The sequence below is a fragment of the Streptomyces sp. NPDC048106 genome, from assembly GCF_040706415.1.
Classification (GTDB): Bacteria; Actinomycetota; Actinomycetes; order Streptomycetales; family Streptomycetaceae; genus Streptomyces.
The window spans coordinates 1-56,519 of sequence record NZ_JBEZND010000036.1 but is presented as its reverse complement, the minus strand read 5'-3'; the positions used below and the strand labels follow the sequence as shown (position 1 = coordinate 56,519).

The following is a 56,519-nucleotide window of genomic DNA, read 5'->3' as shown; positions in this document are numbered from 1 at the left end:
GACACCGTCACCCGCGACCGCCGCCTGTTGCTGCCGTCCTTGCTGCTCAACTGGATCGTCGGCCCGGCGCTGATGTTCGCCCTGGCGTGGCTGTTCCTGCCGGACCTGCCCGCCTACCGCACCGGGCTGATCATCGTCGGCCTGGCCCGCTGCATCGCCATGGTGATCATCTGGAACGACCTGGCCTGCGGCCACCGCGAGGCCGCCGCCGTCCTGGTCGCCCTGAACTCCGTCTTCCAGGTCGTCGCCTTCTCGGCGCTCGGCTGGTTCTACCTGTCCGTCCTGCCGGGCTGGCTGGGTCTGGAGCAGACCGGCCTCGACGTACCGGTGTGGGAGATCGCCCGCAGCGTGCTGATCTTCCTCGGCATCCCGCTCGCGGCCGGCTACCTCACCCGCCGTATCGGCGAGAAGTCCAAGGGCCGCACCTGGTACGAAGCCAAGCTCATCCCCCGTATCGGCCCCTTCGCCCTGTACGGACTGCTGTTCACGATCGTCATCCTCTTCGCCCTGCAAGGGGAAGCCATCACCTCCCAGCCCCTCGACGTGGCCCGCATCGCCCTGCCGCTGCTGGCCTACTTCGCTGTCATGTGGGCCGGATCCATGGCCCTGGGACGCGCCGTCGGTCTCGACTACCCGCGCGCCACAACGCTGGCCTTCACTGCTGCGGGCAACAACTTCGAGCTGGCCATCGCCGTCGCGATCGCCACCTTCGGTGCCTCCTCCGGCCAGGCCCTCGCCGGCGTCGTCGGCCCGCTCATCGAAGTGCCCGTCCTGATCGGCCTCGTCTACGTCGCCCTGTACGCACGCCGCTACTTCACCGCCACCTCCGTCCCCGCGTCCCAGGAAGACCCCGCCTGTGCCTGACACCGCCGCCCCCTCCGTGCTGTTCGTCTGCGTTCACAACGCAGGCCGCTCACAGATGGCTGCCGCCTTCCTTACCCACCTCGCGGGCGACGGGGTCCAGGTCCGCTCCGCCGGCTCGGCCCCGGCCGCCACCGTCAACCCGGCCGTCGTGGAAGCGATGGCGGAGGTGGGCATCGACATCGCGGCCGAGCGCCCGAAGGTGCTCACCGTGGAAGCCGTCCAGGCGTCGGACGTCGTCATCACCATGGGCTGCGGCGACACCTGCCCCGTGTTCCCCGGCAAGCGCTACCTCGACTGGCAACTCCCCGACCCCGCCGGCCAGGGCGTCGATGCCGTCCGGTTCATCCGCGACGGCATCGAAAAGCGCGTCCGGAATCTGATGATCGAACTCAGTGTTCAGATCCGCTCATGACCGCAGCGCAGCGCTGACAACAGCTCCTTTGTCGAGTCCGCTGGAGCAACGTGCGTGGAAGCCACTGCCTGCGGTGAGGGGCAGGGCGCACTACACGTACGGACCCTCGACGGTGCGGGTGGGTTCCTTCTCCGGTGACCCGGATCCGTACGGTTCCGCTGGGGACACTGCCACCTGGGTGATCAACCCACTGGACGGTGTACTGCTGCGGCCCCATATGGACCCGTCTCGGCTTTACGGGTGTTGCAGACTGGACGGGCTCAACGGACCGAACTTGTCGTGCGCCCGCTGCAGCAGCGAGGTCGGCATCGAGATCTCCGGTTGCTGGACCGAGTACGACGTCCGACTGCTGAGCACAGCGGTGTCTCTGGGCAGATCGTCCTGCCGGACGGCGTCGAGCCAGTTCGGTAGCTGCATTTTGCCTACCGGGCAGCATGGCCGCGAAGGACCGGAGGTGGCGGGTGAGGGCGTCAAGTTCGGGGCAGTGCGTCCGGACTGAGCTGGACTGCTCGGATTCGGTGAGGGCGCCCGGGCGCCGGAGCGTCCATCCGGCGACGGCTCGGGGAGGGGCGGGTACCGTGAACCCGAGTCGACCAGGCTCCGCATCCCGGGCAGGTGGCCCCGGCTGTGGCGCAGTATGCGTCAACGCGCACGATCTCGGTGTTCACGTCGACCGTCAGCATCGCGATGTCCGGGAGGTGGCGAGCCGCTGGCGAGCGAGTGCGGCCATGTCTGCGCCTGGCTCGATGGCCGGTATTGAACATCCGAGTGCTGCCAGCGAGCGCGTCGCGTGGCGGGTACCGCAGCCCACCTCCAGCACCGACGGCCGTTCGGCACCTGGTTGGACATTCGGCCGAGGTCGTGTCGATTCGGGGGCTTCTTCGGAGCGTCGGTCGCGAACGCACAAGCTGTGGGGCCGTCCACGGAGACGCCGCTGGTTTGCCGACGGTCGCTGACGCGCTGCCGCCGGTAGTTCGGGGAAGGAACCGCTGCTGCCCACTCTGGCCTGTGAGACCGCGTGAGGCGGACGCCCGGAGAAGTACCCACGCCGCGAGATCGTCGACGAGATCCGGTACGTCGTCGACACCGGAGGCGCGTGGCGGGCCCTGCCTGCCGTTTTCCCGCCGCGGCGAACTGTCTGGGGCTTCACCGGCACTCACACGATGGCCTGTTGCCCTCATGAGCAGCGGGCCCTGTCCCCGCGGCGCCCTTTCACGATGACACAGGCTCCGCATCCGTTGCCAGACGTGCATGGAGTTCCACGTCGAAGCGCACACCGCCGTATTCGAGTTTCTGTCGCTGCCGGCCTTCCACCGCGAAGCCGGCAGCGCGAGCCACACCGCATGAGGCGAGATTGTTCACCCGGTGCCCAAGCTCCAGCCGGAAGAGTTCGGCATCGTCGAAGGCCCAGCGGGCGACAGCGCGGCAGGCACGGGAAGCCGTGCCCTGGCCGCGAGCCGTTGCCATCGTCCAGTAGGACACCCAGCCAACGGCATGACGCCGATCTACCGAGCCGACACAGACCTGGCCGAGAACGAGGTCACTAGCGTCGACGACGGCGAAGGAATAGGCGGAATCCGTAGCCCATTGGTCACCACGAGCCGTTATCCATCGCTCAGCAGCCTGGATTGAGTCAACCGGCTCGACGGACTGACCACGCATGAGCGGATCCGCGAACGCGGTCATCACCGCCCAGGCGTCGTCGGCCGTCCATCTCCGCAACACCAGGTCAGAGAAAGCATCTACACGATCACGCACGCCGCGAGTCTTCCCCAGCAGGCATCGCCTGTCACGTGCGTTGCGCCGCGACGCGACCTGGTCAGGGAGCCGGGCGACTGCCAGCAGCATCAGCCGGCCTTCACCACGGCCGTTGTCGTTTTTCCGCCCAGGACGGCGTCGTTTCGGTTGATCTGTCTGGTTTGATCGCGTGATGCCGGGGCTGGCCGGGGGAGGGTGGCGTTGTGCGCATGGTGGCCGGTGCGGCACAGGCTGGCCAGGGCCCGGCGGGGTGCCGGCCTGGCCGCTGTCTCTGATCTGTTCACCCGCGTGCCGCGGAACCGCCGCCGACCTGTTTGCGTACCCGACGCACCAGCTCATCCGCGGCCTGCGGCCACTGTGCGTACTGAAAGTCGAAGCCCGCCTGGGTCAGTCGGCCCGGGACGACGCGGCGGCTCTTCAGCAGCAGTTCGGTGTCGGAACGCAGAGCGAACGCGCCGACCTCGGCCATCCACTTGGCCGCGGGGAGACCCACCGGCGCACCCCACGCGGAGCGCAGGGTGCGCATGAAGGCGCGCTGCGGCAGAGGATGGGGAGCCGTCAGGTTCACCGGTCCTGCGATGTCCACCCGCTCGATCAAGAACTCCACCGCGCGCACGAAGTCGTACTCGTGGATCCACGACACGTACTGCGCTCCTCCGGCGACAGGGCCGCCGAGACCCAGGCGGGCCAGTCCCAGCAGGACGGCGAAGACCCCGCCGGGGTCCGGGCTCATCACCATCGCCGAGCGCAGAGCGACCTTGCGGGTGGCCGGCGTTTCGGCCTGTTGCTGAGCCTGCTCCCATGCCTTGGCGATCTCGACGCTGTACGCCCAGTAGTCCGGCACACCCGGTTCGGTACCGCCGATCACCCCGGTGGCCTCGTCGTTGGGGGCGTCGAAACGATGCGCGTACACCGTGGCGGTGCTCATCTGCAGCCAGAGCCGGGGCGGCCGGGCAGCGCCCGCGATCGCGGCGCCCACGACCCGGGTGGAGTCGACCCGGGAGTCCATCATGTCCTTCAGGTTGGCCGCCGTGTATCGGCAACTCACAGTGCGCCCGGCCAGATTGATCACGACATCGCTGCCATCCAGCGCAGCCGTCCATGGTCCCAGGGTCTGACCGTCCCATTGGACCTCGCCCTCGTGCCCGGGGCGTCTGGTGAGAATCACGACCTCGTGGCCGGCAGCGCTGAGTGCCCGCTTCAGCACCGCGCCGATCTGTCCGGTACCCCCAGGAATCACCATCTTCACTGCTACCCCTCCTTTGTCTCGGTGAGCCTAGACGGTAGTTGAACGCGTTCAAAACTTGGGGTGCAGTCCACGATTTCAGCCAGCCTCGCCGTGCGGCACAGGGTGCTGGACGTCAGTTGGGAACGTGTCCGGTTCGATCACGTTATGCCGAGGGTGGTCGGGGGGAGGGCGTTGAGTACGTGGTGGCGGAGGCCGGCGGCGATACTCCGGTGCCCTGCAGGCGGAGGGCACCGATGGCGAGGTTGCGCAGGTCGGCATTGGCCCGAGGGGCGGTGCCCGAGCTCGAGTCGCTGGCAGAGTTGAAGTAGCTGGCTTCTATTGACTGAACTATGGCCAGGGACTTCGCAGTTCAGGGGACAGATACTGACTCCGTGCTCTACGTTTCCTGCTCATGATCGGAGACGGGAAGAGCACCGGGATCGGGCGGCGCTTGTCGTTCCCGGCGTCGGATCGCTGCTGGCGACCGGGAGCCGGTGGGAGCCGTATCGTCTGATCGACCCGGCCGGTGTCTGCGTCCAGGCAGTGACCGACTACTTCCGTGATCTGCAGGCAGCAGGACGAGCCGAGTGGAGACGATGGACGTGCTGTTCGGCAAGGGCCTGGCGTGATCACCGCCGGGCGGCTGGCCGCCCCACCCGTGGTCTCCAGGTCGCACTTGTCGGCCGAGCAGCAGGCTGAGAAGTTCCCGCCGCGGCCTTCGGCGGCGCACTGGCCAGCCGCCGAGATGGACCGCGACGAGGTGCCGCGGATGTGGGTCGAGGCGACGCCGCGGCAGGAGGATCCCCGCAACCACGACTTCCGCCGACGCGGTCTGACGCTGATGCTGGACTGGCTGGCTGAGCAGCCGGGCCGGACCTGGCACGAGCGCTGGCACGCGAGCGGGGCGGATGCAGACGGAGAGCAATGGGCCGCCGGGCCGGCACGTTGGCTGGAGCAGCACGGGAAAAGCTCGCGCACCCGGCTCGAAACCATGACCAGTTCCCTGGTCGTCATGATCGGGGCCGACGTGGTCCGGCCGTCTCTGCACTGGCTGCTGACCGGCGGCAAGAAGCGCAAGCTCGCCAGGAACATGATCCGAGCTCGCGACACCGAGGGGTTCGCCCGGCTCGACGACTTCTGCCGGGCCGACGACGGAATCAGCGATATGGACCGCCGCGCCGCGCTGTTCCGCACCGCGGTCATCATCGCCGCCAAGGGCGGGACGGTGGCCGACATCGTCGTCGGCGACCTGCTGGAGGTGCTGGAGGTCGAGGCCGGGCTGCGGGGGCAGCGCCGCTCGGGCTCGGCGACGTTCCGGGCGCTGCGCGAGACCGGCGTCTTCGGCGTCGGCGTCCCGACCCTGCGCGAGATCCGCAGCATCGGCCAGCGCCCCGTCGAGGAGTCGTCGACAGCTACCCGGTCAGCTGCCGTCCGATCCGCGATCTGCTGGTGGAGTACCTCAAAGAACGCCAGCCCACCCTCGACTACGGAACGCTGCGCGGCCAGACCTACCAGCTGGTCAAATGCTTCTAGCTGCACTACACGCCGCACGATTTCCGCCGGATCTTCATCACCGACGCGATCCTCAACGGCTTGCCCCCGCACATCGCCCCGGTCATCGCCGGGCACCAGGACATAGCCGTGACCATCGGCTACAAGGCGGTCTATCCGGAGGAGACCATCAAGTCCCACCTGGCCTTTCTCGCCCGACGCAGATCCCTGCGACCCAGCGAGGAATACCGCGCGCCCACCGACGCCGAGTGGCAGGAGTTCCTCGGTCACTTTGAGCGACGCAAAGTCGCCACGGGGCTATGCGGCCGGGCCTTCTCACCCCTTGTATTCATGAGCACGCCTGCCTGCGATGTTCGATGCACTGGCCGGACCCCAACCAGCGCTTTCGCATCCGGGAGATCCGCGACAACCTCATCGCACGCATCGCCGAAGCCGAACGCGAAGGCTGGTTCGGCGAAGTAGAAGGCCTCCAGACGAGCCTGGACGGCGCGAATGACAAACTTGCACAGATCGATCGCCGCCCCGGCAGCGGCTCTGTTGACCTCCCGGCCCCGGTACTGCGGAACGCCCGGTCAACGTCGACAGATACGGGACGATCAGAGTCGAGGGTGGATTGATGACCGGAGGTGGGGAACGGGAACGTCGGCCGGCAGCTGCCCGGCAACCGCAACGACTGCAAGGCGTGGGAGTTGTCCGGTGCCAAGGACGCGGTCGGCAAGACCACCGTCATCGCCGACGGCGGCTACGTCCGCAGCAGGGATGCCGTGGTCGCCCTGCAACGAACAGAGTTCACCGAACCGTTGGGACGTGTTTGCGTCAACTGATAGATCGACTGCCTAACGTGCGTTGGCTACTCCCGCCGTGGAAGGACACCCCGCATGAGACGCGTCACCAAGATCTCCTCCGCAGCTGTCGGCCTGGCCGTCCTCGCGGTCACCGGCACCGCCGTCGCCGCCGCGAACCAGAGCGACAGCGACTGGCCCTACGCCCACCACAGCGCGGCCTCGTACACCCTGGCGGCGGTCGGCGACATCGCCTGCGAGCCCGACGACGCCGAGAACGCCGCCACCCCGGCGTCGCTCAAGTGCGGCAGCCCCACCCTGGGCGGCATGAGCGCCGAGTTCGCCACCGCCAAGCAGGCCACGGACATGCACCCCGATGCCGTGGCACTGCTGGGCGACGAGCAATATCAGGTCGGCAAGCTGACCGACTTCGAGCAGTCCTTCGAGCAGGCATGGGGTGGCCTGAGGATGCTCGAACGTCCGGCGCCGGGCAACCACGAGTACTACCCGTATACCAAGAAGGGCGACAACGAGGCCGGGCAGAACGGTGCCGGTTACTTCGGCTACTTCAACGGCCACGACCAGGCCGGCACGCCGGGCACCCAGGGCCAGGCCGGCGACGACACCGCCGACAAGCAGGGGTGGTACTCATACAACCTGGGCAACTGGCACATCATCTCGCTCAACGCCGAGTGCGACTCCGACGCGTTCAAACACGACTGCTCCACGACGGACAACGGCCTCCTCGGCCAGGAGACCCAGTGGCTCTCGGACGACCTGGCCGCCAACAAGCGTCAGTGCACCATCGCGTACTGGCACCAGGCGACCTTCAGCGCCACCACGGCCTCGACCGCCACGGTGCCCGCGTCCGCGCCGGGCGCCGGCGGCGCCGAGGGCGCAGCGACCGACGCTTGGTGGAAGCTCCTCTACCAGCACCACGCCACGCTCATCCTCAACGGTCACGAGCACGCGTACGCCCGGCTGCGCCCGATGAACCCCGCCGGCCAGTACGACCCGGCCCACGGCATCCCGGAGTTCATCGTCGGCTCCGGCGGCGAGGCCCTCGACGCCCTCGCCGGCACGCCCGGCAACTACGACAACCCCAACGTGGTCACCGCCCAGGCCGGCGCCTTCGGCGTCATGAAGCTCACCCTCAAGTCCAACAGCTACAGCTGGGACTACAAGCCCGTCCTGCCCGGCCCCGGCTTCGACTCCACGGCGCTGCAGTACAGCGACTCCGGCAGCGGCACCTGTAACTGAGAAGCCATCCGCTTACCGATCACCCGAACAAGTATTGATCGGGTGATCGCGGTGCGGTCGGCGCATGAAGGCAGGGCCTCGCGGTAGCTCGAGGGTTGTCGAAGCCAACGAGCACCAGGAGGCCCTGTTGCTGCAGTCTTTCGCGCTCGCGCCCGTGGAGTCCAACGCACCGTCTCCGTCGTGCCGGAGGTCTATTGCCACCGTGTGATGCTGGACGCAGTGCGCTACGTGGTCGACAACGGCGTCAAGTGAGTCAACTTGCCTGCGGATTTCCCGCCGTACCGGCGTGTGCACGCCTTCGCCCGCCGCTGGCAGGTGACGGGCCTGCTCACCGAGTTCCACGACCGGCTGCGCGACCGTGTGCGGGAGAAGGAGGGCCGTGCGGTGGACCCGACGGCCGCGATCGTGGACTCGCAGTCGGTGCGGGCAGCAGCAAACATCGCGCGCTCAACATCCGGCTGGGACGGCGGGAAGAAGATGGGAGGCCGAAAGCGGCACTTGGTGGTGGGCTGCCTCGGCCTGGTCCTGGCTGTCGCGGTGACCGTGGCGAACGTGCAGGACCGCGACGCCGCCGTCCCCCCTGCTGGAGAGGCTGCGCAACATGTACTTCTCCGTCCGCCTCGTCTGGGCGGACGGCGGGTATGCGGCCCGGCTCGTCGACTGGGCGACCGAGAAACTCCAACTCACCCTTGAGATCGTCAAGCGCGCCGACGACACCAGCGGGTTCGTGGTGCTGCCGCGCAGGTGGGTGGTGGAGCGCACTCTGAGCTGGCTGATGCGCTCGCGCCGCCTGGTGCGCGATTTCGAGACGCTGCCCGCGATGCACGAGGCCATGGTGCTGTGGTCCATGACCATGCTCATGAGCAGCCGCCTGGCGGGGCGCCGGCCAGGCGCCTTGAGGCGACTGGCGACCCGAGCGGGGTGAACACCCCCGGCCGCACTTGGAGCGCCCACCCCCGCTCCACCAGGCGTTTCGCCTTCGATTACTCGCCGGGCTGGGCGCTCGCTCCGGTCAGCCGCACCAAGTCGGCCGCGAACCCAGGGTAGCCGGTCGCCACTGAATCCTGGCCGTAGATCACCGTCGTGCGCTCCACGCACGCCGCGGCGACCGCCGCCGTCATGGCGATCCGGTGGTCACCGTGCGAGATCGCGGCCGGGCGGCTGGTCGACGTCGTCGGCATCTACCGGTCGGGCGTACCGGCCGGGCCAGGCACCGTCCTGTCCGGCTGGACGCTGCAACTGGTCCAGCTGGTGCCTGCCGGCGAGGCGCCGTGGCCCGAACGGGCGTCAGCCTTCCAGCACCTCCCGCACCGACTTCCGCAGGACCGCGATGTACCGGCCGGTCCAGGACTCGACCGTCTCCCGGTCCCACAGATCCGAGGAGTACTCCACGGCCCCCTCCAGCACATCCCCTGCGGGGGTGAGGACGACGATGAACTCCGAACGTGCCGCGGCCGGTGCCAGGTCCTCGACGGACGTTTTGACCCCGGGGAGGGAGAATCCGGTGTCCAGCGAGCTCTGGTAGGCGAACCCCAGGGGCAGCATCGCCGGCATCTCCGCCCCCGTGCGCTCGCGCATCGCGGGCGCGATGCGACGGACCGGCAAGGCGTGGTCCATGCCCCTCAGCGCTGTGAGGGACACCCGGTCCACCAGGTCGGCGAAGGGACCGGCGGCCGCGTCCCTCACCCGCAGGGTGAACCCGGTGACCGTGCAGGCCACCAGTGCCTCCTCGTCACTGCTCTCCCGGTTGGCGTAGGAGATGTTCAGCAGGACGTCGGCCGCGCCGGTCTCCCCGGCGATCGTGCGGCCCAGGGCGGCCGCCGTCACCGCGAACGGGGTGGTGCCGCACCGCGCGGCCAGCCGCTGCACGTCTGCCCGCACCTCGGCCGGCACCGTGAACGTCACCACGCCGCCCCGCCCGCTCAGGGTCTCGGGGCGTCGCCGGTCCGGTGGCACGGTCGCAGAGAAGTCCGCCCCGTCCAGCTCCCGCAGCCAGTACTCGAGCCGGCGCCCGAAGGTGGCGGCGTCCCGTTCGGCCTGGCGGTGGGCGTGTTCGATCTGCTGGGGCGCCGACGGCAGCCCGTGGTCCGTGCCGTCCAGCAAGGCCCGGTAGAGCACGGCGAGTTCGCGCAGCAGCAGACTCACCGTCCACCCGTCGCAGGCGCAGTGGTGCAGCACCAGCAGCAGGGTCCGTTCCTGTTCCCCGGCGCGCAACAGCCTGCCGGACAGCACCTCTCCGGTAGCGGGGTCCAGCGGTGTCTCGGCGGCCCGCTCGGCCGCCCGGCGCAGTGCGGCCTCGCGGTCCGGACCGGACAGGCCGGTCAGGTCCTCCACTGGGAAGTCCACCGGGCGCGGGGCGAGCACCTCCTGCCGCCAGGCGCCCTCCCCGTCGCACACCAGCCGCGTGCGCAGCGCCTCGTGACGCTCCACCAGCCCGTCCAGGGCGCGGCGCAGAGCGTCCTCGTCGAGCGGTCCCCGGAGGGTGATGCGCAGGCCGACGTTGAACACCTGGGGCCGGTCGTGGGCGGCGTGCAGTTCGGCGAACCGGGCCTGCGTCTCGGTGGCCGGGCCCTCGCGCAGGGCGGGGGCGGCACCACTCCCGGCGAGGCGGGCCGCCATCGCGCCGAGGGTGGGCTCCTGGTAGAAGAGGACCATCGGGTAGTCGTCGCCCCACTCCTCGCGGACCCGGTTGACCAGCCGCATGGCGCTGAGCGAGTGGCCGCCGAGGTCGAAGAAATGCGCGTCGGCACCGAGCTGTTCGGGTGCGAGGCCGAACTCCTGGGCCCACAACTCCCACAGCCGCCGCTCGATGCGGCCGCGTCTCCCCGTGCCGGGCGTCCGTCCGCTCTCCATGGTGCCGCGCTCGCCGTGGTCCCCGGTCGTTCCGTGCTCGATGGCGTCCACCGGCTCGGTGGCCCTCTCGAGCTCCGCGGGGCTCACGGATCCGGCGGGGCTCGCGGGCCGGGCGACAGGGGTGACCAGGTCGGGCGCGGGAAGGGCGTCGCGGTCCAGCTTGCCGGTCCCGGTCAGCGGGAGCACCGGGACGATCCGCCAGGCGCGCGGAACCAGATGGTCCGGCAGGCGTGCGGCCAGCTCCGCTGCCAGACGCCCGGCGAACGCCTCCCGCTCCGGGCGGCCGTCGTCGAGCGCGCGGTCGGGTTCCACGTACGCGGCGAGATACGCCTCACCGTTCTCCCGCCGCAGCCCGAGCACCACGGCGCGGGACACACCGGTCAGCTCGTTCAGCGCGCGGGCGGCCTCCTCCGGCTCGACCCGGAAACCGCGGATCTTGACCTGGTCGTCGCGGCGCCCCACGAACTCCAGCCGCCCCAGGGGCGTCCACCGCACCAGGTCACCCGTGCGGTAGAAGCGGTCGGCTGCCGTGTCCCCGCCGGCGGGGTCGGCCATGAAGCGCTCGGCCGTGAGATCGGGAAGCCCACGATAGCCGAGTGCCAGCCCCGGTCCGCCCACCAACAGCTCACCGACCGCGCCGACCGGGACCGGCTTGTCCGTGTCGTCCACCACCCGCAGGCGCACGTTGTCGGCCGGCCGGCCGATCGAAACGGGGCCCTCGCCGTCCGGGGCGACCGTGTCGGTGGTGCACAGCACGGTCGTCTCGGTGGGCCCGTAGATGTTCACCGTCTCGTAGGGTGCTTCCTGGCGCGGCCTGGTGCGCAGCGCCTCGCCCCCCAGCATGAGGACCCGCAACGGCGGCTGGTCCCCGGCGGGCAGGCGCAGCACCTGCTCACCGAGCGCGGTGGGGAGGAAGGTGACGGTGACACGGTGGGCGGCGTACCAGCGCGCCAGGTCGCGCGGGTCGCGACGGACCTCGTCGTCGGCCACGGCGACGGACGCCCCGGCCGTCAGCGCGGGCCACAGTTCGAGCAGCGAGCCGTCGAAACTCTGGCTGGAGACCAGCGCCGAGCGGTCGGTCTCCCGGAGGTCGAACCGCCGGTGGTGCCACTGGCAGAGGTCGACGAGGCCCTGGTGGGTCAGCACCACCCCCTTGGGCACGCCGGTACTGCCAGAGGTGTACAGGACGCAGCAGGGGGAGGCGCCGTCCGGGGTCTGCGGGACGCCGGACACGGTGGCGCCGGCCGGTCCCGTGGGGCCCGCGTCGGGCGGTACGACGGCGACCGTGGCGGGCAGACCGAGTTCGGCCGCGGCCTCCGGCCGGCACACTACCGTCCGGGCACCGCACTCGGCGATCACCTGGGCCGCCCGCGCCGCGCCCAGGGACGGGTCGAGCGGCACGTAGGCGCGGCCCGTCTTCAGCACGGCCAGGGCGGCGACGACCAGGTCCGCGGAACGGGGCAGCCGGACGGCGACCACCGCCGCCGGGTCGTCCGCGAGAGGGCCCTGCTCCCGGAGCGCGGCCGCGAGACGGCCCGCGCGCTCGTCCAACTCGCCATACGTCAGCACCGAGCCGCGGTCGAGGATTGCCGGCGCGTCGGGCCGTTCGCCGGCCCGGCGTGCCACCCAGGCGTGGAGGGTGGTGGCGTCCACCGGACGCTCCGCCCCGCGCTCCCAGCTCTCCGGTACCGGGTCGCCGTCCGCCGCCGTCCGGACCGCCGCGGAGAGCGGGGTGTCCGGGGCGTCGGCCGCCGCGGTGAGCAGATCGTCGAGGACCCCGAAGAAGCCGTCGACGGTCTCCGGGTCGAACAGATCGCTGTTGTACTCGAGGTGGCAGCGGATGCCCTGCGGCTGGTCGGTGAAGTAGACGGTGAGGTCGGTCAGCGCCTTGTCGGGGCCGGCGTCCAGCGGGGTGGCCGTGATCCCGGGGAGATCGAAGCGGAAGGGCTCGGCCGGCTGGAATTCGGCGAGCACCTGGAACACCGGGGTCCGGTCGGTCCGGCGTTCGGGAGACAGTTCCCGCACCACCGTCTCGAAGGGGACCCCCGCGTGGTCGTAGGCGTCGAGGGCCACGGACCGCACCCGCCGCAGCAGAGTGCGGAAGGACGGGTCGCCGGAGAGGTCGAAACGCAGGGCGAGGGTGTTGACGAAGAACCCGATCAGCCCCTCCGCACGCTCCGGCCGGTCCGAGACGGGTGTGCCCACGACGATGTCCTCCTGGCCGGTGACCCGGTGCAGCATCGCGGCGTACCCCGCGAGGAGCGTCATGAACAGGGTGCTCCGGTTGGCGCGGCTCAGCTCCCGCAGCCTCCGGGACAGCCCGGCGTCCAGGGTCCGGAAGACGGCGCGGCCGTTGGAGGTCATCACCGGCGGGCGCGGACGGTCCGTGGGCAGGTCCAGCACCGGCAGCGGACCGCCCAGGACGCTCCGCCAGTGAGTGAGGTCGGCGGCGGCCGAGGGGCCGTCCCCGGCAGCCCGCCGCTCGGCCGCATGTTCGGCGTAACTCCAGGTCAGAGGTGCGAGTTCGACCTCCGTGCGGTCACGAGCGGCCTGGTACAGGGCGGAGAGATCGCCGCTGAGCACGGTCGCCGAGGCGGCGTCCACCACCAGGTGGTGGAAGGAGAGGACCAGGACGTGCCGGTCCGGGCCGGTGCGCACCAGGCGGATGTGGAACAGCGGGCCCTCGGCGAGGTCGTGGCGGCGTGCGCTCTCCTCCGCCAGGACGCGCGTGACGGCGGCGTCGCCGTCGTTCCCGCCGTCCACGACCGCGAAGTCCGGCTCGCCCGCCGCGCGGACCACCTGGCGGGGTTCGCCGCCGGACTCGCGGAAGACGGTGCGCAGGCTCGCGTGCCGGGCGACGAGTGCGCGCAGCGCCTCGCGCAGGGCTGCGGTGTCGAGAGGGCCGTCGAGGCGGACGGCCTTCACCTCGTTGTAGGCGGTGCGGCCGGGCAGCAGGTTCTCGTGGAACCAGATGCGTTCCTGACCGGGGGACATGGGCGCCTCGGTTTCCGCGGCCCGCTGCCGGGTGCGGCGGCGAAGGGCGTCGAGGTGCGGCAGCCCGGACCGCAGCAGGCCGGGCGGGACGCCGAAGTCGACGAGCGCCACGATCTCGTCGGCGCCCGCCGCGGCGACCGCGTCCACCACGGGCTGCACGCCCTCCACGGTGCCGATCAGCGATCTCTGGTCGCAGTAGCGCCCGTAGGCCTGCCGGAAGAGGGCGTCGAGGTCGGCGTCGCTGAAGGTGGACAGGTCGACCTGGTGCCCGAGGCTGTTGGTCACCCCGTTGAAGAGGGACAAGGACGCCCGCATGTAACGGGCCATCGGCTCGAACGCCTCGGCGCGGGCGGTGTCGTGACACTCCCCGAGGTAGGTGTGGAGAAGGACCGCGACCCGCCCGGCGTCGGGGTCGAGGCCGTGCTGCGCGCGGGCGTCGCGGTAGCGGGCGATGTTCTCCGCGAGTTGCTCGACGCTCTGGGTCATCAGGTTGGTGACGATGCCGAGGTCGTGGCGGGCCGCCTGCTCGTAGGAGGCCGGGTTGCCGACCACGGCGGTAAACATGGGCGGGGCGTCCTGCACCGGGCGGGGGAAGAGCCGGACCTCGCGATCACCGTCCCCGGTGGCACGCAGCAGGGGCTCGCCGCGCCAGAACCGGCGCAGCTCCTCCAACTGCCTGAACATCTCCTCCTTGTGGCGGCCGAACCGCTCGGGAAAGAAGACGAAGTCGTTGGCGTTCCACCCGCTCGCCACGCCGAGGCCGACGCGGCCGTCGGAGAGGTTGTCGACCATCGACCACTCCTCGGCGACCCGGATCGGGTCGTGCAGCGGCAGCACCACGGAGCCGGCGTTGAGGCGGACCCGCCGCGTCTCGCGGGACAGGGCCGAGGCGAGCACGGCGGGGTTCGGGAACAGCCCGCCGAAGGAGTTGAAGTGGCGTTCGGGCATCCACAGAGCGTGGAAGCCGTGCTCGTCCGCGAACCGGGCGGCCTCCAACAGCAGTTCGTAGCGCCCTGCGCGGTCGCCGTCGGGGGGCTGGGGGTAGTCGCCGAAGAAGTAGAGGCTGAAGTCCGGTGTCTTACCGCGGACTTGGCGTCGGCACGCGGATGCGGCGGCCGTCTCCGTCTCGGTTCTCGAGCCGGATCGCGGCGCGGCCACGGCCGGGACGGATGCGGCGGCCGGGGGAGGCGCGGAGGGCGAGGCAGGTTTGGGAGCCGGCGGCTGGGCGGGTGCCGGGGCCGGGGCGGGCGCGGCGGCGGGCGGCCTGGCGGAGCCTCGGTGGGCCGTCGGCGCGGACGCCGCGGAGTCGAGCACCGGCGCGGTGTCGCGGGGAGCCTGCCCGGAGGCGGCGGGGCGGCGGGTGGGGAAGAAGCCCGCCGCTCTCAGCTCGCGCAGGGAGTCGCGGACCGCGTCGGCGACGAAGGCCACGTCCTCGTCCGTATGGGCCGTGGACAGGAAGAAGTTGCGCCATTCCCAGACGTACACCCCGCGCAGCAGCAAGTGCTGGTACAGCAACTCCATGTCCGCGTGATGCTCGAAGCGGAACTGTGAGCCGAACCACCGTACCCGCAGCGGGAACTCCTCCTCCTCGAAGAAGGAGTTGAGCCCCGTGCAGAGGGCGGCGGTCCGGGCGTTGAGCCGTTCCTGAAGAGTGGGGCTGTGCTCCTTGAGGTGCCCCAGGACGGCCCGCGCGGCGGTCATCGAGACGGGGTGCTGGAGGTAGGTGCCGCCGAAGAAGGTGGTGTCGGCCGGCGGTGTGCTGTCGTCGCCGTAGTCCCAGTAGCCGCCGTCGACACCGTCCAGGATGTCGGCGCGGCCCGCGATGGCGCCGATCGGGAAGCCACCCCCGATCAGCTTGCCGTAGGTCGCCAGGTCGGGGACGACTCCGTAGAGCTCCTGCGCGCCGCGCGCCGCGGGCCGGAATCCGGTGAGCATCTCGTCGAAGAGCAGCACGATCCCGTGCCGCCGGGTCAGTTCCCGTAGCCGGCGGACGAACTCCACCGGCTGCAGGGCCGGGTGGCGGCTCTGCACCGGCTCGACCACGACCGCGGCGATCCGCGAGGCATCCCGCTCGATCGCCTCCAGCGCCTCCTCGCTGCCGTAGGTGAGCACGGTGAGGTCCGCCACGGCGCTCTGCGGAATGCCCCGGGAGACGGGGACGGTGCCGTCGCCGGACGGGCGCCCCAGCACGTTGTCGGCGTGCCCGTGGTAGGCGCCCTGGAAGGTGACGATGCGATCCCGGCCGGTGGCGGCGCGGGCCAGCCGGATGGCGGCGGCGTTGGCCTCCGTACCGGAGTTGGCGAAGGCGACCCGCTCCATCCCGGTCAGTCCGGCCAGCAGTTCCGCGGCCTCGCCCGTCTCGGTGCTGCGGGGTCCGAGCCGGATGCCGCGTGCCAGGTGCTCGCGGACCGCCTCGCGGACGAAGTCGGGTTCGTGGCCGAAGAGCAGGACGCCGAAGCCCATGGTGATGTCGACGTAGGAGTTGCCGTCGACGTCCTCCAGCCGTGATCCGCGCGCGTTGCTGCCCGCCAGGGGGTACAGCATCTCCTTGGTGGCCCGGCGAAAGCCGACGACCGCGCGGCTGTCGGCCAGGACGCGACGGTAACGGGCGGCGATGCTCTTGGACGTGGGGGTCTTCGCGGTGAAGCGACGGACCAGGTCGTCCAGATGGGCGCGCTGCGATGGGGGCGAGGCGTCCCGCACCATGCCGGAACCGGGGGCGACAGTCACCCGGGGGCCGTGCACCTCGGCGGCGGGCGAGGCGGACGGCGCCTGGGAGGCGGGGGGTGCGGACGCGGGTGTGCCCAGTTGGCCGGCGATGTGTCCCGCCAGGTCGGTCATGGCCGCCAGGTCGCGGTCCAGGGAGGCGGTCAGTTTGTCGAGATCGCTCACCGGGCCACCTCGGTCGGCCGGCCCGTCACCGCGGCGGCCTGCAGCGCGAGCAACTGCGAGAGCTGGGACATCATCTGCAGCTGTATCTGCGACAACTGCGCGACTCGGCGGGCGAGTTCCTCCAGCTCACTTCGGGTCACGAAGTCCCCGGCGACCGGAGCGGGGACGACGCCCTGCGCGACCGGAGGGGCGGCCGAAGCTGTGGCCGCGGTGACGGGAGCCGGTGCCGCGACGGGCGGGGCGGGCACGACCGGAGCGGAGGCGGCGGCCGGGGCGGGAGCGGGTGGTGCGTACGAGGCCGGGGCATCCGTAGGGGCGAGGCCCTCCGGCGCCGGCCCCGCCGTGGCCGTCAGCGCCCCCGCCGGGACACGCTCGGCGATGAGCCGGGCCAGCAGTCGCGGCGTGCCCGTCTCCTCGAACAGTTCCCGCATGGTGATCTTGACCTCGAACTCCTTCTCCAACTCGCGCAGCACGTTGATCATCTGCAGCGAGTCGGCCCCGAGGTCGAAGAAGGTCGTGTCGGCTGCCACCGCGGAGCGATCCTCACCGAAATTCCGGACGGTCGACTCCACGATGGCGCCGAGTATCCGCTCCACCAGCGCTTCACGCTGTACCTGCTCCGCTGCCACGGCGGGTTCCTTTCCTGTGGTCGTTCCGTCCTGCGGGGCCCCGGGCCGGGGCCCCGTCCAGTGGTTCCGGTGCTGGAACCGGTAGCCGGGCAGGGGGATCCTCCGTCCGCCACAGCCGTCGAGGAACAGCTCCCAGCGGACGTCCGCACCCGCGCAGTGCAGTTCCGTCGCCGCGCCCCACAGCGCGCGAAGGCCGTCGCCCCGGCGCAGTGACGGGGCCGTGCGCACGTTCGGCAGGGCGCGCCGGGCCAGGGAGCTGAGTGTGGTGTGCGGCCCGATCTCCAGCAGGATGTCCGGCGACCGCTCGCCGACGACGCGCAACGCCTCGTCGAAGCGCACCGGTTCCCTGGTGTGCCGCACCTGGTGGTCCGTGTCGGGGACCCAGCCGGCGGGACGGGCGATGCCGTCGAGCGCGCTGACGAACGTCAGACGCGTCGGTGTGAACGGCACCTCGTCCAGCACGGCCCGGAACGCCTCCAGCATCGGCCGCATCTGCTCGGTGTGGAAGGCGCGGTCCACCGGCAGCCGCTCGTGCGGGGTGCCCTGCGACTCCAGCAGCGAGCACAAACGTTCCACCACGGCGATGGGCCCGGCGAGTACCTGTGCCCGCGCGCCGTTGGTCACGGCCCACTCCGCTCCCGGAACCGACGCGGTGAGGGCCGCTGCGCGGGGGCGGTCGAGCGCTGCCGCCACCATCGCACCGGGCGGACACAACCGCCGCATCAGCCGGCCGCGAGCGGTGACCAGCCTCAGGCCGTCGGCGAGTGGCAGCGCCCCCGCCGCGTACAGGGCGGCGTACTCGCCGACACTGTGACCGGTCACCGCGTCGGGCACCACGCCCGCTTCATGCCAGAGCCGCACCAGCGCGCACTGCAGCGCGAAGAGCGCGGGCTGCGCGAGATCGGTCCGCCGTAACGCCTCCCGGACGCCTGCCCCGTCCTCCAGGAGCACCGGCAGCAACGGGTCGCCGGTCTCTTCCCGGTGGGCGCGGTCGCAGACCTCCAGCACCTCCCGCACCACGGGGAACCGGTCGTGGAGGGCGGCCGCCATCCCCGGGTACGGGGAGCCCTGGCCGGTGAACTGGAACACCACCCGGGGCGCGCCCTCGAGTGGCCCCGCCGCGGTGGTGGCGCGCCCGGCCGCCGAGGAGCCCGCGCCCTCCAGCCAGGCGTCCAGCGCCTCGGCCAGCGCGCCAGGGCGGTCGCCCCGCACGGCCGCGCGGTGACGTCCGTGGGTACGGCCCAGCGCGGCGGTGGTCACCAGGTCGGCGGTCGGCAGGGCAGGGCGTTCCCGGAGCCGGTCGCGCAGCGCGCGGGCGTTGTCGGCCAGGGCCTCGGCCGAGCTACCGGACACCAGCAGCACGTCCGGGGCGGCGTGGCGCGCGGTGCGGGGCGTCGGGTCCGGGGGTTCCTCCAGGACCAGGTGCACGTTGGTTCCGCCCACCCCGAGCGAGGTGAGACCCGCACGGCGCGGGGTGGCGCCCTGGCGCCACGGCGTGGCCTCACGGGGGATGTGGAACGGGCTGCCGTCCAGGGCGAGCAGCGGGTTGGGCTCGCTGAACCCGGCCATCGGGGGGATCACACCGTGCCGCAGCACCAGGAGGGTCTTGACCAGTCCGGCCAGCCCCGCCGCGACGTCGAGGTGCCCGATGTTGGCTTTCACGGCGCCGAGCGCGCAGTAGCCGGTGCGCTCGGTGTCCTCGCGGAAGGCGGCGGTCGCGCCCTCGAACTCGATCGGGTCGCCCTTGAGAGTGCCGGTGCCGTGGGTCTCCAGGTAACCGATGGTGTCCGCGCCGACCCCGGCCCGCGCGAGGGCGTAGCGGATCGCCTCGCGCTGCCCCTCGGTGCTGGGCGCGGTGTACGCCCGCTTCCGGGAGCCGTCGTTGCTGACGCCCCAGCCCCGGACGACCCCGTGGACGGTGTCGCCGTCCGCCAGTGCCCGGTCGAGCCGTTTGAGCACCACGGCCACTACGCCGGTGCCTCCGACGGTGCCGTCCGCAGCGGCGTCGAAGGCCCGTAACCGGCCCGACTTGGAGAGGATCGAACCCTTGACGTAGTGGTAGCCGAGGACCTGCGGCAGGTGGATCGCGGTGGCGCCGGCCAGCGCGATGTCGCAGTCCCCCGACAACAGGGACTGCGCCGCCAGTTGCACGCCGACCAGTGAACTGGAGCACCCCGTCTGGACGTTGACGGAAGGGCCGGTCAGGCCCAGCCGGTAGGAGGTCCGGGTGGCGGTGAAGTCGGCGTAGTTGCCGACCATGACCTGCATCCTGGACAGCCAGTCGGTCATCTCCCGGTCGGGAAGGACGTTGTTGAGCAGGTAGTTCTGCATGGAGTACAGGTGGTAGCCGGTACTGGCGAACACGCCGATCCGGGTGCCGCCCCGTTCGCCGGGGTAACCGGCGTCCTCCAGCGCGTGCTGCGCGCACTCCAGGAACAACCGGTGCTGCGGGTCGGTGAGTTCGGCCTCCCGGGCGCTCATCCCGAAGTGCCGGGCATCGAATCCCGCGATGTCGTCCAGGATCGCCGAGGCGCCGACGAAGTCGTCGCGTGTGTACAGCTCCGGCGGCACGCCGGCGGCCGCGAGTTCCTGCCGGCCGAAGTGCGTGATGCGGATCTCGCCGTCGCGGACGATCCGCCACAACTGCTCGGATGTGTCCGCCCCGGGGAGCCGGAAGGCCATGCCGATGACCGCCATGCGGGGGTCGGGGGAACCGCTCATCGGCCGGACCCCTCCGGCGTGGCAGTCCTCGGCAACCGCTCGGATCCGTCCGCCGCGAGTTCCTGCGGGACCGGCCCTCTGCCGCGGACGACCAGCCAGACCAGCAGGGCGAGACAGAGCACGATGGCGACTCCGTGCAGCCAGGCCACCACCGTCAGCGGGGTGAACGACTCCATCAGGGCGCCGCTGACCAGCATGCCCAGGCCGAAGCCGCCGTTCTCGGCCGAGGCCGAGAGCCCGAACAGACGCCCGCGCTGCTCGTCGGGCGCCGCCTGCAGCCGGGAGACGTACACCACCTCCGTGAACCCGTCGGCGCCCCCGGCGATCAGCGCGACTGCGATGGCCGCGAGGGTGGGCAGCGAGCAGAACACCAGGATGAAGCAGGCCGACATCACACAGGCACCCAGCGCGAAGGCGCGTTCCCCGGGCGTGCGCCCGGAGCGGCGGGTGAGCACCGTCAGCACCTGCTGGGTGACGAGGTTGCCGATCGCCCAGGTCGCCCAGAACTGGCTGACGAAGGTGGCCGGGTGCGCCGGGTTCAGCATGCTGGAGTACACCGGCAGGGCCACGTTGTGCGAGGAGGAGCCCAGCCCGTCCACCGCGCGCACGGCGATCATCGCCAGGATCACCGGACCGACCTGCCCGACCAGCAGCCGTGTCCGGCCGCCGGTCGGCTTCGCGCCGCCCTCGGTCCTCTCCTCGCCCACCGAGCCGGAGGCGGCCGCCCTGGTGCGGATCGGGAGCAGGAGGAGGGCGGTCGCCGAGACCGCGAACGTCAGCGCGTCCAGGCTGAACGCGAAGCCGTAGCCGAGTTGGGCGACCACCACACCGGCCGAGGCGAAGCCGGCGATCATGGCGAGTGAGCGGCCGGTGACCAGCAGCCCGTTGGCCCGGGTCCGGTGCTCCGCGCCGACGATCTCCGGCACGCTGCTGCGCAGTGCGACCTGGGACAGGGTCGAACAGCATCCGGTGACAAGGGCAAGGCCGTACAGCAGGGCGACCCGGGCGCCGTCCGGAGCCAGCAGCAGCACTACCAGGGCGGCGCCCTGGCAGACGTCGGCGCTGACCATCAGCCGCTTGCGGTCGAACGACGACACCAGGCGTCCGCTCACGAATCCGGAGGCCACTCCGGACACCAGCCGGACGGCCATGAACACCCCGGCCGCCAGGGCGCTGTGCGTCACGTCGTAGACGAACACGTTCAGCGCCACCATGTTCAGATAACTGCCGTAGGCGGATATCGCGTTGCCCGCGACCAGCAGCCGGAAGTACCGCATCCGATTCCCCCCATTCCGCCGACACGGACCCACGGTCGTGTCTGTCGTCCGCATGTCGCGCCAACATTTCCCACGGGTCACGCCGTTCACACCCAACGCACGGGAACGGGTCTGACTTACGAGTCGGTACGTGATAGCGGGCGGGGCGTATGTGGCCTGGTCCTGGCCGGTTTTCAGGCGTTGATGGCGCGGTCGGAGGCGAGATCGGCGATGGCGCGGTAGGCGTCGGGCAGGCGGTCGCGGCGGTGGGTCCAGCGGGTCAGTTGCTTCCAGCGTTTGTGATCGGCGAGGGCGTGTTCGACGGTGATGCGGTCGGAGGGGGGAGCGTGGCGGTCGCGTTCCCACCGCTCAACTCTGCCGGGTAGTACTCCCGGACGCGGCTCAGGCCGAGACAGCCGTCGTCCAAGAGGACCCCGACAGCGCTCTTCCACCAGGACTCCTACGACGATGTGGCCGAGCATCTCGTGGGTGGCATCGCGGAGTTGAGCTGCTGCGTCCCGCACAAGGCGTCGTTTACGCGGGCCCGGCAGCGTCTGGGGCCGGAGGTTTTGGAGCGGCTCTTCAACCGGCCGGCCGACTGGCCCCGACAGGGCTGGCGGGCGTCGGCGCCCACCTCGTGGGTGCCGTGGTCATGGCGTTACCTGGACGGCGATCTCTCCGTGGGCCTGGCCGGGCAGCGTACCCAGCTCGATGACTGCGTCGACAAGCTCGACGCACTGCGGGCCGGGGTCGCCCGGATCGGCAACAACGTCAACCAGATCGGCCACTGCCTCAACGTCGAAGGGGAACCACACTCTGTGGATACCACCGTCCTCGCCCAGACCGAGCGCACCCTGGACGCCGTCCGCGCCGCCATCGGCGACATCGCGCAGACCATGAACCACGCTGTCTCCGCGGCCGCCCGATGATCGCCAAGATCGGCAGCGGCAGGAGCACCGCCGGGCTGAATCCAATACCTGTTCGATACGAAGAAGGCCAAGGACCGCACCGATCCGCACCTGGTCGTCTCCTGGGACGGCTTCGCGCCCGATCCCGGCCGCGCCGATGACTTCGACGCCGCGAAGAAGCGCCTCGTGGCCGACCTCGACCTCCACCGACCGCACGCCCTCGTAGGTGGCGACATCGCCGGCCACGAAGACCGGTGGCGCCCCGCGGCCAGGGACCGGCCGCGGCGTCGATCCCGGCCGGCGAGGATCAATTGGTATCGGTCGGCTGCGAGTTGCGTCGCCGCCGCGCGGCCGATGCCGGAGGCGGCACCGATCAGGACGATGGTGCGCGCGACGGCTTCGCCGCGGCGGTCGACGGCGCTGGTGCTCAATGGACCGCGGGGACCTTCGCCAGGCCGGTCACGCCCGCGACCAGCCGGTCGCGCGTGCGCAGCGGGAGCCGGGACAGCAGGCCGAGCAGCCGGAGGTCGGGGCCGACGGTGTAGCGCGCCTTGGGCTTCTTGGCGGACAGCGCCTTCACGATCGCGTCGGCCACCAGGGTGGGCGAGGAGGGCTTCAGCTTCGCCATGCTCGCCGCGACGGCGTCCTGGGGGGCCTTGTAGAGCGACACCAGTTCCTTCGGCGCCGAGGCCCCTGCCTTTTCGGCGGCCGCGGCAGCCTTGGTGAAGATGGTGGTGTCCATGGCGCCCGGCTCGATGACCACCACGGACACGCCGAAGTGCGCCAGTTCGAGCCGCAGGGCGTCGGACAGCGACTGAACGGCGGCCTTGCTGGCCGAGATCGGCGCGTAGAACGGGCCGGCCGCGCGGGCGGTGCCGGCGGTGAGGTTCACCAGGGTGCCCTTGCCGGCCCGCAGGAACGGCAGGAACGTCTGGGTGACCAGGGTCGTGCCGATCACGTTCACATCGAACTGGCGGCGCAGTTCGGCCTCCGGGACCAGTTCGAGCGGGCCCTGGACGATCAAGCCGGCGTTGTTGACCACCCCGGCAAGGGCGTGGTCGCCCCGGGCCAGGACCTGCTCCGCCGCCGCCTCGATCGCACCGCGGTCGGTGACGTCGAAGGCGAGCGGATGCACGTCGGCCGATGCCGCCACCTCTCCGTTGCGGGAGGCCGCGTAGACACGGAAGCCCTTGTCTGCGAGGGCGCGCACCGTGGCCGCGCCGATTCCGCCGCCGGCTCCCGTGACGAGCACCGCGGGTCGCTTGCTGTCACTGGCCATGGCTACCTCTTCATGTTCGTGCGGACATGTACAGGTGGACATGTCTAAAGGTAGCCGTGACAGGGGGCGTGTCAAGATGGAGCTGTTCATGGGACAGCGCAAGCACCAGGGGAGTCGTCGATGTCGCTGCGCCACGGTCTGCTCGGCCTGCTCGCGGAGGGCCCGGCCAGCGGTTACGACCTGGCCCGGCGCTTCCAGGAGTCCCTGGGATCGGTGTGGCCGGCCCAGCACCCGCGGGTCTACGCCGAACTCGCCCGGCTGGCCGACGCCGGTCTCATCGAGTTGGACAGCCGCGGGCCGCGCCGCAGGAAGGCGTACCGGCTCACCGATGCCGGGCTCGCCGAGGTGCGCCGCTGGCTGGCGGAGGAGGAGGTGGACCACACCTTCCGCCTCCAGACGCTGCTGCGGTCGTACTTCTTCTGGCTGATGGACCCGGACAGCCTGCGCGCGCACCTGGAGCGCGAGCACCGCTTCTACGCCGAGACCGCCGCGACCCTGCGCGCCTACGCGGCGGCGAAGGACCGCGGCGAGTGGGGGAACAGCCCGCAGACGCGGGCGATGCGCATCGCGATCGAGGCGGGGGTACGGCTGAACGAGGCGCTTGCCGAATGGGCCGAATGGGCGCAGAAGGCCGACGTGATGACCGATGAGGAATTCGGCACCGCGGCGGCCCCGCAGCAGGGCGGGCAGCCGCCGGACGGGCAGCAGCCGGCGACGGCACACGGAGAGTCCGGCGCGGCTACGTCCGGCACGGGAACGGCGGACGCGGAAGCGGCGAGCGCGGGAACGGCAGGCGCGGAAGCGCCCGCGGATCCCGCGGGAAGCGCGGACAGCAGCGCGCCGGGCGGAGGTTCGGCGCGCTGAGCCGGCTCACTCGGCGAGGTCCGCGAGCAGCCGGTTGCACGGCCGGCTGTAGGTGAAGGGGAGTGGGAAACGCTCCCAGTCGACTTCGGGCAGCCCGGCCCGGCGTGGCTGCTCCAGCAGCCCGTCGTTCTGCGGGGCCGTCCCGGCGTCGGCCCATGGCCCCCACGCGACCGAGGCGCCGGGCAGGCCGCCGAGACCGGCACGCTGGTCGACCAGGGCGCTCCGGGCAGGCGCAGGCGCCAAGTGCCCACCAGGGCCTGCTCGGTTTCCTCATCACCTTGCCGCCGGGCAGCGAGGACGCGGGGCACGGAGGGCTAGATGATCTATTCCAAGGGCTGGGTCAAGTTCGAGAGCGGTCGTGGTTGGAGAGCGGGTCGTGGTTGGAGAGCGTGGATGCGTCAGTCGATGAGGCGACGTAGTTCGACCTGGGCGCGTTCGACGAGTTTCCTAGCGGTGTGGTCGGAGATGCCCAGGTGACGGCCGATCTGGCGGAATGACCTTTCCGGCCGGTCGTCCAGGCCGTAGCGCAGAATCAGCGCCTCGGCTTCGCGCGGGTCAATGCGGGTGAGGGCGGTGCGGACTGTGCTGGTGAAGTCCCGTGCAATAGCGGTGTGTTCGGGGTCGGTCAGGGTATAGCCAGGTGCGGGCAGTTCCTCATCGTCTTCAGCGGGTGCAGTGCGCAGTTGCCGATGGAGTGCGGCGACTGTCGTTGGTGAGATGCCCAGCGCGGCAGCCGCCAGGTTCAGGCTGTCAGCGTTCTCGTCGAGCGCCCGTCGCACAGCGACGGTTCGGCCGACGAGGTCGGTGGGCACGACGGCAGGGAACTCCTGGCGGGCGACGGCCCGCTGGATTTCCTTGCGTACCCAGGTGTGCGCATATGCCCCGAAGGGCACTGCGCGATCGGGATCGAAGCGGCTCGCGGCAATCAGCAGTCCGAGGATGCCCGCCTGTCGCAGGTCCGCCCGGTCGATGTGCCACGTGCGATAGCGAGCAACCTCGCGTTCAACGAGACGGCTGTGCATCGCCACAAGGCGTTCCCGCTCGACGGCGTCCGGTTCGGCCTGGTGACTGCTCACTGCGGTGATCTCCCGGGGATCGATGCCCATCTGGTTGCCGTTGTTACGGATACCGGGCCGGGCACGCAGTGCGAGGTTCGCACTACGGCCGATTGCCGGTATCCCCACTGGCGACCGAGCAACGCCCGAGTCTGGAAGGCCACCGTATGTCTGATCTCAGCAATGCCACCTGGCAAGCAATCCCGATCGTCCCCTACGGAGCTGTCCTGCACGTGCCGACGGGTTGGGAGGCGCTGCCTCCCGTCCCGGCGAACGGTCCGGAGATCCTGCGGGCCACCGGGGGGCCCGGCCGAAACCTGATCGTCTTCAAGGTGCCTACCAACGGAAAGACCGCTGCGCAGGTGGCGGACACTGCCCAGGAGAAACTCGAAGCCCACGGCTACGACGCCTTCACACGCACTGAGACCCGGTTCGCCGGGCAGCCGGGGGTGGCGCTGGATTTCGTCACCCGCCGCGACAGCAAGGGAACGGTCGTCTACCAGACCCGGGAGTACTTCACTGTGCGCGGAAACGCAGCATTTGTGCTCGGCATGGGGAGCGCGACCTGGGAGGAGCATCTGCCGCTTATCGAGCAGATCGCCGACCGATTCGAACTCACGGACTGATCCCCCGCTCTGCCGCGCTCCGTCTGCTCCACGGTCCCCGCACCCCACCTCCAGGCTCCGGCGTCGCACTACCCGACACCGGAGCCTGGAGGCTTGGTGAACGCTGACCTGGATACCCTCGCGACCGCACTGTTTGTGAAGACCGATGACCTGCTCAAAAGCTCGCCTCACCTGGCTCCGTGGCGGCCGACCGTGGGCATCGCGCCGCAGCTGAGCGACGCGGAGCTGGTCACGCTCGCGGTGATGCAGGCCATGCTCGGCTTCACCTCCGAAGCACGCCGGCTCCGCCACGCCTGCGCCCACCTTCGGCACCTTTTCCCGTATCTGCCCAAGCAGCCCGGCTACAACAAGCGGCTGCGGAAGGCAGCCGGGCTGATCCAGCACGTCATACGCCTGCTGGCTGTCGACACCACGCTGTGGAGCGATGACGTATGGGTGGTCGACTCCACGCCGGTCGAATGCGGGCGCTCCCGCGAGACCGTCAAAAACTCCGACCTGGCGGGATGGGCCGAGTACGGTTACTGCGCCAGTCACTCACGGTTCTTCTGGGGTCTGCGGCTCCACCTGGTGTGCACCCTGCACGGCCTGCCCATCGCCTTCGCGCTAACCGGAGCCAAGGCCGACGAGCGCGAAACCCTGCTGGCGATGTTCGAGGTCGAGCCCGGCCTCCTCACCGGCCGGACCGATCAGACGCTGATCGGCGACAAGAACTACTTCGGCCGCGACTTCGAGAACCAGCTCGCTCAGTGGGGCATCCGGCTGTTACGGCCGGCCCGCAAGGGCGAAGCCGAGCGCGCCGGATCCCAGCTGTTCAAACCGCTGCGACAGGTGATCGAATCGATCAACGAGTCCTTCAAGGGCCAGCTCGACCTCGAACGCCACCGCGGCCGCACTCCCGGCGGGGTGATGGTCCGTGTTCTGCAGCGGATCCTCGCGCTGACCGCCGCCATCTGGCACAACGATCACACCAGGCAACCCGTCATGCGCGCGCTGACCGCCTACGACCACTAGTAACCCCTTGGAATCGATCACTAGAAGCTCGGCTCCCACGTGGTCGGCCTGCTCGGGACGGATCCGTCTCCATAGGGCTACCGTCGCCGCTCTTGCCTGCTGCCAGGCGTCCCTCTTGCTGGAAGGCACTGGAGCATCACTGTACGTGCGCGGAGGGTTGCCAGGGAGGTGCCCCGGCAATGTCGGCCCGTTCGAGACCACCGGTTTGAGGCGTACAGAGCCGCGCGCTCGCAAAGCGCTACAGCATCCGCGGCTGGGACGTCCGCTTCGCCCTGGAGATCCCACGCCTGACCACCGCAGAGACGGGTCCGCTGACCCACCCCATCTCAGGCGAACTCGCCGACCTGGTAGAGAGCTTGATCATTGGAAAACTCAACAGAAGGCAGGTCTGGACAGAACTCATGGACCACCACGACTACTTGGTCACCTACGACAGCATCCGCCACTACATGAGATACACACGACCCCGAGCGGTGTCATGTGGCTGAGCGCGACATGCACAAGCGCGGAGCAGTCCTGCGCCTGCCGCTCCGTGGCGCGGGTTATGGCACTGGGTCGCGCAGGTCGCCTCGTCCGCCGCCGGAGAAACATCGCGCGGACTGCACCCTGCCGAGACCTCGTCTCAGCCCGCCGCCCATCCTGCATAGAACAGGCCGAGACCGACGATGACGCACATGCCCTGGATGGTCCAGAAACGCACCACGACCAGAACTTCGGGCCAGCCTTTGAGTTCGAAGTGATGCTGCAGCGGCGCCATCCTGAAGACGCGCTTGCCGGTCATTTTGAACGAGCTGACCTGGATGACTACGGACAGGGTGATCAGGACGAACAGGCCGCCCAGCAGGGCGAGCAGCAGTTCGGTACGAGAGCAGATGGCCAGGCCCGCCAAGGCGCCGCCGAGGGCGAGCGAGCCCGTGTCGCCCATGAAAATCTTGGCGGGTGAGGTGTTCCACCACAGGAACCCGAAGCAGGCACCCATGAGCGCGGAGGCGATGACGGCGAGGTCGAGCGGGGCGCGGACCTCCATACAGGAGGCGGGGTCAACCATTGTCATCGCGTGGGCGCACGATTTCTGGAACTGCCACAGGCCGATGAAGGTGTATCCGCCGAAGACCATGACCGAGGCGCCGGTCGCCAGCCCGTCCAGACCGTCCGTCAGGTTCACCCCGTTCGACATGGCAAGGATCATGAACAGCGCCCACACGACGAACAGCACCGGCCCGATGGTCCAGCCGAAGTCGGTGACGAAGGACAGCCTCTGGGAGGCCGGGGTCTGGCCGCGGCCGTCCGCGAACTGGACGGCCAGCAGCGCGAACAGGATGCCGACGATCAGCTGGCCGGACATCTTCGCCCCGGCCCGCAGACCCAGCGAACGCCGCTTGACGATCTTGATGTAGTCGTCCAGGAATCCGACGACGCCCATGCCCGCCATCAAGAACAGCACCAGCAGGCCCGGATAGGTCACGCCCTCGCCGGTGACGACCTTGGTCAGTGCGTACGCGAGGAGAGTGGCCAGGATGAAGGCGATGCCGCCCATCGTCGGCGTTCCACGCTTGCCGTGATGGCCCCGTGGCCCGTCGTCCCGGATAAACTGCCCGTATCCCTTGCGAGCCAGCAGCTTGATCAGCAGCGGAGTGCCTATCAGGGTCAGTAAGAGGCCGAAGGCCCCGGCAAACAGGATCTGATTCATCGGACGGCCGTCTCTTTCTCGGCTAGGTTTCCGCAGGGCTGCCTCACTGGTGTCGCTGGCCACCCCAGCCCATACCCTGTGCAGACGCGTCATCGTCGTAAGTCGTTCCCCGGGGACAAGGATCGGTTCCCCCTCTCATCGCGCTGGTCAGGATCGGCCGCGTCGTCGCCGTCGTCCCCCGCTCGCTCATCACGCCCGCGCCGCGGGCATAGCGCGCGTTCCTGTCACCGACGCAGGCCCCAGCCGGATCGTTATCGCCCGCCGGGAACACGACCACCGCGACCACGTCACGGCACTCATCACCGCCGCCGCATCACTGCGCCAGTGAATCTTCGCCATCTCCAATTCAGTTGACGGATGAAGGAGAGCCGCGCTCAGTCACCTGGAAGTCGTTGACATCCAACCCAGTCGGGGCAGGCCGGCGGGCTGCACACGACGATCTTCGCTGTCAAAGGACAGCTACGAGAGCTCTCGCGACTCGTCAACAAAGCCAGGAGGAGTGCTGACGGCCTGGCTGCGCACATGGGGCTGGGCCGGCCCGGAGGCCGTTGCCCGGTCAGCGTGCGGCGGGCAGGTGGGGGCGGGGTCTGCGGCGCATGCCTCCGCCTCCGCCAGGTACCGCGCCACCGGCCCCAGAGTCAGCATCCCGCTCGCCCCGCCCGCGTGTTCGGTGCGGGCGGCGCGCAGAGCCGTTGCCGCGCGGGCGGCGACCGAGCTCTCGCCGAGGCGGGCGGCGGCGTGGGCGGTCAGGCACCAGAGTGCCTCCTGCATGTGGTCAAGGGGCGGTTCGGGCATCATGGCCAGGGCGGTACGGGCCTGCTCGTCCCGGTTGTGGGCGAGTAGCACCAAGGGGCGCGTCCAGGGGCGGTACGGCCCCCAGTCGAGGGTGGGATCGGTGGGCGCGGGACGCTCGTGCAGGAGACGTAGGCCCATGAGGGCGAGGGCGAACAGGCCGCGATGCAGCCCGGGCATGCCCGCTGTCTCGGCGAGGGCGTTTTCGGCGGCGCGGTACTGCGCCGCGGCCGTGGCGGCGGACGGCCCGCCTGGTTCGGTGCTGCGGGCGGCCGTCGCCCGGGCACGGAACCAGCCGGTGAGCACGGGGACAACAGAGGCCTCGGTGCTGACGGCGAGCTGCTCGGCGGCCTCGGCGTGTGCGGTCGCGGCGTCGAGGTCGCCGAGGGCTGAGGCGGATTGCAGGCGGATGAGACGGCCGAGCACGGCGAAGTTCTGCAGGTCGTGCCGGGTGGCCAGGTCGAGGATCTCGGCGCCGATCATGTCCCGTGCCGCCGCGAGCCCGGGTCGGGTGAAGGACTGGAGGAACACGCCGTTGAGGGCGAACACCAGCAGGGCGGGATCGTCCAGCTCCCTGGCCAGCGTCTCGGCCTCGCGCGCCGCCTGTCCGGCGCGCCTCGGCGCGCCGGCGGACAGATCGGCGCTGCGGCTCTCGACCGCGATGGTGGCCAGCAGGCGGGCGCGCAGTTCGGTGGGGCCGTCGGTGCCGAGCGCGGTGAGTGTACGCTCGGCCGCCGCGACGACGGCGCGGGACTGCTCGGGGTCGTCGGCCCTGCTCCAGAGGGCGGGCACGTCGTAGGCGCCGATGACGCGGGCGGTCAGGGTGATGTCTCCGGTGCGCTCCGCCGCCTGGACGGCGGCCAGGCGGTCGCGCCGCGAGTGGATGAGGGCGTCACCACCTGCCAGGGCCAGGGTGCGGGCCAGTTCGACGGTGGTGCGCGGCCCGAGTCGTGCGCCTGCGGTCCACACGGTATGTGAGGGCTGGAGGGTCGCAGCTCCGCGGAGAATGTCCGTCTCCAGGCGCCGGAGGTCGGCACCTGGATCGAGCCCGAGCTGGTCCGCGAGCATCGTGCGGGCACGGCGGAGGGTGGCCAGCGCGTCCGCCTGACGGCCTGCCCGGTGCAGCGCGCGGGTCAGCAGCCCCCAGGCCGGTTCGCGCCACGGGTGCTCGGCGACGAGGGCGGCCAGTTCGGCGACCAGCTCGCCTCCCGATCCGGAGTCGAGCAGCAGGCGGGCGCGCAGTTCCATGCCCTCCAGCCGCAGCTCCTCCAGCCGTGCCCGTTCACGCTGGGCCCACACGGAGCCGGTCACGTCGGCGTAGGCGGTGCCGCGCCAAGCCGCGAGGGCCGTGTCGAGGTCGGTCAGCGCATCGGGGGTACGCCGGGCGCGGGCCAGGGCGTCCTCGAAACGATGGACGTCCACGGTGTCGCGCGGTACGCGCAGGGCGTATCCGGGGCCTTCCGTGACGAGGACGCGCGGCGGGGTGCGGGGTGGCCGGTCGGGTTCGATGGCGCGGCGCAGCGCGGCGACGAACGTACGCAACGCACCCACGGCGCGCACCGGCGGCTCGCCCCACAGGTCGTCCACGAGGGTGTCGGTGGCGACCATCCGTCCCCCGGCGGCGACAAGCCGGGCGAGTACCTCGCGGTGGCGGGGTCCGCCCAGGTTGACCGGGGTGCCGTCGTCGTGGAGGGCACGCATGGCACCGAGTACGTCGATTTGCATGCCCTCCATCTTGCGTCCCGCGGGTCTGCGGCGTCGCAGCGTACTGATCGGCTGCTGATCGCCGTCACCCACGCTGATTCCGTCAGTCCTCGGACCACGGCTTTCGCCGGTCCCCCGACCCCAGGAACGGGCCCTTCATGACCTTTGCCATCCCCGGTTTCGACCACGTCCGTCTGCCCGGCACCGACGGAGTGGAGCTGGCCGCAGCCGTCGGCGGCCATGGCAGCCCGGTCGTGCTGCTGCACGGCTTCCCCCAGAGTCACCTGATGTGGCGGCACGTCGCCGAGCGGCTCGCCGACGAGCACACGGTGATCTGTCCCGACCTGCGCGGCTACGGCGCCAGTGACAAGCCGGTGGCCACCGGCCCTGAGGTGTACTCCAAGCGCACCATGGCCGCCGATGTCGTCGCCCTGGCGGCGGCGCTCGGCCATGAGCGCTTCGCCATGGTCGGCCACGACCGAGGCGCCCTCGTCGCCTTCCGGGCGGGACTGGACCATCCCGAGACCCTCTCGCACGTGGGCATTCTCGACGTTGTGCCGACCCTGGACATGTGGAACGTCCTGCACGGTGTCCCGGCAGCGGTCGGCTACCACCTGTTCCTCATGGCGCAGCCGCCAGGGCTGCCGGAGACGATGATCGCCAACAGTGCTGACGCCTTTTTCGGCTCCTTCCTCGACGCCTGGGCCAGGGACCCGGCGGCCATGCCGGAACCGGTCCGGTCCGCGTACCTGCGGGCCAGCGCCGCGGCCGTGCCGTCGATCGTCGCGGACTACCGTGCCTCGGCGGGCATCGACGTCACACACGACCAGGCGGACCAGGACGCCGGCTCCCAGCTGGCCATGCCCGTGATGGTCGTCCAGCAGGACTGGGGCGCGCGCCTGGGCTATGACGCCGCCGCGGTCTGGCACGCGTGGGCGCCGGACCTGGACCACCGGCTGACCAGCGCGGGGCACTTCATGGCCGAGGAGGCACCCGACGAGATCACCGAGGCGATCCGCGACCTGCTGCTCCGCTGAACCCTCCACCCGAGCGATGAGAGGCGGCGGGCAAGCCCCGCGTTCTTGGCCACCGGACCAGCCCCGCGATCCGGTGGCCGGTGAACCGCCCGCCCACGGTCGTGGACGCTGCCCGGGAAGACCCGGCGCCGCTCACCAGGGCGTGGGCAGCGCCCTGCGGGCCTACGGCCGTAAACCTTTCACGGGCAGCCGGGGGCCGGGGCCGGGGGACGGCAGTGGGTTGCCGGGCAGAACGATTGCCATGGTGACGACACGGACCGGCTGGGCGTGGCGGGAAGGCAGCCGTGAGCGTCGTGGAGCCGGCCGCCCCTGCCCCATGCGTTCAGGCCATTTCGACGTAACGGTGGACCCGGTCGAAGCGCCGGGCCGCCACGTCCCGGCGGCGGACCACCCAATGGGCCACGCCGGAGTCCAGTTCCGTGACGTCGTCGCCGCACCTCCAGGTGGCCAGGAGAGCCCAGTCGTCGGCGTCCTCTCCGTGGGCCGTGCCGCCCTGCTCGGAGGGACCACCACGGGCGTAGTGGACGGGGTCGTTCTGGGGCGAGACCGGGTGGCCGCCGATCTGCAAGGCCCAGGAGGGGCGGTGGCCGCCCACTTGTGCCCAGGCGTCGCTGAGTTCGTCGGCGAGTTCGAACTGCTCGTCGTCGGGGAAGTCGCCCCATCTGTCGAGGGCGAAGCTCTCCGGCATCTGGGCGCTCGGCTGGTGCCAGACGGTGCGGAGCTCACGCGGGCGGTACGGCTCGCGACCACTGGGTTCGAGGGGGCTTGAGGTTGTCGGGGCCCCGGTGGGGACGTACAGCACCGCGTCGGACACCTGCCCCCCGATGCCGTGCATATCGGTGCCGGAGAAGAGGAGCAGGTGGCCGTCGGCGGGGAGCGGGAGGCCGGTGGCGCCCGGCGGGAGTGCCGCGAGGTCGACGGAGGCCACGAAGTGATCGGACGGCCTCGGCACGCCGTGCGGCAGCATGGGGTCGCCGCCGATCCGGGCCACGAGGGGACCGTCACCGCCCTCCGCCAAGTACGCTGCCGGACGCGCGACACGTATCCATTCCTCCACCTCCTCCGATGGCAGACCCTGGGATGCCGCCTCGGCCCGGAAGCGGTTCACTCTGTCCATGCTCGCGTCGGTCACCGGGCCACCCTAAGGGGCTCATGGACGGGCATCCGTCAGCCGCAGCACGGTGCTGCGGCTGGTCGAGGCGCTGCCCGAACCGGAGTTCCCAGCGCCGCGCGTGGTGAGCGTCGATGAGTACGCGACGCGCAAGGGCCGCCACTACGGCACGGTGCTGGTCGACGTCGAGACGCGTCGGCCGGTGGACCTGCTACCGGATCGGGAGGCATCGAGCCTGGCAACCTGGCTGGCTGAGAGACCAGGGATCGAGGCGGTGTGCCGGGACCGGGCCCCGTTCTTCGCCGAAGGCGCCACCGTTGGGCCCCTCAAGCGGTGCAGTCGCAGTCCGACGGCACCTCTGACACATCCTCAGCGAAGCCGCCGGACGCTGTATCGCCGATCGTCGAGGCTGCTTGCGTGGCACGCTCCCGACCCGCCGCAGCAGGGCAAGGAACCCGAACCGGTCGACTCCACAGGCTCGCCGTGGCCGACGGGCCACCGGTTCGCCGACAGAACCCGGTCGAACCATGCCGCCGTCCACACTCTGCCGGCCGCCGGCCACAGCCGCCGTGCGATCCAACGACAGCTCCATGGGAGGAGATCGTGCCGCTCGGCTACAAAGGCAGCTACCAGCGAGTTCGCGCCTACTTCCGCACCAAGCGCCTTTCGGTCGATCCGGTCGCCGCGCCCCCACCCTCACCCCGCACGGTCGCTGGCTGGATACTCTGCCATCCCGATTCCCTTGCCGAAGCCGATCGGCTTCGGCTCAAGGCCGTCCTGGTCCACTGTCCCGAACTCGAAGCCCTCACCGGCCACGTCCGCTCGTTCGCCCGGATCCTCACCGAGCGACAGGGCCATCCGCAAGCGCGTCCTGCTGGCAGGGTGAAGGCTTCCCAGTCCTGCTGACGGCAGAGACCATGGTCGGTATGAACAGCCGGTCCGAGCAGGGCAACACCGATGACACCAGCGTTCCTCGACCGAAGTGGACCGAGGAGATAGGCATTCAGACCGTTGACGCTGCTGGCCTGGTGCGTCACGTCACCATCTACCTCGGTGATCCGTCCACCGCTCTCATCGCGCTTCTCGACACTCACTCACGCACAGAGTTCAGCGGGACCGACTATCTCGACTGCCTCTCCCAGGCCCGGCGCCAACTCGAACATGATGGCCGCCTCCTGTGCTGCCAGGGAGCCCGCCCTAACGTCCACCCTTCCGGACAACTACGCCAGTTCACCAACGGCCGACAGGCGTATGTTCGCCACTCAGAACCCCGGAGCGAGGCCCCGGAGATAGTCGACATCTTCGCCCCAGCACCCCCGGGAGACGTCGTGAATCTCGACGATCAACGAGCATCGATAATCAGCTCCTGGAACGCCCGGCACCCGGGACATCAGATCTGATCCCCTGACAGCCTCAGCCACGTAGCGTGACTCCCCACTCAAATCGTGCCAGAGCCGGTACTCGTGAACAGAGCCAGCGCAGTATGCCGCTCCAGCCGGCCGACCCGTGCTCCCTACGTCACGGCTCCGGCGCCGCTGCCTGGGGCCGGGCCAGTGCGCGGACTGCTACCCCTGGATTGCCTGACTCAGCCCTGGAGGGTGGCGAGCCAGTCGGTCAACAGGCGGTTGACCTCGTCGGGGCGCTCCTGCTGGATCCAGTGGCCGCAGCCGTCCAGGAGGTGGGAGGCCGACAGGCCGGGGAGAGTGGTGGGGTAGGCATCGATGGCGTCGGACATCCAGGTGGTGGAGGCGTCCAGGGCGCCGCCGATGAACAGGGATGGCTGCTTGATCGGGGCTCCGCGGTGCGGGGCGAGGTCTTCCCAGTCGCGGTCCATGTTGCGGTAGTGGTTGAGGGCGCCGGTCAGGCCGGTGCGCTGGAACTCCCCGGCGTACACGTCGAGGTCCTCCTCGCTCAGCCATGCCGGAAGCGGGCCAGCGGGGAAACGGTCGCGCAGCCGGCCGCCGTGGGCGACGAAGTGCGGGTCGGGATCGCCCTCGGCGGGCATGGTGTCGGCGGACAGGGCCGCGTAGAAGCCTGCGAGCCAGCTTCGGACGTCGGGCTCGATCTCGGCCTCGGCGCGGCCGGGCTCCTGGAAGTAGGAGACGTAGAACTCCTGCTCGGGGCCGCCGATCTGGCCGAAGATGTCGGTTGGGCGAGGGCCGCCGGGCGGCGCGTAAGGGACGCTCAGCAAGCCGACCGCGCGGAAGACTCCAGGGTGGAGCAGGGCGGAGGCGGCGGCGATGTTGGAGCCCCAGTCGTGGCCGATGATCACCGCGCTCTCCTCGCCGAGGGCGCGCACGACGGCGACGTTGTCCTCCACCAGGTCGAGCATTCGGTAGGCGTCGGTTGCGGCGGGCTTGGAGGAGCGGCCGTAGCCGCGCACGTCGATCGCCACTGCCCGGTACCCTGCCGCGGCGAGGGCCGGGAGCTGGTGGCGCCAGGAGTACCAGGACTCGGGGAAGCCGTGCACGAGCAGGGCCAACGGGCCGGTGCCCTGCTCTACCAGGTGCAGGCGTCCGGCTGGGGCCTGGACGGTGCGGTGGCGGAGTGCGGTGGTCGGCTCGGATCGCATGGGGGACTTCTCCTCGGTTCGTGGGCGGCCGACGGGAACCCATCGATCATGCGGCGCTGCGGCCACTCGGCGCGATCAGCGTTGCCATTCTGGCAAGGTTGCAGGACAGGGCGGTGAAGAGGCACGGCGGGAAGGACGAGGATGGTGGCAGAGGACGACGTGGCCCAGACGCTGGCGGCGATGGGGCCGCGGCTGCGGGTCGTGCGCGAGCGCCGTGGCGTCACACTCGCCGCTGTCAGCTGCGCGACCGGCATCTCGCCCAGCACGCTGTCGCGGATCGAGACCGGCCGGCGCAAGCCCACCCTGGAGGTGGTGCTGCAGCTTGCGAAGGAATACGGAGTCGCCTTGGACGAGCTGGTCGGCACCGCACCCGCACCCGCACCCGCACCCGCGCCTGCGGCCGAGCCCCGCAGCGCGGCGCCGCACAGCTTCGGCGACGACAAGGCGGTGTTGCCGCTGACCCGGTACGTCGGCGGCCTGCACGCCCACAAGCATGTGCTGCCTGCCGTCGCGGAACCGCTTGGGCGGCCCCGCCAGGTGTCCCACGAGGGCTACGAGTGGCTGTGCGTCCTCTATGGGCGGTTGTGGATCGCACTCGGCAACCAGGACCTCGTCCTGACTGCCGGGGACGTCGTCGAGTTCGACACCCGCATCCCCCACGGAGTCGCAAACGCCGGATCCACCGGACCGGTCGAGTATCTGATCATGTTCGGGCCTCAAGGAGAACGTCTACGGCTGCGCACCCCTCCAGCCGCTGGTCGCGGGACTGACAGAAAGGCTGCTGAATGAGCAGTTGTGACAGGCCGCGTGCCTCGCCGGTGACAACTACTGAGCTTCGGGTGCGACACGAGGCCGGAACGGCCTTCAGGCTGGTTTTTCGAGCGAGAGATCGTGACAGCCAGGGCTGGGCTCACGCGCACCCGGGGGAGTACGCAACGTAGCCGCATGACCTGAGCAGTGAACCTTGACCGTTTGCCATCGAAGGTCAACCACTGCTCAGTTCGTGCCAACTAAGATTGACCGCCCAGGTCAATGTGCTGAACACAATCCCGATTGTCGGTGGCTTCGGAGCGGGGCAGGCCGCTGACGCGGACTCATCGGCACCCGAGCCGGAAAGACTACGCGGTTTCGAAGTAGCGAGAACACCCTTGATCTATGAGAGGCCGCAGCCCGTTTTCGGTGGCTCGGTCACCCAGTCTGCCCAGATGCCGGGACTGCTGTGAGCGGAGGGGCTCAGCGCAGCCGTCGCGCACGCAGCACCAGGTCGTCGGCATGGTGCGCGCCGGCGCCGCCGTCGGGTGCCACGCGTGGTCGCTGCTCGTTCACCTCCACCTTCCAGTCGTCGGTGAGCAGGGCGGCGACCATCGAGGGCCAGACGTAGTCAGCCCGGTCGAAGCCGCTGTCGTGCGCCTGCTGGGTGCCCATCCCCGCGTGGTGTACGAGCAGCAGCACGCCGCCGGGCGCGACGGCCGCGAGCAGCGCTCGCTCGGCTGCGGCGTCTGGGGTGCGCAGCAGGGCTGGATACTGAGCGGAGACCAGGTCGAAGGAGGCCGGCGGGAGCGCCGCTTCCGTCAGCGCGGCGTGTACCCAGCGAACGGTGACGCCTGCGTCCCGCGCGTGCCCGGCCGCCCGCTCCAGCGCCACGCCCGAGACGTCGAGCGCGGTCACGTCCCAGCCGCCGCGCGCGAGCCAGACGGCGTCCGCGCCCTCGCCGCAGCCGACGTCGAGCACCCGCCCAGGCGTGAGCCCGGCGACCTCGGCCACGAGCGCACCGTTGGGCTGACCGCTCCACAGCTGTTGCCGGTCGGCGTATCGGTTGTCCCACTCCGCCCGCACCGCGGGGTCTCCGACGTATCCGTCGCCAGGCAAGGAAGTGTCAGACGCGGGCGATCCCGCTGTGATGTTGTCGGTCACGGGCCCAACGTCCCCCATCGTGGCCCGGTCACGCCACTCCTGTTGCCGCTCCGGCAAAACGGCGTCCAAGAGGCGAGGACCAGCCGGGCGTAGTCGCACTGGACGTCATCGAAACAGGCCGACCGCGGCATCCTTGACCTGCGCAGTCGGTCTTCGATGGCACAAACCGTCGTCAATCGATCTTCGGCGACAATCGGGCAAGGTTCGCTGTCACAGATCACCGCGGGCCGGTTCTTCCGGAGTGGTCCCCGGCCCGTTTGCCCGGCGATACCGTGGTGAGACACGCCAGTCCTGCCCTCTGGAGCCTTCGACGAGCGAACAGCCGGCCCCCGCCGGCACCGCCACCCGGCAGCAGTTGGAGCCCGCGGCCGCCGACGCGGTGCGCGCGTACGCGGCCAAGACCCGCGCCGACGCCGACCGGTTCGCCGCCGTGCCGGAGGACATCGCCACCAACGGACTGCCGGAACCCGATCAGTGCACGCCATGGGAGGAACTGCACGAGGCCCACCTCGCTCGCCAGCGCCCGGCCGTCGCCTGATGGCCCCACAGCACGGCCCGCGCCGCGCCAGAATCGCCTACTCCGACTCCGCCGCCAAGCAGTTGGAGAACATCACCAGCGAAGCGGAGATCCATGCCCTGGCCCGCGCCCCGGTCGTCATCTCCGTCGACCCCGACATCGGCGGCCACACCTACACCCTCGACGGCCGCTCCACGGTCCGCGTCCACACCGGCACCGGCCCCGACTCCCGCCACGACCTCTATCAGGACCGCCGCGCCTACGTCTGGAACAGCACCTGCGACACCGCGACCCTGCGCAACGACCACCACCGCTTCGTCGACTCCCGCTCCTGGGGCCACCGCCACCACTGACCAGGCGGCATCTCACGCTGCCCGGCTGAGCGAGGGCCGGTACGCGGCATGAACCGCCGACCGCGGAGTGCGCCGACGGCCGGCTGAACCGGGAAGAGGGGGGATACGAGAGAGCGCTGCCCCCCCTCTTCCCGGCGTTTCCTTATCCGCAGGCGGTGCGGTTGATCTTAAGGATGCGGGTCTGGTCGTTGAGGTTGTAGCGCTCCCGGCCGCTGGTGGCAGCGTCCTTCGGTACCTCAGACCGACCACGCTGCGCTTCACGACGGCGGGCTTCACGGTACTCACCACCAGATACCAAGTGCAGCTGGTCGTCCATGAGTTCACCAGCCACTACAACGAGCTGCTCAACACGTACGCCGCCCGCGGGCAGTTCCCGGTGAACGGCCAGTTCGACGTCCGCGTCACCGGCCTCGACCGTCCCGCCGACACCGGCCTGCCCGGCGCGCAGGCCCCGCTGCCGTCCCGCGCTGGGACACGACCGTATGGATGGACGTCACGACCCTGCCGGGCACCAGATCTTGATCACTGCTCCACCGAGGCCCCGCCGCCTGGAACGACGATCAGGTCATCGGCACGGAACTGCCCGACGCGGCCCTCGGCAACACGGTGTGGGAGACAACCGCCGGAAACCTGGACCAGCTCGCTTGCGTGACGTCAGCGTTTCCATGCGCCGGGCGAGTCGTTGAGAGGGTGAGCGGCGAGCACGGAAGGCACGGCGAATGAAGGTGGAAGGTGTCCGCTATGCCTATGGCGACCGGGCCGTACTGCGCGGGGTCGACCTGGTACTGCCCACCGGAACTCTCATGGGCGTCGTCGGCGAGAACGGATCGGGCAAGTCGACGTTGCTGAAGATCCTCTCCGGCGAAATGAGTCCGGACCAGGGTGTGGTGCGTCACGGCGGACGGTTCGGGTACTGCCCCCAACAGATGATCCTCAATGAGTCATTGACGGTCCGTCAGCATATCGACTTCTTCGCGGTGGCCTACGGGCTGTCCGGTACCGGGCGCGCCGAGGAGGCCATGGAGGTGCTGCGCTTCGCCGAGTACAGCGGTGAGCTGGTGGGGACGCTCAGTGGCGGCACTCGGCAGAAGCTCAATCTGACACTTGCCGTGATGCACGACCCGCAGGTGCTGTTGTTGGACGAGCCGTACCAGGGCTTCGACTGGGAGACGTATCTGCGGTTCTGGGAACTGGCCGGGCGATTCCGTGACGCCGGCCGTTCTGTCCTGGTGGTGTCGCACCTGGCGCACGACATCGACCGTCTTGACGACGTGTGGCAGCTGCGGGACGGCGTTCTGGGCCGCCCGGGGGAGGGGCTTCGGTGAGACGGTTTCTGCGGTTGCTCGCGATCGCTACGCGCTATGGGCTGATCGAACATGCCCGTAACCGGTTCGCCATGCTGCTGGTGGCCCTGTTCGTGCCGGTGTGGGTCACCCTCGCCCGGTTCGCGATGTCCGAAGCGCCGGCGCAGTTCCGGCTGCGGGCGACCGGCGCCGTCCTGCACGCGGACAGCAACCGGCTCACCCAGGTCACCGGCGCACTGAACGCGGTCACGCTGATCGTCGGCTTCATGATGTTCGCGGCCACCTACAGCAGCGGAGCGTTCGACAGGAGGCTGTCGCTGGCCGGGTTTCCCCGTGTTCCGCTGGGCCTGGCGAAGGTGGCCTGCCTGGTGCTCAGCGCGGGGACCGTCTCCGTGTACGCCACTTTCGTCATGCTCTGCCACTGGTCTCCACGTCAGCCGGTGCTGCTTGCCCTGGCGTTGTTCTGCGCGGCGATGACGTACGGGGCACTGGGTGTCGCCCTCGGTGTGCTGCTGCGCAGGGAGGTGGAGGGCATGTTCGCCATCGTGATGATCAGCGTGGTCGATGTCGCCCTGCAGAATCCCGTCGCCAGCAGCGGGGCGAACAGCTGGATGATTCAGTGGCTGCCCTCCTACGGTGCGATGCAGGCGGGCGCCGCCGCAGGTTTCTCGGCCACCATGCCGGGGGTGTACTTCGTGGTGCAGCTCACCTGGTTCGTCACCAGCGCCCTGGTCGGTCTGCTCGCCTTCCGCCGGCGCACTCGGTCGGCTCTGCGTGCCGGTGCGCAGGTGCGGCCCTGGCTTCCCCGGCGTCGTGCGGCCGAGCCGTCCAAGGAGACGGCCGGCGGCTGAGGCGTTTCCGCACGGCCGCACCGGTCGGCAGGCGGGGTTTTTCTGCCGGTTTCCCGTTCTTGCGGGGGCTCAGGACGGGGCGGACGAGGCCGCTGGGCGGCAGATCTCACGGCGCAGGCGCTCCAGGTCAAGGTTCTGAGAGGCGACGGCGCCGCTGCCCCGGGACCGGTCGAGTCGGCGCAGCACCGGCAGCACGCTCATCAGGTTCTCGTAGAGCGACACCTGCCCCTCCTCCCGGCCGGTGCGGCCGGAGAGCGCGCGCAGCAGCACTGGTGCGTAGGCGGCTGTGGCATCGAGCTGGGCGCGCCGCTCGGCCGCCCTGCGCCTGACGTGTGTGACGGCTTCCTCGAAGGTGCAGCCCGTTTCGTGACGGACCATCCTGACCAGGCTGTAAGGGCTTTGCTCGGATTCGTCCTGCTCCGGTGCCACCAAGTCGTTCTCCATGAAGACCACCGAGCCGACGAGTTCTTCGATGCGGCGGGCGACGGGGTGGCTGCGCACCTTCGGGGGGACTTCCTGATCCAGCCACACATCGAAGAAGGCGAAGGCGATGTCATCGCTCTTCCTCGCCGCACGCAGCGGTAGGTAGTCGGTCGTGGCGGGGACATGGCCGCTGAGACGGTGGTGTACTTCGCGTTCGCTTGCCTCGCACCGTGTCTCGAAGCTGTCCAGGAACCTCTTCTGCCAGCCGGTCGTCCTGCCCTCGCACAGGCGTGGCCACAGCTGTGCCCAGGCCCTGGGGATCGCGGCCTGTGTCCAGGACGCGTGCGGACCTTGCCGCAGCGTTGTCACCAGGCCTCGTCGCAGTGTGGTGGCGTCCTGCGGATCGTCCAGCCGGGGGTCTTCGAAGAGGTCGTCCCAGAGCATGGTCATGGCGAGCAGGCCGACGGCGGTCTCCGCCCTGTCCTGCGTACTCGGCGGCAGATGGTCGACGGGGAAACGGAACATGTCCGTCAGCTGGTGGTGTTCGAACTGGGCCGGGTCGGTGACGAGGCCGGACTGAAGGAACCAGTTCCGGGCCGAGCGAATGGTCCGACGCGGCCGTGCCGTGCGGTGATGACGCCGGGAGGCGCCCTCGTTCTGCCGGGGAAGTGCCGGGCCGACGCGCGTGCGGTCGAGCAGGGTCCGTGCACAGGCCTCCAGCGCCCGGTGGATGTGGGGCGGGCCGGCCAGACCGGTGAGGTGCCCGACGGCTTGCTTCACCAGGATTTCGACCAACTCCTGGCCCTCCTGCACCGCGCCGGAGGCGATGACCAGTTCGCGGACGTGCGCGGCGTCCTTCTGGGTCATTCCCTCGCGCAGCAGCCGGCGCAGGCCCGCGTCACGGGCGGCGGCGCGGATCACGGGGAGCGTGTAGACGCCCTCGATCAGATCCGTGTTGACCGGCTTGCCCAGCTCTTCAGGGGTCGACGTCAGGTCCAGGATGTCGTCGCACAGCTGATAGGCAAGCCCCAGCTGCCGGCCGAATCCGGCCAGCAGCTCCTCCTGCTCTTCTCCTCGGCCGGCCTGCATGGCGCCGACCCGGCACGCCAGCGACAGCAGCGCGGCCGTCTTGCCGTCGATGGTGTCCAGGTAGGACTGTTCGCTTCGGAAGGCCACATACCGATCGGCGGCCTCGATCACCATGCTGGCGCACATCTGCTCGCCCGCCTTCGCGGCTGCCAGCACCTCGCGCCTGCCGAGTTCGGCCATCATGCGCAGGCTGGTGAGCATCACGCAGTCACCGCCCAGCACGGCGAGGTGGGCGCCCCACACCGCGTTGGTGCTGGGGCGGCCCCGGCGCTCGTCCGCGTGGTCGAGGACATCGTCGTGGTACAGCGATCCCAGGTGCATCATCTCCACCGCGGCGGCGGCGCGCACCGCCCGGTCGCCGGCCGGTGCGGCGGGGTCGGTGAGCGCCCAGTACGACAGCAGGGCCAGGGTCGGACGGACCAGACCGCCGGACGCACCCGACTGGTCTCCGGTGAGCGCGGCCAGTTCGAACCGGCCCGGGATGCCTACCGGTCCGAGAAAGTCACGCACCCGGTCCAGGCCGGCCTCCAGATGCGGGAACGCAGTGAGATCGGCACGGAGTGGCATGGTGTGCTCCTGACGCTGCTCGGTGGCCACCGGCAGGCGGCCTCATGGGCCCGGGCAAACGACCCGATCCCCTCTCTCCCAGGAGAGCCATCTTGCGGCCATGAACGGAACGGCACAGGCACCTCTGCCAGTGGTTTCCCCTGGATCCCCTGACCGGACGAATGAACCACCGTCATGTTTCCTCCGGGCCGGCCCGCCGGCAAAACGCTGCCGGCTCGTGGTTTCCGCACGCTCCTGTACGACGCGCTGGCCGCACTGTCCGCGGGAACGATCCCGACCGGAGCCGGGGGCTTACAGGTCAAGCCCTGCCTTGCACGGTCTACAGCCCCTGTCCTCCATGGGCGTGCGCCGAAGCGGTGGACGCGGAATGCTCCACCACCTATGGCGCTCGTCCCGGGATCCTTCGGAGCGGGTTCACATCTCGTGCCAGGCGTACTCCTTCGGGTCGAAGGAGTGCAGCAGGCGACGGAGGCGGTTGGAGGACCAGGGCCAGCAGAAGGTGTTCATGCCTGGCTGACTGAAGTAGTAGCTGGTGCGATCGGCGGTGTAGACCGTGTTGCGCAGGGCTTGCTGCATTCGGACGTTGTGCGCGTTCTGCACTTCCGCGAGTACCTCGAGCGAGGCGTGCTGACTGCCGCGCAGATACTTCAGTGCGTCGGTGATGTAGCGCAGTTGGGCTTCCAGGACGTTGGGCACCGCCGCGGTGCCGCTGAGAATATTGGGCCCCAGGAGCAGAAACAGATTGGGGTATCCGTGGACACTGGTGCCCAGGTAGGCCCGTCTTCCGCCCCGCCAGGTCTGAGCCAGTGTTTCGTTCAGCCTGCCGCGCACGTGATGAGCGAGGGGGATGTCACCGACATGGAATCCGGTGGCCAGGACGATGGTGTCGACGGTGACCCGTGTGCCGTCCGCGCCGATCACGTCCTGGCCTTGCACGCGGGTGACCCGGGTGGGGTGCAGCTGGACGTTGGGGCAGGCCAGGGCCCGGTAATAGGCATTCGATGTCAGCAGGCGCCTGGCTCCCAGCCGGTGGCGGGGGATGAGCGCCTTGCGCAGGGCGGGGTCGGCTATGCAGCTGCGCAGGTGAAGGCGGGCCAGGCTTTCGAGGGTCGGCAGTGTCCGTGGATGACGCAGGCAGTATCCGATGCCTTCCTGCGTCCAGTAGTGCCCGGCACGCAGCGCGCGGCGGACCGCCGGGCGGCGCTTGAGGAAGCGGTGCAGGGGTGGTGGCAGGGCCTGGTCCGGCTTGGGCAGCACCCATGAGGCGCTGCTCTGGAAGACATGGGCACGGGCCACATGGGGCTGGATCTCCGGGAGTAACTGCACGGTGGAGGCTCCGGTACCCACCACGGCCACACGGCGTCCGGTGAGGTCGGTGCCGTGGTCCCACTCGGCGGAGTGGAAGACGGCGCCGGGGAACTCGGCCAGTTGGGCGATGTCCGGGTAACGGGGCCGGTGCCAGGGGCCGGTGGCCACGATGACGGCATGGGCGCTGTAGGGCCCCGCCGTAGTCTCCAAGCGCCATCGGTGCGTGAGCCCGTCCCACGCGGCGGTCTGTACCTCGACGCCGTAACGTATCGCGTCAGCCACTCCGTGGGCGGCCGCGGTGGCCTCGATATAGCGCAGGATCTCCGGCTGGGAAGCGAAGACTCGGGGCCAGTCGTGCGGTGCGAAGGAGTACTCGTACAGCATGGAGGGTACGTCGCAGCCGCATCCCGGATAGGTGTTGTCCCGCCAAGTGCCCCCCAGCCGCGGGGATTTCTCCAGGACGGCCACGGAGCCGAATCCCGCGCGGTGCAGCGCGATCGCGGCGCCGACTCCGGACAGGCCGGCCCCGATGATCAGGACTTCCACGTCATTGCCGCGGTGACTCGGGGCGCCCGTGTCATTCGATTCGCCGCTTGCTTCCATAGTGGCGTCTTGCGCCAACTTCCCTCAAGGACAAACCAGTTGAGGCGCGACTTCCGCCCTGCAGGCCGCCATCTTCACCGGTTCGGGTGACCTTTGCCGCTCGAGACCGCAGGCGCCCTGTCGGGCCGCCGAAGACCGTGGTTCCATGACGAAGTGTGACGTGGCAGACACAACGAGCACAGCCTCATGAGCCGGGCCGCAGTCCGGGACATGTTCCGCAACCCGCCGGTCCCGCAGGTGCCGGTCCTCCGCTGCCCTACCCTGCGGGCTGGTTCCTCCTCGCCCGCTCCCGGGACCTGGCCGCAAAGGCCGTCATCACCCGCCGGTTCGCCGGCGAGGACGTCGTTCTCTACCGCACCCGCGCCGGTGCCGCCCACGCGGTCCGTCCCTACTGCCCGCATCTGGGAGCTCACTTCGGCAGAGGCGGCACCGTCGAAGGCGACAACCTCGTCTGCCCCTTCCACCGGTTCGCCTTCGCCCCGGACGGGACCTGCGTGCGCACTCCCGAAGGCCCGCCGCCACGTGCGCGAGCCGAGCCCTACTCCGTGCGGGAACGCAACGGCATGATCTTCGCCTGGCACGGGCACGACAGCACTCCCCCCGCCTGGGAGCTTCCAGAAGAGCCCGGCCCCGACGTGACACCGGCCGCGTGGTGGAGCACCGACGTGCTCACCCACCCGCAAGAAGTGATCGAGAACATCACCGACTACCGGCACGCAGCCACCCTGCACCGGGTCCCGACCGAAGAGACGGCCCCCCTGGAGACTGACGGTCCGCTGCTGCGGCTGTCGCTGCGGTCCGGCCTCGACCATGTCCCCGTTCTGGGAACTCTCTCCGGAGATCAGGCAGTTCTGCTGGCCGGTCTCGGCCTGCTCTACTCCAGGGTGGACATGCCCCGATTCGGTCTGAGATTCCACCTGTGGAGCCTGCCCACACCGATCGCCCCCTGGACATCTCGTCTGCGATTCGCCTCAGCCTGCACGATCACCGACCCGGCACGCCGGCCGGCCCTGCGCCGACGCGCCTCCCAGCACGCGCTGACGACGGTTCTGGCGCGCGGCGTCGGCAAGGCCGCCGTCAGAGTCCTCAAGCAGGACATCACGATCTGGAACCACAAACGCTACGAACCACACCCCCGCCTCGCCGCAGGCGACGAGGCAATCGGCCACTATCGCCACTGGGCCCGCCAGTTCTACCCGACCACCTACTGAGCCCGGCCTCCGACGCCCGGCGGTCGCGAGGGTGGCTCGCGTGGGGGAGGTGTCGAACCCCAGGGTTCTACTTCCGGACGACGTTTGGACCACCGACTCCACGCCGATCCTGTGCGGCATGTCCCGCAGGCTCTGGCCTGCGGTGACACCGCCATGGCGGTAGAGTCGGGAACACAGCCACGTTCGTGGGTTGCCGCATCGGTGATCCCGGTTTCCGGCGGGCCCCCGGCGCCGCCGGGCGCGTACGCCGTGCACACGGCTCACAGATCCGGGCCATGGCCTGAAGAACTCACTTTTCTGCTTCCGTCCGTCTGTCTCACGCCTGCCTCGCCGGACAGGACGGAGCCTTTGATGGAGCGTGGCCAGGTAGAGGCGTTTGAGGGCGGCGGTCTCGTCGGGAAATTGCCCGCACGCCTGGGCCGCGCGCCGGTAGCGGGCGTTCAGGCTCTCGATCGCGTTTGTGGTGTAAACGACCTGGCGGATGGCGTCGGGGAGGTCGAGGAAGGGGGCGAACTCGTTCCAGGCTCGCTCCCAGCTCTGGGCGATCGAGGGGGACTTCTTGCCTCAGGTCTCGTTGAACTCGGTCAGATGCCGGCGGGCTTCGTCCTCGTTGACGGCCGTGTAGACGGGCTTGAGGTCGCGGGCGACATCGGCCCAGTCGCGGCGGACGCGTAGCGCAGGCTGTTCCTGATCAAGTGGACGATGCAGGTCTGGACCACGGTCTGCGGCCAGACGACGTTGACCGCGTCGGGCAGGGCGGACAGGCCGTCGCAGACCAGCATCAGCACGTCGCGGTCGCCCAAGGCCGCGGAGTTACGCATCCGCCGCATCCGTCAACTCGTGCTTCTCGAGGAGTCGGCAAGCATGTAGGTGCCGTAGGAGATCTTCTGTAGGAGGCCCTCGGCTGCCCATGGGCTCATCTGGGTGGCGAAGCTCGCGGTGTTGTGGATGCCCAGGGCCGTGGCGACCTCGCGGGGGCGCCACGATCGCTGTGGGTCGGCGGCCATGAGGTGGAAGGTTCTGTTCCTGTTGCCCGCACCCATCGGCCGGAGCCCGGCCGTCGCCTTGCGGAGGTCACCGTGCGGATCCGTCGGCAGCGGTGAGGGGTAGCGGGCGCCGCCCGCAGGCGGACGTGCAGGCCGGTGATCGAGCGGCTCTGCCGGGGCGGGACTCGGCCGGGCGGGAGGGATAGCGCGAGCGTCCGGCCTTGACGATGCGGGGGCTGGTCCGGGGCCGTCGTGATGGCAACAGCCCGGCCAGGACCGCCCGTCCGATGGCACCGACTAACACGCCGGAACCTCCCGCCCTGGTGACAGCGTGTGCGAGTACGACCTGCTCGCGGGCGGTTTCCAGGGCTATCGTGAAGCTGGCCCGGTCCGGGTCGGTGCCCGGCTGCGACTCCACGGCATCGACCATGGCCGTCCGCAGAAGCTGGTAGACCGTCAGCTGCGCCCACATCTCCTGTTCCAGGCCGACGCGGTTCTGCAGTCCGGTTCTCTCATCACCGACACCCTCCTCGGCACCCCGCTCGGCGCGTTGCTCTTCGGGGTCTGCGCCACGCTTCCCTTCGCCGCCGACGCGGTGTCGTTCGCGGCCGCTGCCGTACTGGCCCTGACATTGAGCGGCGACTTCCGTCCACGGCCGCAAACCACACCAAACCCTTGGAGGACGTTGCTCGACGACACGACTCAGGGGGTGCGCTGGCTCTGGCAGCATCCGTTGCTCCGTCGCCTCTGCCTGATGTCTGGGATCACGAACTTCGTTGGTGGGGGTCTCATCGCCATTCTGGTGCTCTACGCCCGGCAGACCCTGGGCCTGAACAGTCTCGGATTCGCCCTGTTGGTCGCCTCCTTCGCGGTCGGAGGCGTAGCGGGAGCGATGGCGACCCCTCGCCTGAGCGCCCGCTACGGAACCCCTCGAGTTCTGCGGCTGGCGGCTGCCGCGCCGGCAGGCACCGCAGTGGCTGCCGACGCGGCCTCCTCGGGCCTCATCGCCGGCGCGTGCATCGCTGCGTACGGAGCGGCGAACCTGGCATGGAACGTGACCGCAGTGTCCCTCCGCCAGGCACTCGTCCCTGCTCACTTAACTGGGGCGCGTCGGCATGGCCTACCAGGTGGTCATCGGCGCGGGAATCACGCTCGGCGCTGTTCTCGCGGGCCTTGAAGCCGAATCCTTCGGGCTTCGTGCCCCCTTCTATATCGGGGGCGCTCGCCTGGCAGGTTGGCAAGACCTCCCAGTCACCTCGTAGGGTCGACAGTCATGGTTGATCTCTACCCTCCGACCCATCCCTACGACAGTGGATTTCTCGACGCCGGAGACGGCAACCGCATCTACTACGAACAGTACGGCAACCCTCAAGGTAAGCCTGCCCTCAACGTTCACGGCGGTCCAGGGTCCGGCGCGCCCCAGCGGCCGACAAGGGCCTGGGATCCCGAGCGCTACCGCGTCATCCGCTTCGACCAGCGCAACTGCGGTCGCAGCACCCCGCACGCCAGCCACCCGGCGGCGGACATGAGTCTGAACACCACACAGCACCTGATCGACGACATGGAGAGACTTCGCGAGCACCTCGGCATCCAGAGGTGGTTGCTGAACGGCGCCTCCTGGGGTGCGACGCTCATCCTGGCCTATGCGCAGCAGCACCCCGAGCGTGTCAGTGAAATGGTCATCCCGGCCGTCACGACGACTCGCCGCACCGAGATCGACTGGCTCTACCGGGGCGCCGGGCGGTTTTACCCCGAAGCGTGGGACCGGTTCCGCGACGCTGTCCCCGATGAGGAGCGGGACGGCGACCTGCTGGCGGCTTACGCGCGGCTGATGGAGAACCCTGACCGGGCGATCCGGGAGAAGGCCGCTGCCGACTGGCTCGCCTGGGAGGACGCGGTCATCTCGAACGAGCCCAACGGCACACCCGGCATGTACAGCAATCGCGAAGTCGACGCGCAGATCGCATTCGTACGGATCTGCGCCCACTTCTTCAGCAACGGCGCATGGCTGGATGAGGACCAACTGCTGCGCAACGCCCACAAGCTGGCCGGGATCCCAGCAGTGCTGGTCCACGGCCGACATGACATGGGCAGCCCAGTACAGACGGCGTGGGAGCTCGCGAAGGCATGGCCGGACGCGCGGCTCCACATCGTCGAAGACTCCGGACACGCCGGAAGCGACGCGATGCAGGAGATGGTCCGGACGGCCATCGAGGAGTTCAAGAACCGGTGATCCTCAGGGCACGTGCGTGACCTCGAACGTGACCTTCGGATTCCACGCTGCGCAGCCAGCCCGTCTGGCCGCCAGCACCCGGTCAGAGACGCTGACTCGGGCCGGAAGTCGTTGGCCCGCAGCTTCCACTTCTACGCCTACCAGTTCGCCCCAGCCTGAATCCATCCCATTGCTGGGCAGATCGCCGACCTGCGGATCAGTCACCGCGCCAGCCTAGATGATCGGTTCCAAGGGGCCTGATGACTGGAGCCAGGTTCATGCATGGCCAGCCAGTCATGCGCGCACAGACCGCCCACGACCACTAAAAACCACCATTAGGCGAAGATCAACAGTCATCCTGTGTACGCGACCACACGAAGTGGACCAGAGCCTCTGTTTTGACGTCGGTTGAGGGCTTGCGATGGGACTGCGAGGTGTGCTTGTGCCGCTGGAGGACCTCGGAGGGCATTCCGAGCCGGTATGACGGTTCTACTGTCGCCTGATCGTGTAGGTTTGGGCGGTTGGGGCTGGTCGCGCGGCTTGGTCCTGCTGGGCTGTTCGGGTGAGTGACCGCAAGCCCTACAAGAGCGACCTGTCCGATGAGCGGTGGGCGCTGATCGAGCCAGCGATTGCGGCGTGGAAGGCCGACCACCCATCGCCTACGGGCATCAGGGCCGGTACGAGATACGGGAGATCGTCAATGCGATCCTGTATCAGGGCAGGACCGGCTGCCAGTGGGACTGCCTTCCGCACGACCTGCCGCCGAAGTCGGCCGTCTACTACTACTTCGCGGCCTGGCGCGACGACGGCACGGACGTGAAGATCAACGCTGCTGTGCTGGCAGGTCCGCGAGAAGGCCGGGCGGTCGGAGGATCCGAGCCTGGTCGTGATCGACACCCAGAGCGTCCACGCGGCGGTAAACGTTCCCGCGGCCACGACCGGGAAGGACGCGGCCAAGAAGGTGCCCGGCCGCGAGCGCGGGCTGGCGGTCGACGTCCTCGGCTTGGTCATCGCCGTGACCGTGCTGGCCGCCAGCGCCCACGACAACGCGTTCGGCATCGCCCTGCTCGGCCAGGTCGCCCCCTTGGCACCATCAAGAAGGCGCTGGTGGATCGAGGTTTCAAGAGGACCGTCGTCGAACACGGCACCACGGTCGGCATCGACGTCGAGATCGTCGAACGCAGCCCCGCCGACAAGGACGCCGGCTTCGTCCCGCAGGCCAAGAGGTGGATCGTGGAGCAGACGCTCGGCATCCTGATGCTGTTCAGGCGGCTCGTACGGGACTACGAGAGCAGGCCGAAGTCCTCCGAGTCCAGGGTGCGCTGGGCCATGATCGACGTGATGGCGCGCAGGCTGACCGGTCTGACCACACCCACCTGGCGCGGGTGAACGCATGGACCCCCAGATCACACCGTTCCTCGATCGGATCGACGCACGGGAGCGAACTCGCTACCACCACGGAACAGCTCCGCACGCAGATCGACGAGCTCACCGCGCGCCTGCGTGATCTCGACCAGGAGATGGAGAACCTGGCGGTGACCCGCAAGACGCTTCTCGCCCTATCGCCAACTACTCCGGAGCCGGCCGATCCGCCGCCAGCCCTGCCGGACCACCCGGCCTACCGACACATCCTCACCGTCTTCGCTGACGCCGCCGGGCCGATGGCGCCCGCGACCTGTGCGAGCATCTCGACCTTGCCATCATGCCGAAGAACATCGAGAGCACCCGGCACAAGCTCAAGCGCCTGGTCAGCCTCGGCGTCCTGGTCGAGCCCGAACCCGGCTTGTTCGCCCAGCACCGCCCGAGCAACGCCGCGGCCCGGCCTACCTGACCCAAGCCGACGGTTGAATCGGGCTGGCGCCCCGCCCATGGGCGTCACCGGCTGACGTCGGGGCCGGTCCGAAAGCCCTTGGACGGCACAGGGACCAGCTTGCTGAAATGGGAGACGGCCTCTGCTGGAGTCGAAGGGATGCGGCGATGACCGAGATCAGGCTGCACCTGTCGGTGCGCGGCCTCATCGACGCGGACCTACCGGCCTGCACCTGGGCCGGCTCACCCAAGCACGTGCGCGAGCTCGTCCACCAGATCCGCCGCGCCGAGGCGGGCGAGATCGACTACCTGGCAGTCTGCACGCCGGTCGGGCTCCCGGTGGCGGTCGGCGGCATCGACTACACGGTCAAGCCCGGCGCCGGCACGCTGTGGCAACTCAGCGTCCACCCGGCCTTGCAGTCCTGCGGGATCGGCACGCTGCTGATCCGCTCCGCCGAGCAGCGGATCGGCGCCCGGGGCCTGACCCGCGCCGAACTCGGCGTCGAGGAGAGCAACCCGCGCGCCCGCGCCCTCTACGAACGCCTGGGCTACCGGGCTTTCGGCCGCGAGCTCGACTCCTGGGACGTGGAGGCCGAGGACGGCTCGCTCCAGCGGTACGAGACGATCTGCACCCTGATGCGCAAGGACCTGGCGTGACACTGGATTTCAAAGCGTTCGTCGCCGATGCGACGGCCGACCCGGCCGTCGTCGGGCTCGTCCTCAAGGGTTCCCGGGCCCACGACGGCATGACCACCCGTCACTCCGACCACGACCTCTACGTCATCCTCGCCGACGACGCGGCGAGCGAGCTGGCCGCGCTCGACGGCTACCGCTCCGCGCGGCTCGACCTGGTCGTCACCACCCTCGAACGGTTCCGCCGGCCCGCCGCCTGGGAGCGGTACGCCATCGCCCGCTCCCGCGTGCTGGTCGACCGCCGCGACGGCGAGGTCACCCGGATCGTCGCCGCAATGGGACAGCTCGGCGCCGAAGATGCCTTCCGGTCCGGCGCCACCCTGCTGGACGCCTACGCCAACGCGCTCTACCGCTCGGTCAAGAACCACCGCGACGGCAACACGCTCGCCGGCCACCTCGACGCGGCCGCCAGCGTCGGATTCCTGCTCGACCTGCTCTTCGCCCTGGACCACCGACCGCGCCCCTACAACAAGTACCTGGCCTGGGAGCTGGACCGGTTCCCGCTGCCCGGCTGGGAGAGTGCCGCCCTGCTGGATACCGTCGCCCGGATCACCGCGACCGGCGAAGTGGCGTCGCAGCAGCGGCTCTTCGCCCGGGTGGAGGCGGCTGCCCGGGCTGCCGGCCACGCGGCGGTGCTGGACGCCTGGGGCGAGGACCTGCTATTGATGCGGCCCCACCCAAACTCCCCGGCCCACCAGCCCTCCTGACCTTCGTGGCGCCGAGGGCTTGGTGCGGCTACTTCGCCCAGCGTCCCATGGTCGGCGCGATGCCGATCAGGCACTCGATGTCGGTCTGGAAGCCGATGAGGGCGTAGGCGGTCAGGCGCAGGTTGCCCTCAAGGCAGACCAGGTTGTCCTGCCTCTCGCCGACGACGATGAGCGGAGGAAACCGCTCGCCCCTGAGGAGCGCCTGGGCCGCGTCGACAGACGTTTCGTTGGAAACGTCGAACGTCCGTAGCCCTGCCTTGATGCGTGCAGCCGCGTCGGTCGGCCGGCGGCTACCACCCGACAGTTCGACCCAGTAGGAATAGTCGAGGTAGCGCACGCTGGCCGCCTCGTCGGCGGACAGGAGTGCCCTGGTCCACGTGACCTGAGTGGGGAAGTTCTCGAACAGATCGCGGTTCTCGCCGTACCCGCGCGTCGCAGCGAGCAGAGCGCGACGTGCGAAGTTCGCTCCAGCGTCGGAGAGGTCCGGATGCGTCAGCAACTGATCGGCCTGCCCGGCCGCCGCCAAGTGGGACCGGAGGTTCTTGCCGAACCTCTGGCTGGACAGCTCGCCGCGCAAGAAGCAGGCGACCATCTCGTCCTCACTGCTCATGCCCAGCACCTGCACGACCGTCAGCATAGGGTCGACCTCGTTCGCCTGGCACCGCCCGGGCAATTCCGTCGCCCCGCGCCACCAGCCCACCTGTCCCAAGCCAGCGGCCGAATCGGGTAAAGCGGTTCAGAACGTCCTCTCATACCTCTCGAGGACGGCCGCCGTGGTCAGCACCGTGGCTGTGCTCCTCATCTGCGAGACCCGGGAGCGGGCCCTCGGCTCCTGATCACCGGTGGCTGCGGTGCGCCGTCTCGGGCCCGACGACGCGCAGCAGGTCGAGGGCCTCGGCGCTCGGTGTACCGGGCGGGGGCGTGAAGACCAGCAGCCGCTGGTCTTCGGCCGGGCTGAGGAGTGCCTCGTAGTCGAACTCGATCAGGCCGACTTCTGGGTGCCGCACCCGCAGTCGGCTCTGCCGTCGGACGGCCGCCTCGTGGCGCTCCCACATCGCGGCGAACTCGCCGCTTGCCTCCCGCAGCCGGGCGACGAGCGCCGCTGCCTCGGCGTCGCCGGGGCCGCGGCGCGCTACCGCCGTGCGGAGGGCGGCAACGGCCAGCCGGCCGTGCCGTTCGTGCTCGTCCTCCGGGTACGCCTCGCGGACGAACGGGTCGGTGAACCACCGCCACACCACGTTTCGGTCGGGTTCCTCCACCGTGCACACACAGCCGAACAGCGCCTCGGACACGGCGTTCTGCGCCAGCAGGTCACCCAGGTCGCCGAGAATCTGTGCGGGGGTGCGCGTCAGCTGGTCGAGGAGGTACAGCAGCCCGGGACGCACATGGCTCCCCGCCGGCGGCCTTCCGGCGGGCGGTGCCCGGCCAGCACGAACAGGTGGTCGCGCTCGTCCTCGGTGAGCCGCAGGGCGCGGGCCACGGCGCTGAGCAACTGGGTGGACGGCTGCGGGCTGCGCGCCTGCTCCAGGCGTATCAGGTAGTCGGCGGACATCCCGGCCAGCTGGGCCACCTCCTCGCGGCGCAGCCCGAGCGTCCGGCGCCTGGGCCCGGAGGCCAGCCCGACATCGTGCGGGCGCAGCCGCTCCCGCGACCGGCGAAGGAAGTCGGCGAGTTCACGGCGGTTCAGTTCGGTCCGCATGCTCCCATGGTCCGGCATCGGCGAGCCATGCGGACATGCGGACCCTGGGTTCGCTGGTCCCAGGGAGAGCGGTCCGCTCCTCATCCGCGCCGCGGCATCGCATCGTTGGCGGTGGAACGGACACCCCCACCCTCTACAGGAAGAGCAACCATGCCTGCAGTGACCGTAGACGGCGCCCGCATCCCCTATCGCCTGGAGGGCTCCGGGCCCGTCCTCGTGCTGGTGCACGGCACCGGCGCGGGATCGGTGACCTGGGAATCGGTCCTCGGGTACTTCACCGACCGGCACACCGTCGTCCTGCCGGACCTGTCCGGCAGCGAGGCGGCCGAGGACGACGGCGGCGAGCTGACTGTCGAGCTGCTCGCCGCCCAACTGGCCGCTGTGCTGGTGAACCTGGGGCCCGGCCCGGTGGACGTTCTGGGCTACTCGCTGGGCGCGCCCGTCGCCGCCCTGCTCGCCGCGGAGCACCCGGAGCTCGTGCGCCGGCTGATCACGCTTTCCGGCTGGTGCGGCCCGGCGGACCCGTACGTTCAAAACGGCCTCACCGTCTGGCGCACACTGGCCGACAACCCGACGGCCTTCGCGCGCTACGCCATGCTGACGGCCTTCAGCCGCCCCTACCTCAACACCCTCGACCGCGAAGCCGTGGAAGAGCTGGCCACCGGCATGCATCCGAACGCGAATCTGTTCCGCCAGATCGACGCCGACCTGAAGGTGGACATCCGCGCCGCACTCCCCCGCATCCAGGTCCCGACCCTGGTCATCGGGTGCACGCTGGACGCGTTGGTCCCCGTGGAGAACTCCCGTGAGCTCGCGGCGGCCATCCCGCACAGCCGCTACGCCGAGCTGGAGAGCGGCCACGTGGCGCGGGTCGAGCAGCCGGCCGAGCTGGCCAAGCTCGTCGAGGAGTTCCTCGGCGAAGCCGCCTGATCCCCGGATGACGTGACTGAGGGGCATCGCCTCTCCTGCGCTCTCTGCCGCATGTCGTAGACGTGGCCGTGCTCGCCCTGCTGCGCCCGAAGCCGGACCTCGCCCAGCTCACAGGCGAGCCGGCCGACGTCCGCGCCGCCGCGCAGACGGCAGTCGACGCGCCAGCCGGGCTGGGCACCATCGCCTCTTACGCGACCGAGGTGGCGCTGCCCGCGACCGGCACCTGGTCCAACCCCGGCAAGGGCGGCGCCCAGGCGGACATCGTCATCACCACGCCCGAGGACGGGGTGCCGCTATTGTTCGTGGAGATCGACAACTGCTACGAGTCCGCGCAGATCCTCGCCGCGAAGATCGACAAGTACATGCGGTTTGGCCAGCGGAAGGTGAAGGACGTCGACGGCAAGGAGCGGCCGGTGTGGCGCACCCGCTGGTGGGCGCCCGACTGCCGTCACGCCGACCAGCCGCACCCGCCGCTGCTGCTCGTCTTCAACCGGATCGGCCCGCGCAACCCGACACCGTCACCCGGCAGCTGGCCGAGCTGACCCAGCGGCACTGGAAGGGCACCGCCTAACGGCGGCCCTGTCCCGGCCCGTGGGCGGGTGATGAGGGGCGCAGCCCGTCGTCGGGCCGCGGGGACGGTCAGGTTGCCGGCGCGAATGCGGTGATGGCGTCGACGAGGTCGGCCGGGGCTTCCAGCGGGATCAGGTGACCGGTGTGGGGGACCATCACGAAGTCGGGGTGGGAGAGGTAGGGCACCAGGTTGTCGCGGAGCACGCCGACGGGCTCCACCTGGTCGTGTTCTCCGGCGACGACGAGGGCGGGAACGCTGACCATGCGCGTGTGCTCGGTGATGTCCTGCGCGATGCCGTGCAGCGGCCACTCGGTGCGGGCGGCGTCGGTGACGGTCCGCGAGTCGGTCACGATCTGCGCCTTGACGGATGCGGGCAGCTCGGTCGCGGTGAGGACGTGATCCCGCGCCCCGGCCACGGACTCGGCGGAGTCGTAGGCGTGCGACAGGGCTTCCTGGTACTCGGGGGTGATCTGTGCGGCGGCCTTCGCCGGGCCGGAGCCGACGAGGACGATGCCGCGCAGGCCGGCGGGCCGGGTGGCCGCGACTAGCTGTGCGACCTTGCCGCCCATCGAATGCCCCACCAGGACGTAGTCGGTGACCCCCGCGTCGGCGAGCACGGCGAGCGTGTCGTCGGCGAGCTGACCGAGCGTGTAGGGGCCGGGCAGAGCGCTCGACCGGCTCCACCCGCGGAAGTCGATCGTGAGCACATCACGGCCTGCGAGGCGGTCGAGGACGAGGTCCCAGGTGCGGGCGGAACCGCCCCAATAGTGCAGGAACACCAGAGTCGGTCCGGTCCCCGGCCGATGGTCGTAAGCGGGCAGAAGCGTCTGCTGCGTCGTGTCCATAATGGCTCTTCCGGTCGATGCTCTAGGTGTTCTGTCCGGGGAGGTTGTGGACGGGTGAGCCAGGTCTCGGCTGAGGGATCTTGAACGGGTGAGGGCCCTTCCGGTTCGGTGTGGATT

50 protein-coding genes and 9 pseudogenes (1 of these 59 running past the window's edge) are annotated in these 56,519 nt (G+C 70.0%); 33 read left to right on the top strand and 26 right to left on the bottom strand.

All coding sequences use genetic code 11. From position 1 onward, the window contains the following. Together arsB and AB0927_RS29930 are read left to right on the top strand one after the other, a co-directional pair. A protein-coding gene (gene arsB, locus AB0927_RS29935) for an ACR3 family arsenite efflux transporter (RefSeq protein ID WP_366670876.1) crosses the window boundary here: on the top strand, positions 1–864 show its 3' portion. The gene continues 234 nt to the left of window position 1, outside the view; 864 of the gene's 1,098 nt are visible here — the last part of the coding sequence; its start codon lies off the left edge, out of view; its stop codon occupies positions 862–864. Next, entirely contained in the window at positions 857–1,276 is a 420-nt protein-coding gene (locus AB0927_RS29930; protein ID WP_366670875.1) for an arsenate reductase ArsC, read from the top strand. Before arsB ends, AB0927_RS29930 begins: the two co-directional genes overlap by 8 nt. Positions 1,277–1,510: 234 nt before the next feature. On the opposite strand, the gene AB0927_RS29925 is transcribed toward AB0927_RS29930, so the two are convergent. Then, on the bottom strand, positions 1,511–1,693 hold the full coding sequence (locus tag AB0927_RS29925; protein ID WP_366670874.1) for a hypothetical protein: 183 nt from the start codon (positions 1,691–1,693) through the stop codon (positions 1,511–1,513). A gap of 283 nt (positions 1,694–1,976) precedes the next feature. Then, a pseudogene (locus AB0927_RS29920) lies at positions 1,977–2,096 on the bottom strand (methyltransferase domain-containing protein); the annotation flags it as partial. A gap of 169 nt (positions 2,097–2,265) precedes the next feature. Between AB0927_RS29920 and AB0927_RS29915 the strand changes: the two are divergent. After that, positions 2,266–2,424, top strand: a pseudogene (locus AB0927_RS29915) (transposase); the annotation flags it as partial. Positions 2,425–2,488: 64 nt separating this feature from the next. On the opposite strand, the gene AB0927_RS29910 reads toward AB0927_RS29915, so the two are convergent. Further along, a complete protein-coding gene (locus AB0927_RS29910; RefSeq protein ID WP_366670873.1) occupies positions 2,489–3,124 on the bottom strand; it encodes a GNAT family protein in 636 nt (211 codons plus the stop codon). Between the two features lie 190 nt (positions 3,125–3,314). Then, positions 3,315–4,283 (bottom strand): TIGR01777 family oxidoreductase, encoded by a 969-nt coding sequence (locus AB0927_RS29905; RefSeq protein WP_366670872.1) that lies wholly within the window; start codon positions 4,281–4,283, stop codon positions 3,315–3,317. Between the two features lie 604 nt (positions 4,284–4,887). On the opposite strand from AB0927_RS29905, the gene AB0927_RS29900 reads away from it, so the two are divergent. From AB0927_RS29900 to AB0927_RS29875, 6 genes and pseudogenes are all read left to right on the top strand, one after another. Continuing rightward, positions 4,888–5,901, top strand: coding sequence for a hypothetical protein (locus tag AB0927_RS29900; RefSeq protein WP_366670871.1), 1,014 nt, complete (start codon positions 4,888–4,890; stop codon positions 5,899–5,901). Positions 5,902–6,130: 229 nt separating this feature from the next. Beyond that, positions 6,131–6,391, top strand: coding sequence for a hypothetical protein (locus tag AB0927_RS29895; RefSeq protein ID WP_366670870.1), 261 nt, complete (start codon positions 6,131–6,133; stop codon positions 6,389–6,391). 24 nt (positions 6,392–6,415) lie between these two features. Beyond that, positions 6,416–6,520, top strand: a pseudogene (locus AB0927_RS29890) (IS5/IS1182 family transposase); the annotation flags it as partial. Positions 6,521–6,652: 132 nt separating this feature from the next. Next, positions 6,653–7,816 (top strand): metallophosphoesterase, encoded by a 1,164-nt coding sequence (locus tag AB0927_RS29885; protein WP_366670869.1) that lies wholly within the window; start codon positions 6,653–6,655, stop codon positions 7,814–7,816. Positions 7,817–8,104: 288 nt separating this feature from the next. Then, the gene (locus AB0927_RS29880) at positions 8,105–8,509 is read left to right on the top strand and encodes a transposase (RefSeq protein ID WP_366670920.1); all 405 of its coding nucleotides are present in this window, start codon (positions 8,105–8,107) and stop codon (positions 8,507–8,509) included. After that, positions 8,418–8,741, top strand: a complete 324-nt coding sequence (locus tag AB0927_RS29875) for a transposase (protein WP_366670868.1) — start codon at positions 8,418–8,420, stop codon at positions 8,739–8,741. Before AB0927_RS29880 ends, AB0927_RS29875 begins: the two co-directional genes overlap by 92 nt. 58 nt (positions 8,742–8,799) lie before the next feature. Here the strand turns inward: AB0927_RS29875 and AB0927_RS29870 are convergent, their stop codons facing one another. From AB0927_RS29870 to AB0927_RS29855, 4 genes are all read right to left on the bottom strand, one after another. Then, positions 8,800–8,997 carry a hypothetical protein gene (locus AB0927_RS29870; RefSeq protein WP_366670867.1) on the bottom strand — a complete coding sequence of 66 codons (198 nt, stop codon included), beginning with the start codon at positions 8,995–8,997 and terminating at the stop codon, positions 8,800–8,802. 106 nt (positions 8,998–9,103) lie between these two features. Beyond that, positions 9,104–16,555 carry a MupA/Atu3671 family FMN-dependent luciferase-like monooxygenase gene (locus AB0927_RS29865; protein WP_366670866.1) on the bottom strand — a complete coding sequence of 2,484 codons (7,452 nt, stop codon included), beginning with the start codon at positions 16,553–16,555 and terminating at the stop codon, positions 9,104–9,106. After that, positions 16,552–19,905 (bottom strand): beta-ketoacyl synthase N-terminal-like domain-containing protein, encoded by a 3,354-nt coding sequence (locus tag AB0927_RS29860; protein WP_366670865.1) that lies wholly within the window; start codon positions 19,903–19,905, stop codon positions 16,552–16,554. Before AB0927_RS29860 ends, AB0927_RS29865 begins: the two co-directional genes overlap by 4 nt. After that, positions 19,902–21,182 carry an MFS transporter gene (locus tag AB0927_RS29855; protein WP_366670864.1) on the bottom strand — a complete coding sequence of 427 codons (1,281 nt, stop codon included), beginning with the start codon at positions 21,180–21,182 and terminating at the stop codon, positions 19,902–19,904. Before AB0927_RS29855 ends, AB0927_RS29860 begins: the two co-directional genes overlap by 4 nt. A gap of 431 nt (positions 21,183–21,613) precedes the next feature. Here AB0927_RS29855 and AB0927_RS29850 point away from each other — a divergent pair. The 3 genes and pseudogenes from AB0927_RS29850 to AB0927_RS29840 all read left to right on the top strand — a co-directional run. Beyond that, positions 21,614–21,736, top strand: a pseudogene (locus tag AB0927_RS29850) (hypothetical protein); the annotation flags it as partial. 66 nt (positions 21,737–21,802) lie between these two features. After that, complete coding sequence (gene mobC / locus AB0927_RS29845) at positions 21,803–22,090, top strand: plasmid mobilization relaxosome protein MobC (protein WP_366670919.1); 288 nt, start codon at positions 21,803–21,805, stop codon at positions 22,088–22,090. Further along, positions 22,087–22,276 (top strand): annotated as a pseudogene (locus tag AB0927_RS29840) (mobilization protein); the annotation flags it as partial. The gene mobC and the pseudogene AB0927_RS29840, both read left to right, overlap by 4 nt. Before the next feature lie 220 nt (positions 22,277–22,496). Here AB0927_RS29840 and AB0927_RS29835 read toward each other — a convergent pair. Next, complete coding sequence (locus AB0927_RS29835) at positions 22,497–23,348, bottom strand: SDR family NAD(P)-dependent oxidoreductase (RefSeq protein ID WP_366670863.1); 852 nt, start codon at positions 23,346–23,348, stop codon at positions 22,497–22,499. Positions 23,349–23,468: 120 nt separating this feature from the next. Between AB0927_RS29835 and AB0927_RS29830 the strand changes: the two genes are divergently transcribed. Further along, positions 23,469–24,212, top strand: coding sequence for a PadR family transcriptional regulator (locus AB0927_RS29830; RefSeq protein WP_366670862.1), 744 nt, complete (start codon positions 23,469–23,471; stop codon positions 24,210–24,212). A gap of 6 nt (positions 24,213–24,218) precedes the next feature. Here AB0927_RS29830 and AB0927_RS29825 read toward each other — a convergent pair whose 3' ends face one another. Continuing rightward, on the bottom strand, positions 24,219–24,455 hold the full coding sequence (locus AB0927_RS29825) for a hypothetical protein (RefSeq protein ID WP_366670861.1): 237 nt from the start codon (positions 24,453–24,455) through the stop codon (positions 24,219–24,221). 155 nt (positions 24,456–24,610) lie between these two features. Further along, a complete protein-coding gene (locus tag AB0927_RS29820; protein WP_366670860.1) occupies positions 24,611–25,318 on the bottom strand; it encodes a sigma-70 family RNA polymerase sigma factor in 708 nt (235 codons plus the stop codon). A 116-nt stretch (positions 25,319–25,434) separates the two neighbouring features. Between AB0927_RS29820 and AB0927_RS29815 the strand changes: the two genes are divergently transcribed. Both AB0927_RS29815 and AB0927_RS29810 read left to right on the top strand, forming a co-directional pair. Beyond that, complete coding sequence (locus AB0927_RS29815; RefSeq protein WP_366670859.1) at positions 25,435–25,893, top strand: hypothetical protein; 459 nt, start codon at positions 25,435–25,437, stop codon at positions 25,891–25,893. 96 nt (positions 25,894–25,989) lie between these two features. Beyond that, on the top strand, positions 25,990–26,904 hold the full coding sequence (locus AB0927_RS29810; protein ID WP_366670858.1) for an IS982 family transposase: 915 nt from the start codon (positions 25,990–25,992) through the stop codon (positions 26,902–26,904). A 622-nt stretch (positions 26,905–27,526) separates the two neighbouring features. On the opposite strand, the gene mraY is transcribed toward AB0927_RS29810, so the two are convergent. Together mraY and AB0927_RS29800 are read right to left on the bottom strand one after the other, a co-directional pair. Beyond that, a complete protein-coding gene (mraY, locus tag AB0927_RS29805; RefSeq protein ID WP_366670857.1) occupies positions 27,527–28,594 on the bottom strand; it encodes a phospho-N-acetylmuramoyl-pentapeptide-transferase in 1,068 nt (355 codons plus the stop codon). 459 nt (positions 28,595–29,053) lie between these two features. Beyond that, positions 29,054–31,111, bottom strand: coding sequence for an AfsR/SARP family transcriptional regulator (locus AB0927_RS29800; RefSeq protein WP_366670856.1), 2,058 nt, complete (start codon positions 31,109–31,111; stop codon positions 29,054–29,056). Between the two features lie 137 nt (positions 31,112–31,248). On the opposite strand from AB0927_RS29800, the gene AB0927_RS29795 reads away from it, so the two are divergent. After that, positions 31,249–32,127 carry an alpha/beta hydrolase gene (locus AB0927_RS29795; protein WP_366670855.1) on the top strand — a complete coding sequence of 293 codons (879 nt, stop codon included), beginning with the start codon at positions 31,249–31,251 and terminating at the stop codon, positions 32,125–32,127. A gap of 322 nt (positions 32,128–32,449) precedes the next feature. Here AB0927_RS29795 and AB0927_RS29790 read toward each other — a convergent pair whose 3' ends face one another. Next, positions 32,450–33,118 carry a DUF1963 domain-containing protein gene (locus tag AB0927_RS29790; RefSeq protein ID WP_366670854.1) on the bottom strand — a complete coding sequence of 223 codons (669 nt, stop codon included), beginning with the start codon at positions 33,116–33,118 and terminating at the stop codon, positions 32,450–32,452. 190 nt (positions 33,119–33,308) lie between these two features. On the opposite strand from AB0927_RS29790, the pseudogene AB0927_RS29785 reads away from it, so the two are divergent. Then, positions 33,309–33,488: pseudogene (locus AB0927_RS29785) on the top strand (transposase); the annotation flags it as partial. A 353-nt stretch (positions 33,489–33,841) separates the two neighbouring features. Next, complete coding sequence (locus tag AB0927_RS29780; RefSeq protein WP_366670922.1) at positions 33,842–34,144, top strand: hypothetical protein; 303 nt, start codon at positions 33,842–33,844, stop codon at positions 34,142–34,144. A gap of 679 nt (positions 34,145–34,823) precedes the next feature. Here AB0927_RS29780 and AB0927_RS29775 read toward each other — a convergent pair. Beyond that, a complete protein-coding gene (locus tag AB0927_RS29775) occupies positions 34,824–35,810 on the bottom strand; it encodes an alpha/beta hydrolase (RefSeq protein ID WP_366670853.1) in 987 nt (328 codons plus the stop codon). 144 nt (positions 35,811–35,954) lie between these two features. Between AB0927_RS29775 and AB0927_RS29770 the strand changes: the two genes are divergently transcribed. After that, on the top strand, positions 35,955–36,599 hold the full coding sequence (locus AB0927_RS29770; RefSeq protein ID WP_366670918.1) for an XRE family transcriptional regulator: 645 nt from the start codon (positions 35,955–35,957) through the stop codon (positions 36,597–36,599). 444 nt (positions 36,600–37,043) lie between these two features. Here the strand turns inward: AB0927_RS29770 and AB0927_RS29765 are convergent, their stop codons facing one another. Continuing rightward, positions 37,044–37,724, bottom strand: a complete 681-nt coding sequence (locus tag AB0927_RS29765) for a class I SAM-dependent methyltransferase (protein ID WP_366670852.1) — start codon at positions 37,722–37,724, stop codon at positions 37,044–37,046. 298 nt (positions 37,725–38,022) lie between these two features. On the opposite strand from AB0927_RS29765, the gene AB0927_RS29760 reads away from it, so the two are divergent. Then, on the top strand, positions 38,023–38,262 hold the full coding sequence (locus AB0927_RS29760) for a hypothetical protein (RefSeq protein ID WP_366670917.1): 240 nt from the start codon (positions 38,023–38,025) through the stop codon (positions 38,260–38,262). Beyond that, entirely contained in the window at positions 38,262–38,594 is a 333-nt protein-coding gene (locus AB0927_RS29755) for a hypothetical protein (protein ID WP_366670851.1), read from the top strand. Before AB0927_RS29760 ends, AB0927_RS29755 begins: the two co-directional genes overlap by 1 nt. A 142-nt stretch (positions 38,595–38,736) precedes the next feature. Here AB0927_RS29755 and AB0927_RS29750 read toward each other — a convergent pair whose 3' ends face one another. Next, a complete protein-coding gene (locus tag AB0927_RS29750; RefSeq protein WP_366670921.1) occupies positions 38,737–38,910 on the bottom strand; it encodes a hypothetical protein in 174 nt (57 codons plus the stop codon). Between AB0927_RS29750 and AB0927_RS29745 the strand changes: the two genes are divergently transcribed. The 3 genes from AB0927_RS29745 to AB0927_RS29735 all read left to right on the top strand — a co-directional run bounded on the left by AB0927_RS29745 (position 38,845) and on the right by AB0927_RS29735 (position 40,749). After that, on the top strand, positions 38,845–39,246 hold the full coding sequence (locus tag AB0927_RS29745) for a cholesterol oxidase substrate-binding domain-containing protein (protein ID WP_366670916.1): 402 nt from the start codon (positions 38,845–38,847) through the stop codon (positions 39,244–39,246). The two genes, AB0927_RS29750 and AB0927_RS29745, sit on opposite strands and share 66 nt — an antisense overlap. 67 nt (positions 39,247–39,313) lie before the next feature. Then, positions 39,314–39,919: an ABC transporter ATP-binding protein gene (locus tag AB0927_RS29740; protein WP_366670849.1), complete on the top strand. Its 606-nt coding sequence runs from the start codon at positions 39,314–39,316 to the stop codon at positions 39,917–39,919. After that, complete coding sequence (locus AB0927_RS29735; RefSeq protein WP_366670848.1) at positions 39,916–40,749, top strand: ABC transporter permease; 834 nt, start codon at positions 39,916–39,918, stop codon at positions 40,747–40,749. Before AB0927_RS29740 ends, AB0927_RS29735 begins: the two co-directional genes overlap by 4 nt. Positions 40,750–40,818: 69 nt before the next feature. Here the strand turns inward: AB0927_RS29735 and AB0927_RS29730 are convergent, their stop codons facing one another. Both AB0927_RS29730 and AB0927_RS29725 read right to left on the bottom strand, forming a co-directional pair. After that, entirely contained in the window at positions 40,819–42,828 is a 2,010-nt protein-coding gene (locus tag AB0927_RS29730) for a polyprenyl synthetase family protein (protein WP_366670847.1), read from the bottom strand. Between the two features lie 414 nt (positions 42,829–43,242). Beyond that, on the bottom strand, positions 43,243–44,682 hold the full coding sequence (locus tag AB0927_RS29725) for an NAD(P)/FAD-dependent oxidoreductase (protein WP_366670846.1): 1,440 nt from the start codon (positions 44,680–44,682) through the stop codon (positions 43,243–43,245). A gap of 212 nt (positions 44,683–44,894) precedes the next feature. On the opposite strand from AB0927_RS29725, the gene AB0927_RS29720 reads away from it, so the two are divergent. Next, the gene (locus AB0927_RS29720; protein ID WP_366670845.1) at positions 44,895–45,950 is read left to right on the top strand and encodes a Rieske 2Fe-2S domain-containing protein; all 1,056 of its coding nucleotides are present in this window, start codon (positions 44,895–44,897) and stop codon (positions 45,948–45,950) included. A gap of 420 nt (positions 45,951–46,370) precedes the next feature. On the opposite strand, the pseudogene AB0927_RS29715 reads toward AB0927_RS29720, so the two are convergent. The 3 genes and pseudogenes from AB0927_RS29715 to AB0927_RS29705 all read right to left on the bottom strand — a co-directional run. Beyond that, a pseudogene (locus AB0927_RS29715) lies at positions 46,371–46,496 on the bottom strand (transposase); the annotation flags it as partial. Positions 46,497–46,534: 38 nt separating this feature from the next. Next, positions 46,535–46,771, bottom strand: coding sequence for a transposase (locus AB0927_RS29710; RefSeq protein ID WP_366670844.1), 237 nt, complete (start codon positions 46,769–46,771; stop codon positions 46,535–46,537). Between the two features lie 12 nt (positions 46,772–46,783). Continuing rightward, the gene (locus AB0927_RS29705) at positions 46,784–46,957 is read right to left on the bottom strand and encodes a hypothetical protein (RefSeq protein WP_366670843.1); all 174 of its coding nucleotides are present in this window, start codon (positions 46,955–46,957) and stop codon (positions 46,784–46,786) included. Between the two features lie 310 nt (positions 46,958–47,267). Here AB0927_RS29705 and AB0927_RS29700 point away from each other — a divergent pair, with 310 nt between their 5' ends. Further along, complete coding sequence (locus AB0927_RS29700; RefSeq protein WP_366670842.1) at positions 47,268–48,113, top strand: MFS transporter; 846 nt, start codon at positions 47,268–47,270, stop codon at positions 48,111–48,113. Between the two features lie 96 nt (positions 48,114–48,209). Continuing rightward, positions 48,210–49,169 carry a prolyl aminopeptidase gene (gene pip / locus AB0927_RS29695; RefSeq protein WP_366670841.1) on the top strand — a complete coding sequence of 320 codons (960 nt, stop codon included), beginning with the start codon at positions 48,210–48,212 and terminating at the stop codon, positions 49,167–49,169. A gap of 3 nt (positions 49,170–49,172) precedes the next feature. Here the strand turns inward: pip and AB0927_RS29690 are convergent, their stop codons facing one another. Further along, on the bottom strand, positions 49,173–49,373 hold the full coding sequence (locus tag AB0927_RS29690; RefSeq protein WP_366670840.1) for a hypothetical protein: 201 nt from the start codon (positions 49,371–49,373) through the stop codon (positions 49,173–49,175). 337 nt (positions 49,374–49,710) lie between these two features. Between AB0927_RS29690 and AB0927_RS29685 the strand changes: the two are divergent. The 4 genes and pseudogenes from AB0927_RS29685 (at position 49,711) to AB0927_RS29670 (ending at position 52,357) form a co-directional block, all read left to right on the top strand. Continuing rightward, positions 49,711–50,537: pseudogene (locus AB0927_RS29685) on the top strand (IS5 family transposase). A gap of 313 nt (positions 50,538–50,850) precedes the next feature. Further along, a complete protein-coding gene (locus AB0927_RS29680) occupies positions 50,851–50,979 on the top strand; it encodes a hypothetical protein (RefSeq protein ID WP_366670839.1) in 129 nt (42 codons plus the stop codon). Positions 50,980–51,125: 146 nt separating this feature from the next. Beyond that, positions 51,126–51,614: a GNAT family N-acetyltransferase gene (locus AB0927_RS29675; protein WP_366670838.1), complete on the top strand. Its 489-nt coding sequence runs from the start codon at positions 51,126–51,128 to the stop codon at positions 51,612–51,614. After that, positions 51,611–52,357: a hypothetical protein gene (locus tag AB0927_RS29670; RefSeq protein ID WP_366670837.1), complete on the top strand. Its 747-nt coding sequence runs from the start codon at positions 51,611–51,613 to the stop codon at positions 52,355–52,357. Before AB0927_RS29675 ends, AB0927_RS29670 begins: the two co-directional genes overlap by 4 nt. Positions 52,358–52,385: 28 nt before the next feature. On the opposite strand, the gene AB0927_RS29665 is transcribed toward AB0927_RS29670, so the two are convergent. Further along, entirely contained in the window at positions 52,386–52,994 is a 609-nt protein-coding gene (locus AB0927_RS29665; protein WP_366670836.1) for a hypothetical protein, read from the bottom strand. 199 nt (positions 52,995–53,193) lie between these two features. Then, positions 53,194–54,056, bottom strand: a pseudogene (locus tag AB0927_RS29660) (helix-turn-helix transcriptional regulator). Between the two features lie 150 nt (positions 54,057–54,206). On the opposite strand from AB0927_RS29660, the gene AB0927_RS29655 reads away from it, so the two are divergent. Both AB0927_RS29655 and AB0927_RS29650 read left to right on the top strand, forming a co-directional pair. Beyond that, the gene (locus tag AB0927_RS29655; RefSeq protein ID WP_366670835.1) at positions 54,207–54,986 is read left to right on the top strand and encodes an alpha/beta hydrolase; all 780 of its coding nucleotides are present in this window, start codon (positions 54,207–54,209) and stop codon (positions 54,984–54,986) included. Between the two features lie 62 nt (positions 54,987–55,048). Beyond that, positions 55,049–55,528, top strand: a complete 480-nt coding sequence (locus AB0927_RS29650; protein WP_366670834.1) for a hypothetical protein — start codon at positions 55,049–55,051, stop codon at positions 55,526–55,528. A 97-nt stretch (positions 55,529–55,625) separates the two neighbouring features. Here the strand turns inward: AB0927_RS29650 and AB0927_RS29645 are convergent, their stop codons facing one another. Next, positions 55,626–56,402, bottom strand: coding sequence for an alpha/beta hydrolase (locus AB0927_RS29645; protein WP_366670833.1), 777 nt, complete (start codon positions 56,400–56,402; stop codon positions 55,626–55,628). Between the last annotated feature and the right edge of the window lie 117 nt (positions 56,403–56,519).

Coding starts and splice junctions, on each gene's coding strand:
- AB0927_RS29925 (WP_366670874.1), bottom strand. CDS start 1,693: ATGCAGCTACCGAACTGGCTCGACGCCGTCCGGCAGGACGATCTGCCC.
- AB0927_RS29910 (WP_366670873.1), bottom strand. CDS start 3,124: ATGCTGCTGGCAGTCGCCCGGCTCCCTGACCAGGTCGCGTCGCGGCGC.
- AB0927_RS29895 (WP_366670870.1), top strand. CDS start 6,131: ATGCACTGGCCGGACCCCAACCAGCGCTTTCGCATCCGGGAGATCCGC.
- AB0927_RS29885 (WP_366670869.1), top strand. CDS start 6,653: ATGAGACGCGTCACCAAGATCTCCTCCGCAGCTGTCGGCCTGGCCGTC.
- AB0927_RS29875 (WP_366670868.1), top strand. CDS start 8,418: ATGTACTTCTCCGTCCGCCTCGTCTGGGCGGACGGCGGGTATGCGGCC.
- AB0927_RS29870 (WP_366670867.1), bottom strand. CDS start 8,997: ATGCCGACGACGTCGACCAGCCGCCCGGCCGCGATCTCGCACGGTGAC.
- AB0927_RS29860 (WP_366670865.1), bottom strand. CDS start 19,905: ATGAGCGGTTCCCCCGACCCCCGCATGGCGGTCATCGGCATGGCCTTC.
- AB0927_RS29855 (WP_366670864.1), bottom strand. CDS start 21,182: ATGCGGTACTTCCGGCTGCTGGTCGCGGGCAACGCGATATCCGCCTAC.
- AB0927_RS29835 (WP_366670863.1), bottom strand. CDS start 23,348: ATGGCCAGTGACAGCAAGCGACCCGCGGTGCTCGTCACGGGAGCCGGC.
- AB0927_RS29830 (WP_366670862.1), top strand. CDS start 23,469: ATGTCGCTGCGCCACGGTCTGCTCGGCCTGCTCGCGGAGGGCCCGGCC.
- AB0927_RS29820 (WP_366670860.1), bottom strand. CDS start 25,318: ATGGGCATCGATCCCCGGGAGATCACCGCAGTGAGCAGTCACCAGGCC.
- AB0927_RS29815 (WP_366670859.1), top strand. CDS start 25,435: ATGTCTGATCTCAGCAATGCCACCTGGCAAGCAATCCCGATCGTCCCC.
- mraY (WP_366670857.1), bottom strand. CDS start 28,594: ATGAATCAGATCCTGTTTGCCGGGGCCTTCGGCCTCTTACTGACCCTG.
- AB0927_RS29800 (WP_366670856.1), bottom strand. CDS start 31,111: ATGCAAATCGACGTACTCGGTGCCATGCGTGCCCTCCACGACGACGGC.
- AB0927_RS29795 (WP_366670855.1), top strand. CDS start 31,249: ATGACCTTTGCCATCCCCGGTTTCGACCACGTCCGTCTGCCCGGCACC.
- AB0927_RS29775 (WP_366670853.1), bottom strand. CDS start 35,810: ATGCGATCCGAGCCGACCACCGCACTCCGCCACCGCACCGTCCAGGCC.
- AB0927_RS29755 (WP_366670851.1), top strand. CDS start 38,262: ATGGCCCCACAGCACGGCCCGCGCCGCGCCAGAATCGCCTACTCCGAC.
- AB0927_RS29750 (WP_366670921.1), bottom strand. CDS start 38,910: ATGGACGACCAGCTGCACTTGGTATCTGGTGGTGAGTACCGTGAAGCC.
- AB0927_RS29740 (WP_366670849.1), top strand. CDS start 39,314: ATGAAGGTGGAAGGTGTCCGCTATGCCTATGGCGACCGGGCCGTACTG.
- AB0927_RS29730 (WP_366670847.1), bottom strand. CDS start 42,828: ATGCCACTCCGTGCCGATCTCACTGCGTTCCCGCATCTGGAGGCCGGC.
- AB0927_RS29710 (WP_366670844.1), bottom strand. CDS start 46,771: ATGCGTAACTCCGCGGCCTTGGGCGACCGCGACGTGCTGATGCTGGTC.
- AB0927_RS29705 (WP_366670843.1), bottom strand. CDS start 46,957: ATGGCCGCCGACCCACAGCGATCGTGGCGCCCCCGCGAGGTCGCCACG.
- pip (WP_366670841.1), top strand. CDS start 48,210: ATGGTTGATCTCTACCCTCCGACCCATCCCTACGACAGTGGATTTCTC.
- AB0927_RS29680 (WP_366670839.1), top strand. CDS start 50,851: ATGCCGAAGAACATCGAGAGCACCCGGCACAAGCTCAAGCGCCTGGTC.
- AB0927_RS29675 (WP_366670838.1), top strand. CDS start 51,126: ATGACCGAGATCAGGCTGCACCTGTCGGTGCGCGGCCTCATCGACGCG.
- AB0927_RS29665 (WP_366670836.1), bottom strand. CDS start 52,994: ATGCTGACGGTCGTGCAGGTGCTGGGCATGAGCAGTGAGGACGAGATG.
- AB0927_RS29655 (WP_366670835.1), top strand. CDS start 54,207: ATGCCTGCAGTGACCGTAGACGGCGCCCGCATCCCCTATCGCCTGGAG.
- AB0927_RS29645 (WP_366670833.1), bottom strand. CDS start 56,402: ATGGACACGACGCAGCAGACGCTTCTGCCCGCTTACGACCATCGGCCG.